Source organism: Phenylobacterium sp. P4_E10, assembly GCF_056401675.1.
In genome coordinates this window covers 55,361-108,988 of the sequence record NZ_JBFUIW010000007.1, presented here as the reverse complement: position 1 = coordinate 108,988, position 53,628 = coordinate 55,361, and the positions used below count along the sequence as shown (strand labels likewise).

At 68.7% G+C, this 53,628-nt stretch carries 59 protein-coding genes (2 of these 59 only partly in view); 36 read left to right on the top strand and 23 right to left on the bottom strand.

Going from position 1 to position 53,628, the window contains the following annotated elements; translation table 11 throughout:
• The 4 genes in view from AC1DQJ_RS10425 to AC1DQJ_RS10410 are tightly spaced (at most 20 nt apart) and all read left to right on the top strand, a layout consistent with a single transcriptional unit that may run on beyond the window.
• Positions 1-666, top strand: the 3' portion of a protein-coding gene (locus AC1DQJ_RS10425; RefSeq protein WP_477602919.1) for an alpha/beta fold hydrolase. It extends 168 nt beyond the left edge of the window; only the last 666 of its 834 coding nucleotides appear in the window; its start codon lies beyond the left edge, outside the window; its stop codon occupies positions 664-666.
• A gap of 20 nt (positions 667-686) precedes the next feature.
• A complete protein-coding gene (locus AC1DQJ_RS10420) occupies positions 687-1,472 on the top strand; it encodes an SDR family NAD(P)-dependent oxidoreductase (RefSeq protein WP_477602917.1) in 786 nt (261 codons plus the stop codon).
• Positions 1,469-2,056 (top strand): histidine phosphatase family protein, encoded by a 588-nt coding sequence (locus AC1DQJ_RS10415; RefSeq protein WP_477602915.1) that lies wholly within the window; start codon positions 1,469-1,471, stop codon positions 2,054-2,056. The genes AC1DQJ_RS10420 and AC1DQJ_RS10415 overlap by 4 nt, the downstream gene beginning before the upstream one ends.
• Positions 2,053-2,640 (top strand): histidine phosphatase family protein, encoded by a 588-nt coding sequence (locus AC1DQJ_RS10410; protein ID WP_477602913.1) that lies wholly within the window; start codon positions 2,053-2,055, stop codon positions 2,638-2,640. Before AC1DQJ_RS10415 ends, AC1DQJ_RS10410 begins: the two co-directional genes overlap by 4 nt.
• Here AC1DQJ_RS10410 and AC1DQJ_RS10405 read toward each other — a convergent pair.
• The gene (locus AC1DQJ_RS10405) at positions 2,594-2,812 is read right to left on the bottom strand and encodes a hypothetical protein (RefSeq protein WP_477602911.1); all 219 of its coding nucleotides are present in this window, start codon (positions 2,810-2,812) and stop codon (positions 2,594-2,596) included. The two genes, AC1DQJ_RS10410 and AC1DQJ_RS10405, sit on opposite strands and share 47 nt — an antisense overlap.
• A gap of 117 nt (positions 2,813-2,929) precedes the next feature.
• On the opposite strand from AC1DQJ_RS10405, the gene AC1DQJ_RS10400 reads away from it, so the two are divergent.
• The 4 genes from AC1DQJ_RS10400 (at position 2,930) to AC1DQJ_RS10385 (ending at position 6,729) form a co-directional block, all read left to right on the top strand.
• Positions 2,930-3,673, top strand: a complete 744-nt coding sequence (locus AC1DQJ_RS10400) for a YebC/PmpR family DNA-binding transcriptional regulator (protein ID WP_477602909.1) — start codon at positions 2,930-2,932, stop codon at positions 3,671-3,673.
• A gap of 68 nt (positions 3,674-3,741) precedes the next feature.
• Complete coding sequence (locus tag AC1DQJ_RS10395) at positions 3,742-4,434, top strand: MgtC/SapB family protein (RefSeq protein ID WP_477602907.1); 693 nt, start codon at positions 3,742-3,744, stop codon at positions 4,432-4,434.
• A gap of 131 nt (positions 4,435-4,565) precedes the next feature.
• Positions 4,566-5,978 carry an aminotransferase class V-fold PLP-dependent enzyme gene (locus tag AC1DQJ_RS10390; protein ID WP_477602905.1) on the top strand — a complete coding sequence of 471 codons (1,413 nt, stop codon included), beginning with the start codon at positions 4,566-4,568 and terminating at the stop codon, positions 5,976-5,978.
• A 142-nt stretch (positions 5,979-6,120) separates the two neighbouring features.
• Positions 6,121-6,729, top strand: a complete 609-nt coding sequence (locus AC1DQJ_RS10385; RefSeq protein ID WP_477602903.1) for a PEPxxWA-CTERM sorting domain-containing protein — start codon at positions 6,121-6,123, stop codon at positions 6,727-6,729.
• On the opposite strand, the gene AC1DQJ_RS10380 is transcribed toward AC1DQJ_RS10385, so the two are convergent.
• Complete coding sequence (locus AC1DQJ_RS10380) at positions 6,726-7,160, bottom strand: PaaI family thioesterase (protein ID WP_477602901.1); 435 nt, start codon at positions 7,158-7,160, stop codon at positions 6,726-6,728. The two genes, AC1DQJ_RS10385 and AC1DQJ_RS10380, sit on opposite strands and share 4 nt — an antisense overlap.
• A gap of 62 nt (positions 7,161-7,222) precedes the next feature.
• Between AC1DQJ_RS10380 and AC1DQJ_RS10375 the strand changes: the two genes are divergently transcribed.
• The 3 genes from AC1DQJ_RS10375 to AC1DQJ_RS10365 all read left to right on the top strand — a co-directional run bounded on the left by AC1DQJ_RS10375 (position 7,223) and on the right by AC1DQJ_RS10365 (position 9,253).
• The gene (locus AC1DQJ_RS10375; RefSeq protein ID WP_477602899.1) at positions 7,223-7,696 is read left to right on the top strand and encodes a ribonuclease H; all 474 of its coding nucleotides are present in this window, start codon (positions 7,223-7,225) and stop codon (positions 7,694-7,696) included.
• A gap of 61 nt (positions 7,697-7,757) precedes the next feature.
• Positions 7,758-8,468 carry a nucleoside/nucleotide kinase family protein gene (locus AC1DQJ_RS10370; RefSeq protein WP_477602897.1) on the top strand — a complete coding sequence of 237 codons (711 nt, stop codon included), beginning with the start codon at positions 7,758-7,760 and terminating at the stop codon, positions 8,466-8,468.
• Positions 8,465-9,253, top strand: coding sequence for a site-2 protease family protein (locus tag AC1DQJ_RS10365; RefSeq protein ID WP_477602895.1), 789 nt, complete (start codon positions 8,465-8,467; stop codon positions 9,251-9,253). The genes AC1DQJ_RS10370 and AC1DQJ_RS10365 overlap by 4 nt, the downstream gene beginning before the upstream one ends.
• A gap of 11 nt (positions 9,254-9,264) precedes the next feature.
• On the opposite strand, the gene AC1DQJ_RS10360 is transcribed toward AC1DQJ_RS10365, so the two are convergent.
• Positions 9,265-9,465 (bottom strand): hypothetical protein, encoded by a 201-nt coding sequence (locus AC1DQJ_RS10360; RefSeq protein WP_477602893.1) that lies wholly within the window; start codon positions 9,463-9,465, stop codon positions 9,265-9,267.
• 145 nt (positions 9,466-9,610) lie between these two features.
• On the opposite strand from AC1DQJ_RS10360, the gene ruvC reads away from it, so the two are divergent.
• The 3 genes from ruvC (at position 9,611) to ruvB (ending at position 11,911) form a co-directional block, all read left to right on the top strand.
• Positions 9,611-10,114: a crossover junction endodeoxyribonuclease RuvC gene (ruvC, locus tag AC1DQJ_RS10355; protein ID WP_477602891.1), complete on the top strand. Its 504-nt coding sequence runs from the start codon at positions 9,611-9,613 to the stop codon at positions 10,112-10,114.
• Positions 10,111-10,728 carry a Holliday junction branch migration protein RuvA gene (gene ruvA / locus AC1DQJ_RS10350; protein ID WP_477602889.1) on the top strand — a complete coding sequence of 206 codons (618 nt, stop codon included), beginning with the start codon at positions 10,111-10,113 and terminating at the stop codon, positions 10,726-10,728. Before ruvC ends, ruvA begins: the two co-directional genes overlap by 4 nt.
• 142 nt (positions 10,729-10,870) lie before the next feature.
• Positions 10,871-11,911, top strand: coding sequence for a Holliday junction branch migration DNA helicase RuvB (gene ruvB, locus AC1DQJ_RS10345; protein ID WP_477602887.1), 1,041 nt, complete (start codon positions 10,871-10,873; stop codon positions 11,909-11,911).
• A gap of 3 nt (positions 11,912-11,914) precedes the next feature.
• On the opposite strand, the gene AC1DQJ_RS10340 is transcribed toward ruvB, so the two are convergent.
• Positions 11,915-12,820: a LysR substrate-binding domain-containing protein gene (locus tag AC1DQJ_RS10340; RefSeq protein ID WP_477602885.1), complete on the bottom strand. Its 906-nt coding sequence runs from the start codon at positions 12,818-12,820 to the stop codon at positions 11,915-11,917.
• Between the two features lie 99 nt (positions 12,821-12,919).
• Between AC1DQJ_RS10340 and ilvD the strand changes: the two genes are divergently transcribed.
• The 9 genes from ilvD to tilS all read left to right on the top strand — a co-directional run bounded on the left by ilvD (position 12,920) and on the right by tilS (position 21,508).
• Positions 12,920-14,767, top strand: coding sequence for a dihydroxy-acid dehydratase (gene ilvD / locus AC1DQJ_RS10335; RefSeq protein WP_477602883.1), 1,848 nt, complete (start codon positions 12,920-12,922; stop codon positions 14,765-14,767).
• Between the two features lie 55 nt (positions 14,768-14,822).
• Positions 14,823-15,266 carry a tol-pal system-associated acyl-CoA thioesterase gene (gene ybgC / locus AC1DQJ_RS10330; RefSeq protein ID WP_477602881.1) on the top strand — a complete coding sequence of 148 codons (444 nt, stop codon included), beginning with the start codon at positions 14,823-14,825 and terminating at the stop codon, positions 15,264-15,266.
• A gap of 130 nt (positions 15,267-15,396) precedes the next feature.
• Positions 15,397-16,095, top strand: a complete 699-nt coding sequence (gene tolQ, locus AC1DQJ_RS10325; protein WP_477602879.1) for a protein TolQ — start codon at positions 15,397-15,399, stop codon at positions 16,093-16,095.
• Positions 16,096-16,098: 3 nt separating this feature from the next.
• Positions 16,099-16,575, top strand: a complete 477-nt coding sequence (gene tolR, locus AC1DQJ_RS10320; protein ID WP_477602877.1) for a protein TolR — start codon at positions 16,099-16,101, stop codon at positions 16,573-16,575.
• Positions 16,576-16,582: 7 nt separating this feature from the next.
• On the top strand, positions 16,583-17,383 hold the full coding sequence (locus AC1DQJ_RS10315) for an energy transducer TonB (protein WP_477602875.1): 801 nt from the start codon (positions 16,583-16,585) through the stop codon (positions 17,381-17,383).
• A gap of 17 nt (positions 17,384-17,400) precedes the next feature.
• Complete coding sequence (gene tolB / locus AC1DQJ_RS10310) at positions 17,401-18,696, top strand: Tol-Pal system beta propeller repeat protein TolB (RefSeq protein WP_477602873.1); 1,296 nt, start codon at positions 17,401-17,403, stop codon at positions 18,694-18,696.
• 129 nt (positions 18,697-18,825) lie between these two features.
• Positions 18,826-19,377 (top strand): peptidoglycan-associated lipoprotein Pal, encoded by a 552-nt coding sequence (gene pal / locus AC1DQJ_RS10305; protein ID WP_477602871.1) that lies wholly within the window; start codon positions 18,826-18,828, stop codon positions 19,375-19,377.
• Between the two features lie 125 nt (positions 19,378-19,502).
• On the top strand, positions 19,503-20,330 hold the full coding sequence (ybgF, locus tag AC1DQJ_RS10300) for a tol-pal system protein YbgF (protein ID WP_477602869.1): 828 nt from the start codon (positions 19,503-19,505) through the stop codon (positions 20,328-20,330).
• On the top strand, positions 20,318-21,508 hold the full coding sequence (gene tilS / locus AC1DQJ_RS10295) for a tRNA lysidine(34) synthetase TilS (protein ID WP_477602867.1): 1,191 nt from the start codon (positions 20,318-20,320) through the stop codon (positions 21,506-21,508). Before ybgF ends, tilS begins: the two co-directional genes overlap by 13 nt.
• On the opposite strand, the gene AC1DQJ_RS10290 is transcribed toward tilS, so the two are convergent.
• Entirely contained in the window at positions 21,505-22,338 is an 834-nt protein-coding gene (locus tag AC1DQJ_RS10290) for an alpha/beta fold hydrolase (RefSeq protein ID WP_477602865.1), read from the bottom strand. The genes tilS and AC1DQJ_RS10290 overlap by 4 nt on opposite strands.
• Before the next feature lie 102 nt (positions 22,339-22,440).
• Between AC1DQJ_RS10290 and AC1DQJ_RS10285 the strand changes: the two genes are divergently transcribed.
• Positions 22,441-22,845 (top strand): hypothetical protein, encoded by a 405-nt coding sequence (locus AC1DQJ_RS10285; protein WP_477602863.1) that lies wholly within the window; start codon positions 22,441-22,443, stop codon positions 22,843-22,845.
• 25 nt (positions 22,846-22,870) lie between these two features.
• A complete protein-coding gene (locus tag AC1DQJ_RS10280) occupies positions 22,871-23,710 on the top strand; it encodes an alpha/beta hydrolase (protein WP_477602861.1) in 840 nt (279 codons plus the stop codon).
• On the opposite strand, the gene AC1DQJ_RS10275 is transcribed toward AC1DQJ_RS10280, so the two are convergent.
• The 4 genes from AC1DQJ_RS10275 to AC1DQJ_RS10260 all read right to left on the bottom strand — a co-directional run bounded on the left by AC1DQJ_RS10275 (position 23,707) and on the right by AC1DQJ_RS10260 (position 27,679).
• Entirely contained in the window at positions 23,707-24,471 is a 765-nt protein-coding gene (locus AC1DQJ_RS10275) for a M23 family metallopeptidase (RefSeq protein ID WP_477602859.1), read from the bottom strand. The genes AC1DQJ_RS10280 and AC1DQJ_RS10275 overlap by 4 nt on opposite strands.
• A gap of 305 nt (positions 24,472-24,776) precedes the next feature.
• Positions 24,777-26,198, bottom strand: a complete 1,422-nt coding sequence (locus tag AC1DQJ_RS10270) for an NAD(P)(+) transhydrogenase (Re/Si-specific) subunit beta (RefSeq protein ID WP_477602857.1) — start codon at positions 26,196-26,198, stop codon at positions 24,777-24,779.
• 15 nt (positions 26,199-26,213) lie between these two features.
• Positions 26,214-26,531 (bottom strand): proton-translocating transhydrogenase family protein, encoded by a 318-nt coding sequence (locus AC1DQJ_RS10265; RefSeq protein ID WP_477602856.1) that lies wholly within the window; start codon positions 26,529-26,531, stop codon positions 26,214-26,216.
• Between the two features lie 14 nt (positions 26,532-26,545).
• Entirely contained in the window at positions 26,546-27,679 is a 1,134-nt protein-coding gene (locus AC1DQJ_RS10260; protein ID WP_477602854.1) for a Re/Si-specific NAD(P)(+) transhydrogenase subunit alpha, read from the bottom strand.
• 247 nt (positions 27,680-27,926) lie between these two features.
• On the opposite strand from AC1DQJ_RS10260, the gene AC1DQJ_RS10255 reads away from it, so the two are divergent.
• Positions 27,927-28,844: a hypothetical protein gene (locus tag AC1DQJ_RS10255; protein ID WP_477602852.1), complete on the top strand. Its 918-nt coding sequence runs from the start codon at positions 27,927-27,929 to the stop codon at positions 28,842-28,844.
• A gap of 60 nt (positions 28,845-28,904) precedes the next feature.
• Here AC1DQJ_RS10255 and AC1DQJ_RS10250 read toward each other — a convergent pair whose 3' ends face one another.
• From AC1DQJ_RS10250 to AC1DQJ_RS10240, 3 genes are all read right to left on the bottom strand, one after another.
• Positions 28,905-29,135 carry an aa3-type cytochrome c oxidase subunit IV gene (locus AC1DQJ_RS10250; protein WP_477602850.1) on the bottom strand — a complete coding sequence of 77 codons (231 nt, stop codon included), beginning with the start codon at positions 29,133-29,135 and terminating at the stop codon, positions 28,905-28,907.
• 77 nt (positions 29,136-29,212) lie between these two features.
• Positions 29,213-30,277 (bottom strand): alpha/beta fold hydrolase, encoded by a 1,065-nt coding sequence (locus AC1DQJ_RS10245; RefSeq protein ID WP_477602849.1) that lies wholly within the window; start codon positions 30,275-30,277, stop codon positions 29,213-29,215.
• Between the two features lie 4 nt (positions 30,278-30,281).
• On the bottom strand, positions 30,282-30,755 hold the full coding sequence (locus tag AC1DQJ_RS10240; RefSeq protein WP_477602847.1) for a PaaI family thioesterase: 474 nt from the start codon (positions 30,753-30,755) through the stop codon (positions 30,282-30,284).
• 161 nt (positions 30,756-30,916) lie between these two features.
• Between AC1DQJ_RS10240 and AC1DQJ_RS10235 the strand changes: the two genes are divergently transcribed.
• The 4 genes from AC1DQJ_RS10235 (at position 30,917) to AC1DQJ_RS10220 (ending at position 35,722) form a co-directional block, all read left to right on the top strand.
• Entirely contained in the window at positions 30,917-31,408 is a 492-nt protein-coding gene (locus AC1DQJ_RS10235; protein WP_477602845.1) for a DUF3617 domain-containing protein, read from the top strand.
• Between the two features lie 255 nt (positions 31,409-31,663).
• Positions 31,664-33,100, top strand: a complete 1,437-nt coding sequence (locus AC1DQJ_RS10230; RefSeq protein ID WP_477602843.1) for an amidohydrolase — start codon at positions 31,664-31,666, stop codon at positions 33,098-33,100.
• Entirely contained in the window at positions 33,100-34,464 is a 1,365-nt protein-coding gene (locus tag AC1DQJ_RS10225; RefSeq protein ID WP_477602841.1) for an amidohydrolase family protein, read from the top strand. Before AC1DQJ_RS10230 ends, AC1DQJ_RS10225 begins: the two co-directional genes overlap by 1 nt.
• A gap of 82 nt (positions 34,465-34,546) precedes the next feature.
• Positions 34,547-35,722: a DUF2920 family protein gene (locus AC1DQJ_RS10220; protein WP_477602839.1), complete on the top strand. Its 1,176-nt coding sequence runs from the start codon at positions 34,547-34,549 to the stop codon at positions 35,720-35,722.
• On the opposite strand, the gene AC1DQJ_RS10215 is transcribed toward AC1DQJ_RS10220, so the two are convergent.
• The gene (locus AC1DQJ_RS10215; RefSeq protein ID WP_477602837.1) at positions 35,719-37,896 is read right to left on the bottom strand and encodes a beta-glucosidase; all 2,178 of its coding nucleotides are present in this window, start codon (positions 37,894-37,896) and stop codon (positions 35,719-35,721) included. The two genes, AC1DQJ_RS10220 and AC1DQJ_RS10215, sit on opposite strands and share 4 nt — an antisense overlap.
• Positions 37,897-37,987: 91 nt before the next feature.
• Complete coding sequence (locus AC1DQJ_RS10210) at positions 37,988-39,685, bottom strand: class I adenylate-forming enzyme family protein (protein WP_477602835.1); 1,698 nt, start codon at positions 39,683-39,685, stop codon at positions 37,988-37,990.
• Positions 39,686-39,803: 118 nt separating this feature from the next.
• Here AC1DQJ_RS10210 and AC1DQJ_RS10205 point away from each other — a divergent pair, with 118 nt between their 5' ends.
• Positions 39,804-41,039 carry an acyl-CoA dehydrogenase family protein gene (locus tag AC1DQJ_RS10205; protein WP_477602833.1) on the top strand — a complete coding sequence of 412 codons (1,236 nt, stop codon included), beginning with the start codon at positions 39,804-39,806 and terminating at the stop codon, positions 41,037-41,039.
• A gap of 22 nt (positions 41,040-41,061) precedes the next feature.
• Here the strand turns inward: AC1DQJ_RS10205 and AC1DQJ_RS10200 are convergent, their stop codons facing one another.
• A complete protein-coding gene (locus AC1DQJ_RS10200) occupies positions 41,062-41,595 on the bottom strand; it encodes a DUF2087 domain-containing protein (RefSeq protein WP_477602831.1) in 534 nt (177 codons plus the stop codon).
• Between the two features lie 244 nt (positions 41,596-41,839).
• Here AC1DQJ_RS10200 and AC1DQJ_RS10195 point away from each other — a divergent pair, with 244 nt between their 5' ends.
• On the top strand, positions 41,840-42,418 hold the full coding sequence (locus AC1DQJ_RS10195; RefSeq protein WP_477602829.1) for an NADPH-dependent FMN reductase: 579 nt from the start codon (positions 41,840-41,842) through the stop codon (positions 42,416-42,418).
• 14 nt (positions 42,419-42,432) lie between these two features.
• Positions 42,433-42,798, top strand: a complete 366-nt coding sequence (locus tag AC1DQJ_RS10190; RefSeq protein ID WP_477602827.1) for a VOC family protein — start codon at positions 42,433-42,435, stop codon at positions 42,796-42,798.
• Here the strand turns inward: AC1DQJ_RS10190 and AC1DQJ_RS10185 are convergent.
• The 6 genes from AC1DQJ_RS10185 to AC1DQJ_RS10160 form a co-directional block, all read right to left on the bottom strand.
• Positions 42,795-43,742: a DUF5996 family protein gene (locus tag AC1DQJ_RS10185; RefSeq protein WP_477602825.1), complete on the bottom strand. Its 948-nt coding sequence runs from the start codon at positions 43,740-43,742 to the stop codon at positions 42,795-42,797. The genes AC1DQJ_RS10190 and AC1DQJ_RS10185 overlap by 4 nt on opposite strands.
• 11 nt (positions 43,743-43,753) lie before the next feature.
• Positions 43,754-45,544 carry a M3 family oligoendopeptidase gene (locus AC1DQJ_RS10180; RefSeq protein WP_477602823.1) on the bottom strand — a complete coding sequence of 597 codons (1,791 nt, stop codon included), beginning with the start codon at positions 45,542-45,544 and terminating at the stop codon, positions 43,754-43,756.
• 83 nt (positions 45,545-45,627) lie between these two features.
• Entirely contained in the window at positions 45,628-47,763 is a 2,136-nt protein-coding gene (locus AC1DQJ_RS10175; protein ID WP_477602821.1) for a PQQ-dependent dehydrogenase, methanol/ethanol family, read from the bottom strand.
• Between the two features lie 123 nt (positions 47,764-47,886).
• A complete protein-coding gene (locus AC1DQJ_RS10170) occupies positions 47,887-48,648 on the bottom strand; it encodes an alpha/beta fold hydrolase (protein ID WP_477602820.1) in 762 nt (253 codons plus the stop codon).
• 8 nt (positions 48,649-48,656) lie between these two features.
• Positions 48,657-49,106 carry a DUF3237 family protein gene (locus AC1DQJ_RS10165; protein WP_477602818.1) on the bottom strand — a complete coding sequence of 150 codons (450 nt, stop codon included), beginning with the start codon at positions 49,104-49,106 and terminating at the stop codon, positions 48,657-48,659.
• Positions 49,103-50,326, bottom strand: a complete 1,224-nt coding sequence (locus tag AC1DQJ_RS10160; protein ID WP_477602816.1) for a flavin-dependent oxidoreductase — start codon at positions 50,324-50,326, stop codon at positions 49,103-49,105. The genes AC1DQJ_RS10165 and AC1DQJ_RS10160 overlap by 4 nt, the downstream gene beginning before the upstream one ends.
• A gap of 112 nt (positions 50,327-50,438) precedes the next feature.
• Here AC1DQJ_RS10160 and AC1DQJ_RS10155 point away from each other — a divergent pair, with 112 nt between their 5' ends.
• Complete coding sequence (locus AC1DQJ_RS10155; protein ID WP_477602814.1) at positions 50,439-50,891, top strand: MarR family winged helix-turn-helix transcriptional regulator; 453 nt, start codon at positions 50,439-50,441, stop codon at positions 50,889-50,891.
• Positions 50,892-51,059: 168 nt separating this feature from the next.
• Positions 51,060-52,550 carry a sigma-54-dependent transcriptional regulator gene (locus AC1DQJ_RS10150; protein ID WP_477602812.1) on the top strand — a complete coding sequence of 497 codons (1,491 nt, stop codon included), beginning with the start codon at positions 51,060-51,062 and terminating at the stop codon, positions 52,548-52,550.
• Between the two features lie 131 nt (positions 52,551-52,681).
• Here the strand turns inward: AC1DQJ_RS10150 and AC1DQJ_RS10145 are convergent, their stop codons facing one another.
• Both AC1DQJ_RS10145 and gapR read right to left on the bottom strand, forming a co-directional pair.
• The gene (locus tag AC1DQJ_RS10145; protein ID WP_477602810.1) at positions 52,682-52,999 is read right to left on the bottom strand and encodes a hypothetical protein; all 318 of its coding nucleotides are present in this window, start codon (positions 52,997-52,999) and stop codon (positions 52,682-52,684) included.
• Positions 52,996-53,262, bottom strand: coding sequence for a nucleoid-associated protein GapR (gene gapR, locus AC1DQJ_RS10140; protein WP_331931505.1), 267 nt, complete (start codon positions 53,260-53,262; stop codon positions 52,996-52,998). The genes AC1DQJ_RS10145 and gapR overlap by 4 nt, the downstream gene beginning before the upstream one ends.
• A gap of 135 nt (positions 53,263-53,397) precedes the next feature.
• On the opposite strand from gapR, the gene folE reads away from it, so the two are divergent.
• Positions 53,398-53,628 carry the start of a GTP cyclohydrolase I FolE gene (folE, locus tag AC1DQJ_RS10135; RefSeq protein ID WP_477602808.1) on the top strand. 354 nt of this gene lie beyond the right edge of the window, so the window shows 231 of its 585 coding nt (coding positions 1-231); it begins with the start codon at positions 53,398-53,400; its stop codon lies beyond the right edge, outside the window.

The following is a 53,628-nucleotide window of genomic DNA, read 5'->3' as shown; positions in this document are numbered from 1 at the left end:
AACCGCGACACCGGCCTCTCCACCTGGTTCAAGCCGGGCGAGAGCTACAGCCTCTCCGACATGGCCGCCGACGCGGTCGCGGTGCTCGACGCCGCTGGCGTGGCCAAGGCCCATGTCGCCGGCGTCTCCATGGGCGGCATGATCACCCAGGCGGTGGCCATCGCCCATCCGGACCGGGTGCTCTCCATCGCCTCGATCATGTCGGCGACCGGCGCGCCCGGGACCATGGACCCGACGCCGGAGGCCGGCGCGGTGCTCACCGTCGCCCCGCCCGACCCGGCCGCCGACTACGAGGCCTTCCTCGCCCACGCCGTGAAGAACGCCGAGATCATCGGCAGCCCCTCCTATCCCTGGCCGCCAGGCGCCCTGCGCCAGCGCGCCATCGACGAACACGCCCGCGCCTTCAATCCGACTGCCTCCGCCCGGCAGATGGGCGCGATCCGCGCCGACGGCGACCGCACCGCTCGCCTCGCCGCACTCAAGGTTCCGGCCGTCGTCCTGCACGGCGCCGACGATCCGCTGATCAAGCCGCTCGGCGGCGAGGCGACGGCCGCCGCCATTCCCGGCGCGGAGCTCCGCATCATCCCCGGCATGGGCCACGACCTGCCGCCGGCGCTCCACGACACCTTCATCGACGCCATCCTGGCCGCGGCCGCGCGCGCCTAGTTCTGCATAAGGAAACCCCCATGGGACGTCTCTCCGGCAAGACCGCCATCATCACCGGCGCCGGCTCGGGCATCGGCCGCGCCAGCTCGATCCTGTTCGCCGCCGAGGGCGCAAGCCTGGTCATCGCCGACAAGATGGACAGCGTGAACGAGACCGCCCGCATGGTCGCCGAGGCCGGCGGCAAGGTCGTCGCACTCACCGGCGACGCCGGCGACGAGGCCTTCGTCGAGGGCCTGGTGAAGAAGGCGGTCGCCGAGTACGGCGGCCTCGACGTGGCCTGGGCCAACGCCGGCATCTCCGGCGGCTGGACCACCTTCGACGAGCAGGACGGCGCCTTCTGGGCCGAGATCCTGCGGGTCAATCTGATCGGCGCCTTCCTCCTGGTGAAGCACGCCTCGCGGGTGATGGTCCCCAAGGAAAAGGGCTCGATCATCTGCACCGCCTCGGTGGCGGGCATCCGTTCGGGCGCCGGCGGCTCGCCCTACTCGGCCTCCAAGGCCGGGGTGATCAACCTCGCCCAGACCTCGGCCAACGAGTTCTACGGCACCGGCGTGCGCGTGAACGCCATTTGCCCGGGCCTGATCGAGACCGGCATGACCCAGCCGATCTTCGACGGCGCCCGCGCTCGCGGCAACGAGGACAAGATCGGTCAGCTCAACCCGATGACCCGCGGCGGCGTGCCCATCGAGATCGCCAACGCGGCCCTGTTCCTGGCCTCCGACGAGAGCTCCTACGTCAACGGTCAGGCGATCGTGGTCGACGGGGGCCTGTCGTCCTCACACCCGGTGGTGCGCCGCAAGAAATGATCTACCTGCTCCGCCACGGCCAGACCGACTACAACCGCGACGGCCGCCTGCAGGGCCAGACCGACTCCCAGCTGACCTCGCTCGGCATGGCCCAGGTCCGAGCCATGGCGGCGCTGCTGGACGGAATGATCGACGACCTCTCGGGCTGGCGCATCCTCGCCAGCCCCTTGAGGCGCACCCGCCAGTCGGCGGCGATCGTCAGCCAGACCCTGGGCCTGCCAGTCGAGATCGAGCCGGCCCTGATCGAGGTCGGCTGCGGCGCCTGGGAGAACCGGATGTACGCCGACCTGCGGGTCGAGCAGCCCGAGGCGTTCGCAGGCCGCGACTGGGTGTTCAACTCGCCCGACGGCGAGCGGTTCGAGGATGTCGACGGCCGCGTGCGCCCCTGGCTCTCGACCCTGCCGGACGAGACCGACCGCAAGGTGATCGCCGTCAGCCACGGGATCGCCGGCAGCCTGATGCGCGGGGCCTATCTGGGCCTTTCGCGCGAAGAGACCCTGGGCCAGGATACGCCCCAGGACGCAATCTTCCGGCTCTCTGGGGGCGTCGTCGATCGTCTCACCTGCGCCCCGGTCACTGCATGATCTATCTCGTCCGCCACGGGCAGACGCAATTCAACGCCGAACGCCGCCAGCAGGGCCGGCTCGACTCGCCGCTCACCGCGCTCGGCCGCAGCCAGGCTGCGGCGGTCGGCAGGTTGCTGCAGGATCTGGTCGGAAAACCTGCCGGCTGGCGCCTGGTTTCCAGCCCGCTCGGACGGGCCCTGGACACGGCCAGGATCATCGGCGAACGGCTGGGGCTGCCGGTCGAAACCGATCCGCGGGTGATCGAGGTGTCGTTCGGCCAGTGGGACGGACGGCTGCGCGACGAGCTGGCCGCCGAGCACCCGGACGTCTTTGCGCGCAAGGATTGGCAGTTCTCAGCGCCCGGCGGCGAAACCTACGAGGACGTCCATGCCCGGGTCGCAGACTGGCTCTCCAGCCTGCCCGCCGAACCCGAGCGCAAGGTCATCGTGGTCAGCCACGGCGGCGCCGGCCGCCTGCTGCGCGGCGCCTTCATGGGGCTGAGTCGCCAGGATACCTGGTCCCAGGAGGTTCCCCAGGACGCCGTCTATCGCCTGGCTAGTGGAGCAGTCGTGAGGTTCGACTGTGAACCTGCCGAACGTTGAACCGGCCGGTTAGGGCCATCGCCCCAAAAGCCGCCACGGCGCCCAGCAGAAACGCTCCTGCCACCGCAGTCGACAGGGCGGCCGGCCCCAGATGCAGCGGCGGTCGATCCATCCAACTGACCACCGACCGCGTCGGCTCCTCGTCCAGCATGTCGTCGAGGTAGTCGCTCATAACCTGCGCTCCCAAGTCTGCGCAGGCCTAACCCCTGCGGCCCGCCGTGGTTCCGGCCCCGCTGGCGTTCGCGCTTGGCTGAGGTTAGAAGCCGAACACTGACTTTCAGAGAGACCCATGGCTGGACATTCCAAGTTCAAGAACATCATGCACCGCAAGGGCCGCGCGGACGCGGCGCGGTCCAAGCTGTTCTCCAAGCTGTCGCGTGAGATCACCGTCGCCGCCAAGTCGGGCATGCCCGACCCGGCGATGAACCCCCGCCTGCGCCTGGCCGTGACCAACGCGCGGGCCGAGTCCATGCCCAAGGACAACATCGAACGCGCCATCAAGAAGGGCGCGGGCGGCGACGGGGAAAACTACGAGGAAGTGCGCTACGAGGGCTTCGGCCCCGGCGGCGTCAACATCATCGTCGAAGGCCTGACCGACAACCGCAACCGCGCGGCCTCGAACATCCGGACCATCTTCTCGAAGAACGGCGGCAACCTCGGCGCCTCGGGCTCGGTGTCGTTCCAGTTTGACCGGCTCGGCGAGCTGACCTACCCGGCCAAGGTCGGATCCGAGGACAAGGTCATGGAGGCGGCTATCGAGGCCGGCGCCCAGGACGTCGAGTCCGACGAGGAAAGCCACGTCGTCTACACCGCCTTCGAGGACTTCGCCGAAGTGGCCAGCGCCCTGGAAGCGGTGCTGGGCGAGGCCAAGACCAGCAAGATCGTCTGGCGGCCGAAGACCTATGTCGCCGTCGCCGGCGATGTCGTCCCGACCCTGCTCAAGCTGATCGACGCCCTCGACGACGACGACGACGTGCAGAACGTCTACGGCGACTACGAGATCTCCGACGAGGACATGGAGAAGTTCGGCTAGCCCGACCTTCTCCACCGCCTGAAACGCGTGTGCTGGAAGCTTAACCGCAGTTCGCGCGTTCAGGGCCTATGGACCTGTTTCGCCACGCCTATCTGCTCCCGATCCTGGCGGCCGTTCTGGCCGGCGGGGCGATCGGCTTCGAGCGCGAGTATCGCGGCCGTGCGGCGGGCATCCGCACCCATATCCTCGTCTGCCTGGCCTCCACCCTCCTGATGTTGGCGGCCGTGCATCAGATCGACTGGATGGCCGGCACCCCGCACGACGTGATCCGCATCGACCCGGTGCGGATGGCGCATGGCGTCCTGACCGGCATCGGGTTCCTCTGCGCCGGTGTGATCTTCCGCGAGGGCTTCTCGATCCGCGGCCTGACCACGGCGGCGTCACTGTGGATCACCTCGTGCCTTGGCATCCTCTACGGCATCAGCCTGCACGGCCTGGCGATCGCCGGCACCGTCGCCACGCTGCTGGTCCTGGCCGGGCTTCGACTGATCGACGAGCGCCTGCCGCGCCAGCATCACATGGACGTGGCGGTGCGCTACCGGCGCGAAGCGGCTCCTCGTGAGGCCGAGTTCCGCGAGCTGTTCAGCCGGCTCGCCCTGAAGCCCGACATCGTCGTCGTGCGGTTGCTGCCCGCCGGGGAGGGCGTGGAGTTCGCCTCCACCGTCCGCGGAACCAAGGCTTGGCCGACCCAGGCGCTGACCGACGAACTGCTGGGCGACGCCAGGGTGATCTCCTTCGAACTGGCGCCGCGACATGAGTAGGCCCGCAGATTCACCCCAGACGCGCGCCGGATTCGAAACCCGATGAACAAGCTCCGCATTGTCCTTCTCGAGACACGGGTATCGGAGGGCTTGCGATGGCTGCGAACGACGGATCCTTGAACAGACGCGCCATGCTTGCGCTCGGTCTGGCGGCCGCCCCTGCGGCGGCGCTGGCCCAGGCCGAGCACCAGGCCGCGCCGCAGCCGACCGCACTCCCCGCCCCACCACCGCCGGCCCAGCCTGCGCCCGTTCAGCCCGCCGCCGCGCCGCCCGCCTCGCCCCCCGTCGCAGGATACGCCAGGCCGGCCGCCGCAGCGCCATCGCCCCAGGTTCCCGGGGCCCGACCGCCCCCGAGTTGGCCGAGCCTGCGCACTCAGTGGGACATGGATTGGAGCGAGGTCGACCTCTCAGCCATGCTGTTCGCCTCGAACCCGCGGCCGGTGCGCGAGGCGATCACCCGCCACCGCCTGGCCCTCGACCGCAATCCGATCACCTATCTGGAGCGCAACAACAAACGCGGCCAGAACGCATCCCGCGCCGCCGCCGGCGCCTATTTCGGGGTGCCCGGCGAGAACGTCTCGCTCTGCGAGAGCACCACCGCCGGCATCGGCCTGCTCTATGCCGGCTTCAACCTGCGCTACGGCCAGGAGGTGCTCACCAGCACCCACGACTACTACGTGACCCACGAGTCGCTGCGCCTGGCCGCCCGACGCGGCGGCGCGACGATCCGCAAGATCACCCTGCACGACGGGGCCGAGACCGCTTCGACGGGAGAGATCGTCCGCCGGGTGACGGCCGGGATCGGCCCGACGACCCGGGTCCTCGCCCTCACCTGGGTGCACTCATCCACCGGCCTGAAGCTGCCGATCCGCGCGATCGCCGACGCCCTGCGTCCGATCAACGCCCGCCGTTCCCCGGCCGACCAGGTCATCTTCTGTGTCGACGGCGTTCACGGCTTCGGTGTGGAAGACGCCACCCTGCCGGGACTCGGCTGCGACGTGCTGGTGGCCAGTTGCCACAAGTGGCTGTTCGGACCGCGCGGCACCGGCGTGGTGTTCTACAATCCCCAGGCCCTGGCGCGGCTGATGCCGACCATCCCCAGCTTCCTGGCGCCGGACGCCTATTCGGCCTGGATCGGCGGCTATGAGCCCGGCGCGAACACCGGAGCGCGGATGACTCCGGGCGGCTTCAAGGCCTTCGAACACGTCTGGTCGATGCCAGAGGCGTTCGGCTTCCACCAGATGATCGGCAAGAATCATGTCGCCGCCCGCACCCATGAGCTCGCCACGCGTCTGAAGACCGGCTTGGCGGCCATGCCCCACGTGCGCGTCCGCACGCCGATGAGCCCGCAGATGTCGGCCGGGATCGTCTCCTTCGACGTAGCGGGGCTGTCGGCGCAGGAGGCAGTGTCGCGGCTGCGGCGTTCTCGCATCCTCGGCTCGGACGCCCCCTACGCGGTCTCGCACGTGCGCCTCACGCCCAGCATCCGCAACACCACCGACGAGGTCGATTTCGCCCTGAGGGCGGTCTCGGACCTGCGCTGACCCCAACTCCCGCAAAAGGCGAATACGGCATCATATTTCCCGCTCGCCGAGTGAATTAGCTTGGCGCTAACCACGTTTTGTGGCCGAACTCCTCGCTAAGGGTGGGGTCCACGCGGACTCCGATAGTCGGGGGTTTGAGTGCATGAAGGCGATGTTTGCGGCTGTGGCGCTAGGCGCGGCGGCTTTGGCGGGTCCCGCCAGCGCGGGCGTGATCACCTTCGACGACCGCGGCTCCTCGATCCAGGCGCTGGGCGCCTACCAGGGCTTCAACTGGAACAACATCAGCACGGTCGCCCCCAAGAAGGTCGGCCTGCAGAACACCGGCTACGGCAGGGGCATGGTCTCGGCCAAGAATGTCGCCTTCAACGACTATGGCGACGTCACCGGGTCGGTCTCGCTGGCCAGCGGGACGTTCACCTTCCAGAGCGCCTACTTCACCGCCGCCTGGATCCAGGGCCTGAAGCTCACCATCGTCGGGCTCAATGACGGGGTTCAGAAGTACAGCAAGACCCTGACTCTGACCGACAAGAGCCCGCAGCTGTTCGCCGCCAACTGGGGCGGCATCGATCAGCTCACCTTCACCACCTACATCGACGATTGCACCGACAGGGGCCGTCAGTTCGTGATGGACAACTTCACCTTCATTTCGGGCGTGCCCGAGCCCGACACCTGGGCGCTGATGATCGCCGGGTTCGGCGGCGTCGGGATGATGATCCGCGCCAACCGCCGCCGCGAGCAGGCCGCCGCCTAGGCACGCGGATAGAGAATGATCTGAGTGCAGCGGAACGCGGCCATCAGCTTGCCGGTGGCCGCGTCCTCGACCCTGGCGTCCCATACCTGGGTGGTGCGCCCGCCGTGCAGCAGGGTGGCCGTGCAGATCGCCTCGCCCTCGCGCAGGGTGCCGACGAAATTTGCCTTCACCTCCGCCGTCGTGAAGCCGTTGGCGCCATCCGGCCAGGCGGTGGACACCCCATAGGCGCAGAGGATGTCGGCCACCGACAGCACCGCCCCGGCCAGCAGGTAGCCGGTGTGCGCCACCAGATCCTGGCGCACCTTCAGCCGGCCCACCACCTTGCCGTCCGCCACCTCGGTGATGACCAGCCCCAGATGCCCAGGCAGCTTGCCCTCGTTGGCCTGGTTCAGCTTCTCGACGCTGGTGTTGTTGGTGGTGGCGCCAGCCATGTTTTTCTCCCCTAGGTCGAGGGATCATGCGGCCGATTCCGCAACCTGCTAAAGCCCCCGACATGAGCGCGCGCATCTGGATCCAGACCAGTCACCACCAGGCCTTCAAGTGCGGAGGCTGGGCCTTCGTTCGCAACATCGGGGGCGAGGTCGCGGGCCAGGCCGGCGGCGAGCGCTACACTACGCCCCAGCGCATGGCTCTGGCTGGCCTGCTGGCGGCGCTGAAGGGCGTCCCGAAGGGCGAGGTCGCCATCCAGATCGACAACGGCGCGGTCGCCCGCATCGCCGCCCTGATCGCCGCCGGCCGCCCGCCGCAGGGCGAGGAGGCGCCGGCTGAAGACCTCGACCTCTGGGCCGCGCTCACCGCCGCCTTGTCTGGAGCCAAGCCCAGCTTCGCCATCGCCCAGCCGTCCAAGGCCAGCCCCACCGGCTTCGCCGCCGCCTGGGCCGAGCTCGCTCGCGACAAGGCCAACGCCCAAGGCCCGTTCGTCTCGGCTATCCCGAAGCCCAACCTCGCCAAGGTCGCCGGCCTCTAAGGCTGTGCTTGGCGCGGCAATTCCCATATCCAAGGCGACGAGCCGCCAGGGAAAAGCGCAAGTGGACGTCTTGAGCCTCGACCAGATCGCCGACCTGCTTGCCCCGCTGCGCCCGGCCGCCGGCCCGTTCATTGTCGGCGTCACCGGATCGGTGGCGGTCGGCAAGAGCACCTTCGCACAAGCCCTGCAGCAACAGCTGGCGGCGGGCGGCGCCCAGGTCGAGCTGGCCTGCACCGACGGCTTCCTGCACACCAACGCCGAGCTTGAGGCCATGGGCCTGCTCAGCAACAAGGGCGTGCCGGCCACCTACGACCATGCGGCGCTGGCCGCCGCCCTGAAAGCAATACGCAGCGGCCCCGCCGACTTCCCGGCCTATTCGCACGTGATCTACGACATCGATCCGGCGCTGACCCGGCGGCTCGCCCCGCCCGACGCCCTGGTGATCGAGGGCCTGACCCTGCGCCATCCGGACACCGGCCCGACCAGCCTCCTCGACGCCATGATCTATCTGGAAGCCGACGAAGCCGACCTGGAGCGCTGGTACGTCGAACGCTTCTTGCAGCTCTGGGAAGCGGCCGAGCACGACCCCACCTCGTTCTACGCCCGCTTCCGGCAGATGAGCCGCGAGCAGACTGACGGCCTGGCCCGCATTGTCTGGCGCGACGTGAACCTGAAGAACCTGCACGATCACATCATCCACGCCCGGCCCCGCGCCGACCTCGTGGTCCGCAAGAGCCCCGACCACTCGATCCTTTCCGTGAGCCCGCCTTGAGCCAGACCGCCGAAGACGACGTCCACCTCGGCGTCAGCCCCAACGCCCTGGCCCTGCTGGCCGGCTGGCTGGCCGCCGGCGTGGGCCTGGTGTTCGCGCCCAGCGAGCTGACCGGGGCCATCCTCTCCTTCGTGTTCGTGATCCTCGGCTGGATCCTGGCTGTCATGGCCCACGAGTTCGGCCACGCCTTCGTCGCCTACAAGGCCGGCGACCACACCATTCGCGCCAAGGGCTACCTGACGCTGGACCCGCTGAAGTACGTCGACGTCGGCGTCTCGATCGTCATCCCGATCCTGGCCGTGATCCTCGGCGGAATCGGCTTCCCCGGCGGCGCGGTCTACCTGCGCGAGGATCTGATGCGCAGCAAGGCCTGGCGCGCCCTGGCCTCGCTGGCCGGCCCGCTCGGCACCCTGCTGGTCTTCGCGCTGCTGGTGACGGCCATCTACGGCGTCGCCTTTTCGCCGCTGCAGGGCGATGGCGCGCGCCGGCTCTGCGACGCCCTGGCGGTGCTCGCCTTCCTGCAGGCGACCGCCTTCGTCCTCAACCTGCTGCCGGTCCCCGGGCTAGACGGCTACGGCGTGATCCGTCCGTTCCTGCCGCAGGACTGGACCCAGAGCCTGCGCAAGTTCGAGGGCCTGGCGATGATCGGCCTGTTCCTGGCGATCTTCTTCATCCCGGGCGCCTCAGCGGTGATCTTCGTCCCGGCCCTGTTCCTGACCGACGTCACCGGCCTGCCGCGCGAGATGATCCAGGCGGGCTGGCAGGCCTTCAGGTTCTGGAACTAGCTAGTCAGGTCCTAGGCGGCCTGATTGTCGCCCGGCAGGCTCATCGGCCCAGCCATGGTGCTCAGCCGCCGCTTGCCTTGCCAAAGCTCCGCGCCAAAGGCGTGGCGCTGCCGGCTGGCCTGTTCCAGGGCGATATCGTCCGAGGCGCAGCTCCACTCCTCGACATCGGCGAATTTGCCCAGCGAATTGAACACGTAGAGTCGGTAGTCCATGGCGTTCGTCCTCCACGACGCCAACCCGTCCACTGGGGCCGGGGTTCCTTCAACTCTGCGCGCGCAGGTCCCGGCCTCAACCATTGCTTAACCCTGGCGACGTCCTGTACGAGTTCCGGAACAGATGACGAACGCGCAGATTCCCATGACCGCCCCGCTCCGCATTCTCGGCCTCGATCCCGGCCTGCGCCGCACGGGTTGGGGCGTGATCACGATGGAGGGCGCGCGGCTCGGCCATGTGGCCCATGGCGTTATCGCGCCGAAGGACAGCCTGCCGTTCTCCGAGCGCCTTCTGGTGCTGTTCGAGGGCATCGCCGAAGTGGTCGAACGCCATGCCCCGCACGAGGCCGCGGTCGAAGAGACCTTCATGAACAACAACGCCGCCTCGGCCCTGAAGCTCGGCCACGCCCGGGCCATGGCGATGATCGTGCCGGCTCGGGCCGGCCTGATGGTCGCCGAATACGCTGCGACCGTGGTCAAGAAGTCCGTGGTCGGCACCGGCGCAGCCGATAAGGACCAGGTCGGCTTCATGATCCGCCGCCTGCTGCCCACGGCCGGGGATACCACCGCCGACGCCGCCGACGCCCTGGCCGTGGCCATCGCCCACGCCCACCATCGCAAGCTCCGCCGCATCGGAGCCGCCGCATGATCGGGCGTCTGCGCGGACTGGTCGCCGAAGTCGGCGAGGAGGAGGCTCTGATCGACGTGGCCGGCGTCGGCTATGTGGTCCGCTGCGGCTCGCGCACCCTGGGCCATCTGCCGGCCCTCGGCGAAGAGATCGTCCTGCATGTCGAGAGCATGTGGTCGGAATCCCACGGCATGAAGCTCTACGGCTTCCTTGGCCGCGACGAGCGACGCTGCTTCGTGACCATGCTGACCATCCAGGGCGTCGGGCCCAAGGCGGCGCTGGCCGTGCTCGACGTGCTCGCGCCCCCGGATCTCGCCGCCGCCGTCGCCCGCGACGACAAGGCCGCACTCGGCCGCGCCAATGGGGTGGGCCCCAAGCTCGCGCTGCGCCTGATCACCGAGTTGAAGGACAAGCCGCTCAGCGACAGCCCGGTCGCCGCCTTCCACGCCCAGATCCACAGCGCCGCTGCGCCGCCGCTGCCGTCGGCTGTGGGCGAAGCGGTCGCCGCCCTGCTCGGCCTCGGCGTCGCCGAGGTCAACGCCCGCCGCGTCGTCGAGCAGGCCGCCCTGCGCCTGGGCGAGGACGCCGAAATCCCCGCCCTCATCAAAGCCGGCCTGCAGGAGCTGGGCCGGTGAGCGCGCCCTTCCATCTAGATGCTCCCCCGCTGGGGGAGCTGTCAGCCGAACGGCTGACTGAGGGGGACATTGACTCTTCCAGCCCCCTCCGTCCCGCGACTTCCGGCGCGATCCACCTCCCCCAAGAGGGGAGGATCTATCCATGACCCGCATCGTTTCGCCGGACGCCCAGCCGTTCGAAGCCGGGGTCGCCCACGACAAGGCCCTGCGCCCCCAGACTCTCGCCGAGTTCGTCGGCCAGGAGCAGGCCAAGGGCAATCTCAAGGTCTTCATCGAGGCGGCCAAGTCACGGTCCGAAGCGCTCGATCACGTGCTGCTGTTCGGCCCGCCGGGCCTGGGCAAGACCACCCTGGCCCAGATCGTCGCCCGCGAGCTGGGGGTCAATTTCCGCGCCACCTCCGGCCCGGTGCTGGCCAAGGCCGGCGACCTCGCCGCCATCCTCACCAACCTCGAGCCGCGCGACGTCCTGTTCATCGACGAGATCCACCGTCTGGCGGCCAACGTCGAGGAGATCCTCTATCCGGCCATGGAGGACCACGTCCTCGACCTGGTGATCGGCGAAGGACCGTCCGCCCGTTCGATCCGTATCGACCTGGCCCCGTTCACCCTGGTCGCGGCGACCACCCGGGCCGGGATGCTGGCCACCCCGCTGCGCGACCGCTTCGGCATCCCGCTGCGGCTGGAATTCTACACCCACGCTGAGCTCTCCAAGGTGCTGGCCGGTGCTGCCGCCAAGCTCGGGCTCGGCCTCTCGCCCGAGGGGGCCGCCGAGATCGCCGCCCGCTCGCGCGGCACGCCTCGCGTCGCCGGCCGGCTACTGCGCCGGGTGCGCGACTTCGCCGCCGCCGACGGCGTCGAGATCATCGACGCCAAGGCCGCCGCCCGCGCCCTGGCGCGGCTGGACGTCGACCAGGCCGGCCTGGACACGCTCGATCGCCGCTACCTGCAGGCCATGATCGACAACTATGGCGGCGGCCCGGTCGGCGTTGAGACCATCGCCTACGCCATCGCCGAATCCCGCGATGCGGTCGAGGACGTCATCGAGCCGTTCCTGATGCAGCAGGGCTTCATTCAGCGCACCCCGCGCGGCCGTGTCGCCTGCGCCAAGGCCTATGCGCACCTGGGCCTGACCCCGCCGCCGCAGCCTCCCGCCGCAGGCCAGCCGACCCTGTTCGACGAGTAGCCTTCAGCCGAGCGGCTGCAGCGCCACGTCGAGAAAGCGCTGCAGGGTCGGGGTCGCATCGTCGCGGCGCCAGACGACCCCGCTTTCGAGGTACGGCCCGTCGCCCGGCAGGCTCATATATCGCACCCCTGTCCGCGCCAGGTGGCGCAGCGAGGCCGGGACCAGCGCCACGCCGATCCCCGCCGACACCAGGCTGATGATGGTCTGCATCTGGATGGCTTCCTGCACGATCCGTGGGCCGCCGGTCAGGGTCCTGAGCGTCTCGATGACCAGATCGTAGAAGGCCGGCGTCGAGCGCCGCGGAAAGATCACCCCCGGCGCCCCGACCAGCGCGCCGGGCTCCAGCCGATCGCCGGTGTGCGGCAGGCGCCCATCCTCGACCCAGCTTTCCGGCACGGCGGCGATCAGCGGCTCGACCACCAGCCGGCGATAGCTGAGCGGCTCGGGCAGGACGGCATTCGCGGGCGGAATGATGATCCCGGCCTGGCCATGGCCGGCCAGCAGCGTGGCGATCTGCACGTCGCTGGTCGCCTCGCTGAGCGCGATCTCGACGTCCGGATAGAGCGCAGAATAGCGCCGAACCAGGGTCGGCAGGATGCTGTAGTCGGCGGTGCTGACGAACGACAGCTCGAGGCGGCCGGTCTCGCCGTCGCGCAGTTGGCGCGCGACCTCCGGCAGCCGGTCAACGCCCTCCAGCGCCGCGCGCACATGCACCAGCCATTGCTCGCCGAACGGGGTCAGCGCCACCTGCCGCTTGGTCCGCACGAACAGCGGCGCGCCAAGCTCGCGCTCGAGCGCCATGATCGACTGGCTGAGCGGCGGCTGGGTCATGCCGAGCTGCTCGGCCGCGCGGCCGAAATGCAGGGTCTCGGCCACTGCCCTGAAATGCCGAAGCTGACGCGTCTCCATGACTGATACTTTCAGCGACCTAATCAGGCCTTCTTAATATATTTCACTGCGGGACGGCCATCCGCTATCGCTGAGCGCAGACATCATCAGGGTGCCGTCATGCCGACCTATCGCTCCAGAACCACCACTCACGGCCGCAACATGGCCGGCGCTCGCGGCCTGTGGCGCGCCACAGGCATGAAGGATAGCGACTTCGGCAAGCCGATCATCGCCGTGGTCAACTCGTTCACCCAATTCGTGCCGGGCCACGTGCACCTGAAGGACCTCGGCCAGCTGGTCGCCCGCGAGATTGAGCGGGCCGGCGGCGTGGCCAAGGAATTCAACACCATCGCGGTGGACGACGGCATCGCCATGGGCCACGACGGCATGCTCTACAGCCTGCCCTCGCGCGAGCTGATCGCCGACAGCGTCGAGTACATGGTCAACGCCCACTGCGCCGACGCCATGGTCTGCATCTCCAACTGCGACAAGATCACGCCGGGCATGCTGATGGCCTCGCTGCGGGTCAACATCCCCACGGTGTTCGTCTCCGGCGGACCGATGGAAGCCGGCAAGGTGGTGATGAACGGCAAGGAGGTCGCCCTCGATCTCGTCGACGCCATGGTCGCCGCCGCCGACGACAAGATCTCCGACGAGGATGTCGCCACCATCGAGCGTTCGGCCTGCCCGACCTGCGGCTCCTGCTCGGGCATGTTCACCGCCAACTCGATGAACTGCCTGACCGAGGCGCTTGGTCTGTCGCTGCCCGGCAACGGCTCGGTGCTGGCGACCCACGCCGACCGCGAGCGCCTGTTCCTCGAAGCCGGCCACCTGATCGTCGACATCACCCGCCGCTACTACGAGCAGGACGACGCCTCGGTGCTGCCGCGCGCGGTCGCCTCGTTCAAGGCGTTCGAGAACGCCATGAGCCTCGACATCGCCATGGGCGGCTCGACCAACACCGTGCTGCACCTGTTGGCCGCCGCCCACGAGGCGGAGGTCGACTTCACCATGGCCGACATCGACCGCCTGTCGCGCAAAGTGCCCTGCCTCTCCAAGGTCGCGCCGGCCAAGGCGGACGTGCATATGGAGGACGTCCACCGCGCCGGCGGCATCATGGCCATCCTGGGTCAGCTCGACCGCGCCGGCCTGCTGCACACCGAGCTGCCCACGGTCCATTCCAAGTCCATGAGCGAGGCGCTGGAGCGCTGGGACATCAGCCGCACCAACAGCGAAGCGGTGCAAACCTTCTTCCGCGCCGCCCCTGGCGGCGTGCCGACCCAGACGGCGTTCAGCCAGGACCGCCGCTGGAAGGAACTCGACCTCGACCGCCAGAACGGCGTGATCCGCGAGGCCAAGCACGCCTTCTCGCAGGACGGCGGGCTTGCGGTGCTGTCGGGCAACATCGCTGAGGACGGCTGCATCGTGAAGACGGCCGGCGTCGACGAAGAGATCCTGAAGTTCACCGGCACGGCCCGGGTCTTCGAAAGCCAGGATGAGTCGGTCAGCGCCATCCTCACCGGCAAGATCGTCGCCGGCGACGTGGTGGTGATCCGCTACGAAGGTCCCAAGGGCGGCCCGGGCATGCAGGAGATGCTCTATCCGACCAGCTACCTAAAATCGAAGGGGCTGGGCAAAGCCTGCGCGCTGATCACCGACGGCCGCTTCTCCGGCGGCACCTCCGGCCTCTCCATCGGCCACGTCTCGCCCGAGGCGGCCGAAGGCGGGCTCATCGGCCTGGTCGAGGACGGCGACCGCATCGTCATCGACATTCCGGGGCGGACCATCCGGCTCGACGTCTCCGACGCCGTGCTGGCTGAGCGCCGCGCCGCCATGGAAGCCAAGGGCGCAGCCGCCTGGAAGCCGGCCGCACGCAAGCGCGCCGTCTCCCCGGCCCTGCGCGCCTATGCAGCCATGACCACCAACGCCGCCCGCGGCGCCGTGCGCGACGTTAGCCAGGTCGAGTAGCCAGGCACGGCGCGGCGCTGTTCAAGAGCGCGCCGCGCCCCTAAACCTTGGGGCCATGCAGACCCCGATCCCTACCGCTGGAATTATCGACGGGCGCGAGCACGTCCTGCCGGTCCGCGTCTATTACGAGGACACCGACTTCACCGGCGTGGTCTATCACGCCAACTACGTCCGCTATTTCGAGCGCGGACGGTCCGATTTCCTGCGCGTCGCCGGCGTACACCACGCCGAGCTGCTGGGCCGCGACGATCCCGCCGCCTTCGCGATCGTGCGCATGGAACTGGACTTCAAGCGCGCCGCCCGCATCGACGACGCCCTGGCCGTCCGCACCACCTACGACGCCGCCCGCGGCCCGCGGCTGTTCATCTCCCAGCGAATCACTCGCGGCGAGGAACTGATCTGCGCCGCCAAGGTCGAGGCCGCCTGCATTGACCTGCAGGGCCGCCCGCGCAAACCGCCGGCTGGCATGTTGGACACGTTGCGCCCGCTGTTCGCGTAAGGTTTCCGTAAAACCGCCTTCACCATTTCCGCGTTAGAAGCCGGTTAACCAGAACCGGCGGCCTTAAGTTCGCCACCGCGCGCGGCTTTGAAGTCGTGCGCCTTCAGTTTGTACGGAGCCCCAGGAGAGCATGGACCCCGCCGCGATCACCGCCGAGAGCTTCAGCTTCATCAACCTCTTCATCCGCGCCGACTGGGTGGTGAAGCTGGTGATGGTCGGATTGATCCTGGCCTCGGTCTGGTCCTGGACCGTGATCATCGAGAAGTCGCTTCGCCTGACCAAGCTGAACAAGGAGGCCAGCGCCTTCGAGAATGAGGTCTCTTCGGGCCGCTCGCTCGAGGACATCGCCGCCGACGCCGGCGAGCGTCCGACCCAGGCCCTGCCGCGCATGCTGCAGGGCGCGCTGAGGGAGTGGCGCGACGCGCGCTCGCGCGGCCTGACCTCAGAGAACCAGACCGCCTTCCTGATTCAGCGCATCGACCGCGCGCTCGACACCACCATCGCCCGCGAAAGCGCCCGAGTGGAAAACGGTCTCGGCTCGCTGGCCATCGTCGCCACCGCCTCGCCGTTCGTCGGCCTGTTCGGCACCGTCTGGGGGATCATGAAGGCCTTCCAGGCCATCGCCGTGGAGAAGTCGACCAATCTGGCCGTTGTCGCCCCTTCGATCGCCGAGGCGCTGTTCGCCACCGCCATCGGCCTGATCGCCGCCATCCCGGCCTATATCGCCTACAACAAGTTCTCTACGGACGCGGGCAAGTACGCCGGCCGCCTCGAGGGCTTCGCCGACGATCTCTCCACCGCGATCCAGCGCCGGCTGGCCGGGGGCTAGGGTATGGCGCTTTCCACCCACGACGCCTTCTCCGCCACCGGGGGTTCGCGCCGACGGCGCGGCCGCCGCTCGCGCGGGGCGCTGGCGGAGATCAACGTCACGCCGCTGGTCGACGTGATGCTGGTGCTGCTGATTATCTTCATGGTCTCCGCGCCGCTGCTGACCAGCGGCGTCGAGGTCGAACTGCCCAAGACCGAGGCGGCTGCGATGGAGGATCCTAAGGAGCCCCTGACCGTCTCGATCCGCCAGGACGGGTCGCTGTTCATCCAGGAGGACACCGTGCCGTTCTCCAGCCTCGCCCCGCGCCTGCGGGCCATGGCCGGCGACGACCAGAAGCGCCCGATCTATGTCCGCGCCGACGGCCGCGCCTCCTATGAGGCGGTTGCCCAGGTGATGGCGGCGCTGTCGAACTCCGGCTTCACCACCATCAACCTCATCACCGACACCGGCGGTCCCTCGTCGGGCGGCGAGCCTCGCTGAGGCGCCGATGGCTAGGGAGCGGTCCGAATTCTCTGGCGCGATGGTCGCCTCGGCGCTGTTGCATGTCGGGGTGATCGCCGCCGCCCTGATCTCATGGCCGTGGGGACGTCAATTGCCGCTCGGCTCGGCCGTTCCGATCAACATTGTCGCCAACGCGCCGGTGACCGACCTGGCGCCCGCCGAGCAGGGACCGGAAGAAGCTCTCGCCCAGACCGAGGAGCCGATCCCCGAAGCGCCCGCGCCGCCGGCTGCTCCCGCGCCCGCGCCGACGCCGCCAACCCCGACGCCGGTTCCCAAGCCTGCGGTCAAGCCAACGCCGGCTCCACCACCCAAGCCCGCGCCGGCCGCCAAGCCCGCTAAGCCGGCGTCCAAGCCGGCCGAGAAGAGCCTCGACCTCGACGCCCTGGCCGCCAGCGTCGCCAAGAGCGCCCAGCGCTCATCGGCGGCCAAAGGCCCCACGCGCCAGGCCACCGCCCAGGAGGCGCGTCCCGACCTCGGCTCAGGCCAGGCCGCGGCCGCCATCGCCGGGATGAGCGACGAGATCCAGAAGCGCTGGAACCCGAACTGCGAAGTCGAGGGCGCCCGCAACGTCCGGCTGAAGGTGTCGTTCACCCTCGGCGGCGGGGGCCAGGTGGTCGGCAAAGTCGACGCCCAAGGCGCCGAACACTCTCCCGATCCGGTTGTCAGGGCGGCCGCCGAGCGCGCGATCCGGGCGGTCTACGCCGCCGCGCCGTTCTCGCGGCTTCCACGCAATCTTTACGGCCAGCGTTTCGATTTGAATTTCAAGACCAGCGAGGCCTGCTCGTGACCAAGGAGACCCGCCCCATGCGCCTGAAGACCCTGGCCCTGGCCGTTGTGGCCGCGCTCCTCTCGGCGGCGGCGATCACGCCGCCGGCTCACGCCCAGATCGAGGTCGACATCAACCGCGGCGACATCAAGCCGCTCCCGATCGGCATCCCCGCTTTCGGCGGCCCGCAGGGCGCCGAGATCGCCCAGGTCATCACCGGCAACCTCGAACGCTCCGGCCTGTTCGCGCCGATCCCGCCGGCCGCCCACATCGAGAAGACCATGGACGTCAACGTCCAGCCGCGCTTCCCGGACTGGAAGGCGATCAACGCCCAGGCCCTGGTCAACGGCCAGGTGACGGTCGAGGGCGGCCGCCTGACCGTCGATTTCCGGCTCTGGGACATCTATTCCGAACAGCAGCTGCTCGGCCTGCAGTTCACCTCCACCCCCGACAACTGGCGGCGGGTCGCACACAAGATCTCCGACGCCGTCTACGAGCGGCTGACCGGCGAAAAGGGCTATTTCGACACCCGCGTGGTGTTCGTCTCCGAGAGCGGCGGTCGCCTGGACCGCAAGAAGCAGCTGGCGATCATGGATCAGGACGGCGCCAATCCGTCCTACCTGACCGACGGCTCCTACATCGTCATGACGCCCCGGTTCTCCTCCAACTCCCAGGAGATCACCTACATGGCCCTGCGGCCGGAGGGCTCGTCGATCTACCTGTTCAACCTTGAGAGCGGCCGCCGCGAGACCCTGGGCAGCTTCCCGGGCATGGTGTTCGCGCCGCGCTTCTCGCCCGACGGCGCCCGCGTGGCCTTCTCGGTGGAGCGCAGCGGCAACAGCGACATCTATGTGATGAACCTGCGCAGTCGCGCGACCACCAAGCTGACCTCCGAACCGTCGATCGAGACCTCGCCCTCGTTCTCACCGGACGGCGCGCAGATCGTCTACAACTCCGACCGCGGCGGCAGCGCCCAGATCTATGTGATGGACGCCGCCGGCGGCGGAAGCCGGCGCATCTCGTTCGGCGAGGGCCGCTACACCACCCCGGTGTGGAGCCCGACCGGCGACTACATCGCCTTCACCAAGCAGACCGGCGGCCAGTTCCACATCGGCATCATGCGTCCCGATGGTTCGGACGAGCGCATCCTGACCACCAGCTATCTCGACGAAGGCCCCACCTGGGCGCCCAACGGACGTGTGCTGATGTTCAGCCGTGAAACGCCTGGTGGAGCTCCGCGTTTGTGGACCGTGGACGTCACCGGCCGAATCGAACGCGCCGCACCCTATCCGGGCTCCGGAACCGACCCCGCCTGGTCACCACTTCTGAACTAGCAGTGTTGTCAGGTGCAATTTCCCCCTCACGCGGTCTTTTGAAATGTCCGGCTACGGCAAAGCCGGATAGAACGAAAGACTGGCTGTGGGGACCGCCGTCGTCGTAATTTCTAAATAGGAGAAGCCAACGTGCAGAGCTTCAGTACCAAGCACGCCCTTCGACTGGCCCTTGTCGCGGCCGCCGCCATCTCGGTCACCGCCTGCGCCTCAAAGCCAAAGCCGGGCCCCGTGCCGGAACCGACGCCTGCGCCGGCCCCTGCGCCTGCTCCGCAGCCGGCGCCCGCCCCGCCGCCCGCCACCTCGTCGATCATCCCGGGTTCGACCCAGGACTTCGCCCAGAACGTCGGCGACCGGGTCTTCTTCGACCTCGACAGCTACAGCGTCCGCGACGACGCGGCCCCTGTGCTCGACGCCCAGGCCGCCTGGCTGCAGCGTTACCCGAACGTCCAGATCCGCATCGAAGGCAACGCCGACGAACGCGGCACCCGCGAGTACAACCTCGCGCTGGGTTCGCGGCGCGCCAATTCGGTGCGCGAGCACCTGGTCTCGCGCGGGGTCTCGCCCTCGCGGGTCTCGACGGTGTCCTACGGCAAGGAGCGCCCGATCGACGCCGGCGCCAGCGACGAGTCCTACCAGCGCAACCGGAACGCCCACACGGCGCTGACCTCCGGCGCCCGCTAGGCCCGTCGCTTGAGTGTTGCGGGAGGGGGCCTTCGGGTCCCCTCTTTCATTTGCGCTCTACTCGGTTCGACTTCGAGCGCGAACAGCCCCAATTTGGCCGTCCAGGCCTGTAGATGATGACGCCCATGAAGCTTGCCGCACTGCCGCTCGCCCTCGCCCTCGTCGCCACGACCGCTGCCGCCCAGGTCCCCATGGACCCGCTGGACGCCCGCGACGCCAAGCGGCTCGACCGCATGGAACAGGTGATGCGTGAGCTCCGCGCCATCGTCTTCCAGGGCCGCGACTCCGGTAAGCCGGTGGTCGTCCAGCCCGCAGAGACCGACTACCAGCTGCAGGAGGTCGCGCGCCGGATCGCCGACCTCGAGCAGTCGATGACCCGCATGACCGGCGATTTGGAGACCGCCACCCGCGAGGCCCAGCTCGCCAAGCGCGACGCCGAGACGCTGCGCGCCGAGAACAGGGCGCTGAGCGACCGCGTCGCCAGCCTGGAGAGCCAGTCCCTGGCCGCCACCGTCGCCGCGCCCGAGGGCGGCCTCGTCGGCGGCCCGGCCCCGACCGCCGGCCTGCCGGCTGCCGAAGCCTTCGCCCAATCGCGCCAGGCGATGGTGGCGGGCGACTACGCCACCGCCGAGGCCGGCTTCCGCGACTTCGTCGACAATCACGGCGACAACGCCAAGGCGCCCGAGGCCCGCTACTGGCTCGGCAAGACCCTGACCGCCCGCGGCGCCCACGCCGACGCAGCCGGGTCCTACATCGCCGCCATCCGCGGCTGGCCGGCGACCAACTGGGCGCCCGACGCGGTGCTGGAGCTGTCGCGCTCGCTGATCGCCCTGAAGAAGCCGGCCGACGCCTGCCAGACCCTGGCGGAGTTGGCCAAGCGCTATCCCAAGGCCTCGACCACCGTGCAGACCCGCGCCGCCCAGGCCCGCACCCAGGCCAAGTGCGCGGCCTAGAGCCCACAGTCCACGCGGTCCTCGATCGGCGGCTCGCCCCGGCCGCCGCTGCGCCCATCGCCATCGGCCTGTCCGGCGGCGGCGACTCCCGCGCCCTGCTGCTGACCACCGAGAGCTGGGCTCGCGCCCACGGCCGGCGCCTGGTCGTGCTCACCGTCGACCACCGGCTAAATCCGCAGAGCAGCGCCTGGACCGCCGACTGCGCCGCCCTGGCCGCACGCCTTGGCCTGCCGTTCCAGGCGTTGGCCTGGGAGGGCGAGAAACCCGCAGCCGGCCTGCCCGCCGCTGCGCGCCTGGCCCGCCACCGCCTGCTGGCGAACGCCGCCCGGGCGCACGGCGCCTCGGTGATCCTGCTCGGTCATACGGCGGGCGACCTAGCCGAAGCCGCCGCCATGCGTCAGGCGGGCTCCACCACGCCCTCGCCTCGCGAATGGGCGCCTTCGCCAGTCTGGCCGGAGGGTCGCGGGCTCTTCCTGCTGCGCCCGATGCTGCACCTTTCCCGCCCGGATATCCGCGGCTGGCTCGCCGACCATGGCGAATCCTGGATCGATGATCCGTCCAATGACGATCTGCGCTTCGCCCGCGCCCGCGCCCGCGCGTCGGCTCCGCCGGACGCATCGCCCGCCCTAGGTGACGGCGATGATCTGGCCGCCCTGGCGCGGACCGCCGAAGTCGACGCGGCCGGCGTCATTTATCTGGGCCGCCAGGCGCCGCCCGAACGCTTCATCGCCATCGCCAGCCTCTGTGCGGCCGGAAGCAGCCGGCCGCCGCGCGCCGACCGCCTGGCCCGCGTCGCGGCCCTTCTTCAGGGCGGCGCGCCGCTGGTCGCCACTCTAGCCGGCGCACGGATCGAGGCCGACGCCGAGCAGGTGCGCTTCATGCGCGAACCCGGAGAGCTCGCCCGCACCGGCCTGCCGCCGCTTCACATCAAGCCCGGCGAGACCGCAGCCTGGGATGGGCGCTTCGAAATCGCCGCCGAGCGCGCCATGACCATCACGCCGCTCGCCGGTCACGCCGCAAGCCTGCCGCCCGATCAAGCCGCTGAAGTGCGCCATTTCCCGGTCAAGGCCCGCGCCGCCCTGCCGTTCGAAATTGGACAGGGTCTGGCCCCGCGGCGCGCCTTGGCGCGGCAGCGGCTGCTGGCCGCCTGCGGGGCGATCACCCGCGAGCTGGTCTAGCGACCGACCGCCGCCAGCACGTGCTCGACCCCGCGCACCACCGGGTCGGCGAACGCCTTGCCGAGCAGGTTGGCGTGGTTGGCGCCCTTCACATGCTCGACATAGCTGCGACGCGAGCCCTTGGCCGGCGCCGACTGCAGCGCCTTCAGGCCCGAGGCGGCCTTACGGTCGCCGGCCGTCACCACCGCCACCGGCAGGTCGGGATCGAACGCCCCGGCCTCACGGCCGATCGCCGCCGACCGCGGCCAGCTCTGCACCTCTTCCGCCGCCCAGCGGGTGTGCGCGGCCGAACCGTAGACTCGGCGCTTTTCCAGCCGCGCCTCGCCCTCCAGCCCGATCAGATCGCCGATCACCAGCGAGACCGGCCGCATAAAGCCCGCCGCGGCCCACGCCCCGACCAGCTTCATGGCGCTGCGATAGGCGTGGATGCCCCTCGCAGTAGCGCGTACGTCCATCATCTCCGGGGTCACCGCGTCGACCAGCACCACGCCCAGCACTCGCTCGCGGTTACGCGGCACGAAGGTCCGCGCCATCAGCCCGGCCATCGAGTGGCCGGTCCAGATCACCGCGCCCGTCTCCCCCAGCTCGGCCAGCAGCGCCTCCAGGTCAGCGGCGATGGCCCGCGCGTCCCGCGGCTTGGGACCCGGATCGGAATAGCCGAGGCCCGCGCGGTCATAGGCCAGGCTGCGCAGCCCCTTCGCCGCCAGTCGTTCCTGCACGACCGCCCAGTCGGCAGCGCAGCCGAAGGCGCCGCATTCCAGGACGATGAGCGGCAGTTCCGAATGCGGCCCAGCCTGCACGGCCCTGATCCGCCGTCCGCCGATATCCACCAGCCGGCCCCGAGAGGGGTGAAAGCGCTGGGCCGTCATCGCAGTACCTTGAGCATCCCGCCAATCTAGTAAAGGTTGCCCGCGAAACTAGGAGCGTGCGTCATGTTGCGGGTGATCTTGGGGGTGGTGTTGGGGATCATCGTCGCCATGCTCGTGATTTTGGCGGTCGAGGGCGTGGGCCACACGATCTTCCCGCCGCCGCCGGGCGTGAACCTGACGGACCCCGCGCAGGTCGCCACCGCCATGAGCAAGATCCCCGTTCAGGCCAAGATCGGCGTGCTGCTGGCCTGGTTCCTGGGCACGCTTGCCGGCGGCACGACCGCCAATCTGGTCGCCGGCCGCCGCGCCTGGTCGGGCCGCATCGTCAGCCTGCTGATCCTGGCCCTGGCGATCTTCAACATGACCACCATTCAGCACCCCGCCTGGATGGCGGCCAGCGTCGTGGCCGCTATCCTGTTCGGCGCTTTCGTCGCCGACCGGGCCTTCGGCAAGCCGCGCCTGCGCTAGACGATCAACAAGGAAGGGACTGGCCATGGCCGTCACCGAGACCCGTTTCCGCTATGCCGGCGCCGATGGAACCGGCTTGGCCGGCTTCCGCTGGAGCACTGGCGCCCCGGCCCGCGCTCTCCTGCAGCTCGCCCATGGCGCCGGGGAACACTCCGGCCGCTACCGTGAGCGTCTTGCCCCGCTGATGGACGCCGGCTTCGTGGTCTACGCCGCCGACCACCGCGGCCATGGCCTGACCTCCGGCATGTCCGGCCTAGGCGACTTCGGTCCCGGCGGGGCGCCCGCCTGCATCTCCGACATGGCCGAGCTCTCGAAGCTGGCCCGCGCCGAGAACCCCGGCCTGCCGCTCTTCCTGATGGGCCACTCGATGGGGGCGATCTTCTCCCAGGCCTACATGGCCGAGCACGCCGCCCTGATCGACGGCCTGGTGCTCTCGGGCACCACCGGCGCCGGCCCCCGCCGCCAGGGCGACGCCAACAGCGCGTTCCCCAATCCGCGCACCGCCTATGACTGGCTGAGCCGCGACCCGGCCGAGGTGGACGTCTACGTCGCCGACCCCTTCTGCGGCATTCGTTTCAACGACGCCTCGCAGGCCTCGTTCTACGGCCTCGCCGGACGGGCCCTGCCAGGGCCGCTGCCCTCCAACCTGAAGCCCGGCTTTCCGGTCTACGTGTTCGTGGGCGATCAGGATCCGATCAACAATGGCCTGGCCGCCCTCGCCCCGCTGATCGAGACCTATCGGACCGGCGGCCTGCAGGTGACCGACAAGGTCTATTCGGGCGGCCGCCACGAGATGCTCAACGAGACCAACCGCGACGAGGTGGTCGCCGACCTGCTGGCCTGGCTGCAGGCGCGACTGGGCTAGCCCGCCACCGCCAGGGTCGCGTAGGGCCGCGGCCCGGTTTCGGTCTTGGTCGCGGACTTCGCCGCCTTGCCGCGCTTGCCGGCCGGGGCGTTCGAGGCTTGCGCCACCCGCACCTTCTTGGAGTAGAAGGCCGCGGTCTTCAGCGGCAGGTCCTGGGCCGTCTCAAATTCGTGGCCGATGAAGGCCACCGGGTTCAGCGGCCGCTCGCCGCGGCGGATCTCGAAGTGCAGGTGAGGGCCGGTCGAGGTGCCGCTGGAGCCGATCCGCCCGATCGGCGTCCCGGCGGTGACGGCCACGCCGGCCCGAGCGCCGCGTTCGACCCGGCCAAGGTGGGCGTAGAAGCTGGTCAGGCCGTTCTCGTGGCGCACCTCGACGAACCGGCCATAGGAGGCGCTGTTTCCGGCCTGGGTGATGACGCCGTCCTCGACCGCCAGAACCTTGGTGCCTGACGGCGCGGCGATGTCGACGCCCTCGTGCAGCCGGCCATGGTTCTCCCACGGCATGCGGCGCAGGCCGAACGGCGAATTGACCTCATGGCCCGGCACCGGCTCGCCGAACACATATTCGGGTTCCGGCTCGGGCGGCGGCGGCGGTTCGGCTGCGACCGGGGCCGGCACATAGGCGCGCTCAGGTTTGGCCGGCGAGATCACGGTGGTCGCATAGGCGGCGGTGACGACACTCATGGTCATGACCGTGGCGATCAGGCCTTCAACCCAGAAATGCCGCATGCCGCTATGGGCGGCCTGAGTGATCGAATTCAAGCAAAGACCTCTTTCAGTACAGCCGAGCTCTACTGCTGATCGCTAGAGGTTATGCGATCGAGCTGCGGCGACGCCCCGACCTGCGGGGAAGCTATTGAGCGCTGTTCTAGACCAAAAATTGTCATCGAGAACCATGATATGTTGCGCACATTGTCGCGCACATGGAACCATCGCCGTCCTGATCTTCGAAAATCTGGCGCTACCTTGACTATATTGTCCGGACAGTCGCGGGCGGATTTGCAGGCACAAAAAGGGCGCGGCGGTTCCCCGCGCGCGCCCTCGTTGCGTCTTGGCTGATCAGGCGATCAGAGGCCCTTGAGGATGCCCTCGACCATCTTCTTGGCGTCGCCAAACAGCATCATCGTGTTGTCGCGGAAGAACAGCTCGTTCTCGACCCCGGCATAGCCCGAGGACATGCCGCGCTTCACGAATAGCACGGTGCGGGCCTTCTCGACGTCGAGGATCGGCATCCCGTAGATCGCCGAGGTCGGGTCGGTCTTGGCCGCCGGGTTGGTGACGTCGTTGGCGCCAATCACGAAGGCGACGTCGGCGGTGGAGAACTCCGAGTTGATGTCCTCCAGCTCGAACACCTCGTCATAGGGGACGTTGGCTTCGGCCAGCAGCACGTTCATGTGGCCCGGCATCCGCCCGGCGACCGGGTGAATGGCGTACTTCACCTCGACGCCCTCATCCTTCAGGACGTCGCCCATTTCGCGCAGGGCGTGCTGCGCCTGGGAGACGGCCATGCCGTAGCCCGGGACAATGATCACCTTGCTGGCGTTCTTCATGATGAAGGCCGCGTCTTCGGCGCTGCCCTGCTTGACCGGACGGGTTTCGGCCTTGCCGCCGCCGGCCGCCGCCGCGCTGTCGTCGGCCCCGAAGCCGCCGAGGATCACCGAGACGAAGCTGCGGTTCATCCCCTTGCACATGATGTAGCTGAGGATCGCTCCGGACGAACCGACCAGGGCTCCGGTGATGATCAGGGTGACATTCTCGAGCGTGAAGCCCAGCGCCGCCGCCGCCCAGCCGGAATAGCTGTTCAGCATCGACACCACGACGGGCATGTCGGCCCCGCCGATCGGAATGATCAGCGTGACGCCGATCAGCAGGCTGAGCGCGAAGATCGCCCAGAACGCCCACAGCGCCTGACCGCCGCTCACCACCAGCACCACGATCAGGCCGACAATGGCCAGGGCGATGACGATGTTCAGCAGGTGGCGGGCCGGCAGCAGGATCGGCGCGCCGGACATGTTGCCGTTCAGCTTGGCGAAGGCGATCACCGAGCCGGTGAAGGTGACGGCGCCGATGGCCAGGCCCAGGCTCAGCTCGATCAGCGAGTTGAGGTGCACCAGGCCGTCTTCGCCGACGATGCCGTAGGCGGCCGGCGTGTGGATGGCGGCGACCGCCACCAGGCAGGCGGCCATGCCGACCAGGCTGTGGAAGGCGGCGACCAGCTGCGGCATCGAGGTCATCGCGACCTTGCGGGCGATCACCGCGCCGACCGCGCCGCCGATGGCGACGCCGCCGAGGATCAGGCCCAGCGTTAGCGCGTCGAGCTTGCCCTGGCTGAGCAGGGTCAGCAGCGCGGTGCCGACGGCGATGGCCATGCCGATCATGCCATTGCGGTTGCCCGCCTGGCTGGTGGTCGGGCTGGACAGGCCGCGCAGGGCCAGGATGAAGAGGACGCCCGAGACGATATAGGCGATGGCGGCGAGATTAGCGTTCATGTCCCCCCGCTCCCCTTACTTCTGCTTCTTTTTGTACATGGCGAGCATGCGCTGGGTGACCAGGAAGCCGCCGAAGATGTTGACCGCCGCGAAGGCCGCGGCGACGGCCCCGGCCCCCTTGGAGATCAGCACGTTCTTGGTCAGCTCCCCGTCCGCGCCGCTGGCCGCGGCGGCCAGCAGGGCGCCGACGATGATCACCGAGGAGATGGCGTTGGTGACGGCCATCAGCGGGGTGTGCAGGGCGGGCGTCACGCTCCAGACGACGTAGTAGCCCACGAAGATCGCCAGGACGAAGATCGCCAGGCGGAAGACAGTAGGATCGACGGCTTCCATGGTTTCTCCAGCGATCAGGCGGTCAGCGACGGGTGCACGACGGCGCCGCCCTTGGTGACGAGCGAGGCCTTCAGGATCTCGTCCTCGTAGTCGGGAGCGAACTTGCCCTCCTTGTCGAGGAACAGGCCGGCGAAGGCGAACAGGTTGCGGGCGTAGAGCGCCGAAGCGTCCGTGGCGATGCGGCCCGGCAGGTTGGGCGCGCCGAGAATCTTGGCCCCGTTAGCGGTGACCACGGTCTCGCCGAGCTTGGCGCCGACGACATTGCCGCCCTGCTCGATGGCCAGGTCGACCAGCACCGAGCCGGCCCGCATCGAAGCGACCTGTTCGGCGCTGACCAGCTTGGGCGCCGGGCGGCCGGGGATCAGGGCGGTGGTGATGACGATGTCCTGCTTGGCGATGTGGCTGGTGACCAGTTCGGCCTGCTTGGCCTGGTACTCGGCGCTCATCTCCTTGGCATAGCCGCCTGCGGTCTGGGCGTTCTTGAACTCCTCGTCCTCGACCGCCAGGAACTTGGCGCCCAGGCTCTCGACCTGCTCCTTGGTGGCGGGGCGCACGTCGGTGGCGGTGACCACCGCGCCCAGGCGCCGCGCCGTGGCGATCGCCTGCAGGCCGGCGACGCCAACGCCCATCACGAACACCTTGGCGGCGGCGACCGTGCCGGCCGCGGTCATCATCATCGGCAGGGCCCGGCCATAGGCCTCGGCGCCTTCGATGACCGCGCGATAGCCGGCCAGGTTGGCTTGCGAGGACAGCACGTCCATCACCTGCGCGCGGGTGATCCGCGGCACGAACTCCATGGCGAAGGCGGTCGCGCCCTTGGCGGCCAGCGCCTGCAGCGCGTCCTTGTCGACATAGGGGTTAAGCGTGGCCGCGACGATGGCGCCCGACTTTAGCGCGGCGATCTCCTCGTCGACCGGGCTGCGCACCTTGAACAGCACGTCGGCCTTGCCGATGGCGTCCTTCGCGGTCTTGGCGAGCGTCGCGCCAGCGGCTTCATAGTCGGCGTCGGGATAGAAGGCGGCGGCCCCGGCTCCAGCTTCCACGATGACGGAGAAGCCGGCTCCTATGAGCTTCTTCACCGTCTCGGGGGTCGCAGCCACGCGAGTCTCCCCGGCGCGGCGTTCCTTGGTGACGGCGATGACAGTCATGCGCGCGTAGCTCCCCCTTCCTCTACTGGTCTTGGGCGGACCATAGGGGCCGCCGCGATCCATTGTCCAGCGACGGACCCGTGTCATTCAAACATTTGTTTGAACGCTGTTGCACGCCTGCGTCGGGTTTGGTCGACCCGCCGTCGGTCCCGGTCGAAGCGCCGTTCGCTCCGGTCGAACGATTGCTGACCCGCAACCTCTTCCGCGCCACCGGTCCGCCGCTCAATTCAGAAAAAGTCGGTGACCTGTGAAAAGAACTGCGCTCGTCCTCACCGCGGCCCTCGCCGCCGCTTCCGCCGCCGCGGCCGCGCCGGCCAACGCCGAGCAGAGCGCCGCTTCCGCCGCCGCCAAGGGCAAGGTCGCCCCGCTCAGCGTCCAGGTGATCGGCGCCCTGCCGCCCGCCGAAGTGAAGGCCTTTACCGCCAAGGCCGGCGCCATCGTCGAAAAGGTGCTGGCCACGCCGACGCTCCAGCAGCCGCACGGCTTCTCGATCACCCGCTCGCTGACCATCGACAGCCAGCCATCCGAACTGCCGCAGTCGAACCCGTTCATCGGCCGCGCCACCCTGATCCCGCAAATGCTGGACCTCGAGGCCGGAACCAGGCCGGACGCAAACGGCGCCTATATGGGCCGCCTGGAGGGGCCGACCTTCCAGATCCGGTTCAACAACCTCACCGCGCTCTACGCCAACAACGACGGCGGCGGCATGGATGAGTCCCGCTACCTGCCGACGATGACCCTCAACGCACAGGGCTTCCCGGTCTTCCGGGTCGGCGTTCGCGACGTGATCCTGGTCACCAAGCCCGGCCGCAAGCCGTTCGTCTACGTCACCAAGGCCGAGCATCTGCAGCGGCTGGCCAAGGAGGTCCAGGACCCGCAGATCGCCGCCGACCTCGCCGCTCTGACGCCGGCCGAGCGCGCCGCCCCAGCCTGCGACAGCTCTCGCCTTCGGGTGCGCTTCGGCGACTGCTCAAAGAGCGACGCCACCTACTTTGTCCGCCTGAACACGGACTATTTCGACAAGGGCGCGCGCAAGGGGGCGATCCAGCTGGTGGCGATCTCGACCCCGGTCCCCGGCGGTCACGGCCACAAGATTCTTGAGCCCAAGCTCAAGGCCGCGGCCGGGGAGCTCGACCTGAAGTCCATCCAGGCGATGCTGGACTAACGCCCAGCAAAAAGGGCGGGGCCGTCGCGGCGCCCGCCCTTTTCAATCTCTTGCGAGAGCTTAGTGCTCTTCGTCGCCGTGCTCGCGCAGCACGAAGAAGCCGCCGACCGCAACGATGACGCCGACGCCGAGGCTGCCGAGGAAGCTGGTCTGGGTGCAGAAGGCCAGCACCAGGAAGATCAGCAGCGCCGCCAGGGCCAGCGAGCCCCACTTCGCCATCATGACGAACAGGTGGTAGGTCGCCGTCTGCTCGTGCACGTCCATGTCGCCGCGGTGATATTCGGAAGCCATGGCCTAGGCGTCTCTCTCTCAAGGAAAATTCGGTCGCCGCCGGACTACACGAACCGCAGCCGGGCGCCAAGGGCCAGCTAGCGCGGCCACACCTTCAGCAGCGAACGCAGCGCCGCCACCAGGGCCAGCGGCTGGTCGACCATGATGTGGTGGGCCGAATCGGGGATGGCGATCTCCAGGATGTCGTCGGGCAGCGGGGTCTGCTGGCCCTCGGTCTTCCGGGTCATGATCACCGAGCGGTCGCCGAAGATGTGGGCCAGCGGCACGTCCACCTTCGGCTTGCCGCCGACCATCATGTTGTTCATGGCCGTGCGGTCGAGCTTGTTCCACATGTTCGGGTCGAACCGCCAGGCCCAGCCCTCGCCCGAACCGTCCTCCAACGGCGCGCGCTTCAGCGACCGGCGGGCGATGAAGTCGGCTACAAACAGGTTTCCCGCCACCTGCGGCGGCATGAAGCGGAACCGGGCCAGCGCCGCGGCGATGGTCGGATAGACCTTCTGGGCGCGATCGGTCGTCGGGATGTTGGAGACCCGCTTGGCCTGCTCCTCCATCATCCGCTTGCCCTCGGGGCTGTGCGGCGGCGGGCCGCCAAAGCCCACGTCGACCATGATCGCGGCCTTCATCCGCTCGGGATGCGCGGCGGCGGCGAAGAACACCTGCGAGCCGCCGAACGAGTGGCCGACATAGACCGGCAGCCCGGCCTCATAGAGCCCCGCGGCCCGCGCGCAGGCCTCGGCGTCTTCGGCGAAGTCCTGGAAGGCGTAGGTCTCGCGCCAGTCCGACGCGCCCATGCCGGCCAGCGACATCGAGGCGACGCGGTAGTCGCTCGCCAGATACGGCGCGATGAAGCTCCACCAGTCGGCGTGCGCCGAGTTGCCGTGCACCAGCAGCAGGCCGGGCTTGCCGACCTCGCCCCAGGTCAGCAGCTCGATCTTGCTGCCCTTGGAGGTGACGAAGCTGCGCTCCGGCTCCTGGGCGATGGCGTCGAGGAACCACTGCGGCGCGTCGGGCTCACGCCCGCGGAACGGCAGCAGCGGCGCCTGGACTTCCGGCGGCAGGCTGCCCGGCGCGCTGGGGACCGGACGGTCGTCGTCATAATAGCCGACCGGCGCGCCTTCCTTGATCGCTGGATCCATCGCCATGGTTTTACGCCCCTCGTGCTTCCCGCTCGCCCGGCTTGCGCGAGATGGAGCGGATACCCTTGTAGACGCCCGTGCCGGTGATCAGGGTGCGCTCGCCGCACCAGATCCGGCCGCGGACGGTGAACACATCGTCCTGTTCGGCGATGATCTCGCTGGCTCCCTCGATCCATTCGCCCATGTGGGCGCCGGAGAGGAAGTCGGTGGTCAGCCGCACCGTCACCCAGCCGATCTCGCGCTGGTTGGAGATCACCCGTCCCCAGGCCATGTCGGCGAAGCTCATCAGCATGCCGCCGTGGCAGTTGTTCATGCCGTTGGCGTGGTGCTCCTCGACCCGGAACGCCATGGTCTCCACGTTCGTGGCCGTATCCCGTTTGGAATAGAACGGCCCGACCGTGCGGCCGAAGCCGCGCTGCCAAAGATTGATTACATAGCCGTCGGGAACGACAGCGGCCTGGACTTCGGTCAGATCATCGGACATCGCCCGATGCTGATGAACGGGCGTTTGAAAAATGGCAAGCGTCGATGCGCCCCAGCCCGCTCGCCGGCCCGGTTACATTGAGTGAGACCCGAGCGGGACTTCGGGCGTTCAACCTCCGCCGATACCCTCTAAGGTGGTCGGATCACATCTGGGAGGATCGCATGCGTATCGCTATGAGCCTGGCCCTGGTCGCCCTGCTGGCCGCCGGCTGCTCCAAGAAGGAAGCCGCCAAGACCGAGACCGCGGCCGCGCCGGAAGTCGCTGCTCCGGCCCCAGCGGGCCCCGCCGTCGCCGACATCGAGGGCCCCAAGCCCGGCAAGTGGCGGATGACCACGGTGCTGTCGGCCGCGCCCAAGCCGGTGGTCGTCGAGACCTGCGTCGCCAAGACCACCTTCAAGGAGATGGAAGCCGCCAAGCACCAGGCCGGCGTCAACTGCGCCGAGCAGTCCTATCGCCGCGAAGGCGCCGACATCGTCGGCCGCAGCGTCTGCACCATCCAGGGCGGCATGAAGATCACCACCGACAGCCGCATCAGCGGCGACATCAACAGCAGCTACACCATGACGGCCACCACCGTCATGGACCCGGCCCCCACCCCCGCCATGCGCCAAACCACCATGAAGCTCACGGCCGAGCGCCTGGGCGACTGCTAGGTACGCGCTACTCTAGATCCTCCCCTCGTGGGGGAGGAGGTGGCTCGGCGCAACGCGCCGAGACGGAGGGGGACCTCTCTTCGACCAAAAGGAGTCAAAGTCCCCCTCAGTCGGCCATCCGGCCGACAGCTCCCCCAGTGGGGTGAGCATCGGCGCCCAGCTAAGCCGCTTCCGTCGCATTTCGGGCCGCCCCGCCTTCCCTGCGCCGCGGCTTCCGTCCTATCGTCGCGCCCTGCAATCAGGGGGTGTTCGGGGATGCGAGTATTGGAGACGGCGATCGCCCTGGTCGCCGCCGCGGCGCTGAGCGGCTGCGCCACAACCAGGCCGGCGGCCAAGACGCCGGCGACGGAAGCCAGCAAGCCAAAGCCGCTGCCCAAGGGCCTGGACTCGGCCCGCAACGGCGATCCGTTCGCCTCGACCTACCGGCCCATGCCCAGCCGCCCGACCGCCCTGGTCGACGCGACCATCTTCACCGGAACCGGCGAGCGCATCGAGCACGGCGTCGTGCTGATCCGTGACGGCAAGATCGAGGCGGTCGGCGCCGCCATCGTCCCGCCAGCCGCCTACGACATGGTGGACGCCAATGGGAAGTTCATCACCCCCGGCCTGATCGATGCGCACTCGCACCTCGGCGTCTATCCCTCGCCCGCCGTCCCGGCCCACTCCGACGGTAACGAGCTGACCGACCCCAACACCGCCGGGGTCTGGGCCGAGCACTCGGTCTGGCCGCAGGATCCAGGCTTCAACCGGGCCCGCGCCGGCGGCGTCACCACCCTGCTGGTGCTGCCCGGCTCGGGCAACCTGATCGGCGGCCGCTCGGTCACCCTGCGCAACATTCCGGCCCGCACCGTCCAGGAGATGAAGTTCCCGGGCGCGCCCTATGGCCTGAAGATGGCCTGCGGCGAGAACCCCAAGCGGGTCTATGGCGGCCGCAACCGCGCGCCCTCCACCCGCATGGGCAATGTCGCCGGCTACCGTACCGCCTGGATCAACGCCGCCGACTACGCCCGCAAGTGGGACGAGTACCGCGCCAAGGCCGACAAGGGCGAAAAGGCCGAGCCGCCCAAGCGCGACCTGCAGCTCGAGACCCTGGCCGGGGTCCTGAAGGGCGAGATCATCGTCGAGAACCACTGCTACCGGGCCGACGAGATGGTCCAGATGATCGGGATCGCGGGCGAGTTCGGCTACAAGATCACCGCCTTCCACCACGCGCTGGAGGCCTACAAGATCGCCGACATCCTGGCCAAGGAAGACATCTGCGTCGCCACCTGGGCCAACTGGTGGGGTTCCAAGCTGGAGGCCTGGGATTCGATCGAGGCCAACGCCCCGCTGATCCACGCGGCCGGCGGCTGCGCGATCATCAAGTCCGACGATCCCGACGTCACCCAACGCTTGAACCAGGAGGCCGCCGAGGCGCTCGCCGCCGGCCGCGCCGCGGGCCTGCAGATCACCGAGGCCGACGCCATCAGGTGGATCACCCTCAATCCGGCCAAGGCCATCGGCATGCAGCAGGAAGTCGGCAGCCTGGAGCCCGGCAAGCGGGCCGACCTGGTGCTGTGGGACCACAACCCGCTGTCGATCTACGCCCGCGCCGAGCGGGTCTATCTGGACGGCGCGATCGCCTACGACCGCAAGGACCCGCGCTTCCAGCCCAAATCCGACTTCGAACTCGGCCAGGGGGCCAACCGCTGATGCGCAAGCTGGCAGTCAGTCTGGCGGCGCTCGCCGTCGCCATCACCACGCCTGTTCTCGCTGAGACCGTGGCCATCACCAACGCCCGCGTCCTCACCGCCGGTCCGGCTGGCGAGATAGCCAACGGCTTGGTCGTGATCGAGAACGGCAAGATCGCTGCGGTCTGGGACCAGACGACCATCCGGATGCGGCCCTTCGCGCCCGGCACACGGGTGATCGACGCCAAGGGCGGCGTCGTCACCCCCGGCTTCATCGCTTCCAACGCCTTGCTGGGCGCGGTCGAGGTCCGCTCGCTCGGCGACGACCTGGCGGTGAGCAATCCCGACATCGGCGCGGCCTTCGACGTGCAGTACGGCCTCAATCCGCAATCGACCCTGATCCCCGTCGCGCGGCTGGCCGGGATCACCCGCGCCATCGTCACCCCGCTCTCGGCCGGGGGCGGCGGCGGAAGCTTCCACGACGACGACGGCGAGGAGCTGATGACCGCGGGCGACGGCGGCGGCTCGACGTCGACGGCGCTGTTCGCCGGGCAGGCGGCGGTGATCCACCTGGGCGAGGCCTCCGACATCCTGGTCAAGGCCAAGGTCGGCATGGTGGTGGGGTTCGGCGACGGCGGGGCCAATGTGGCCGGCGGCGCCCGCGGGGCGCAGATCGTCGCTCTCAAGGCCGCCTTCCGCGATGTGCGCGACTACATGAAGAACCGCGCCGCCTATGACCGCGCCGGCCTGCGCGGACTGGCGTTGTCGAAGGCCGACCTTGACGCCCTGATCCCGGTGATCGAGGGCCGCATGCCGATCATCGCCGTAGTGCACAAGGCCTCGGACATCCGCGCCGTGCTGCAGTTCGCCCGCGAGGAGAAGGTCAGGGTGATCCTCTCCGGCGCCGAGGAGGGCTGGATGGTGGCCCACGAGATCGCCGCCGCCGGCGTCCCGGTGATCATGGATCCGCTCAGCGATCGCCCCGAAAGCTTCCAGGTGCTGGGCTCGACGCTCGAGAACGCCGCCCGGCTCAACGCCGCCGGCGTGACCGTCGCTATCGAGGGGACCGGCGGCGCCCACCGCGTCCGCGAGCTGCGCTACAACGCCGGCAACGCCGTGGCCTACGGCATGCCCTATGCGGCGGCGCTGGCGGCGGTGACCCTCAATCCGGCCAAGATCTTCGGCGTCGCCGACCAGGTCGGCTCGTTGGAGCCCGGCAAGGACGCCGACCTGGTGATCTGGACCGGCGACCCCTTCGAGCCGCTCAGTCAGCCCACTGCGGTGTTCATCCGCGGCCAAAGCCAGCCGATGACCTCCCGCCAGATCGAACTGCGCGACCGCTACAAGACCCTCGGCGGCGCCTACCCGCCGGCCTATTCGAACTAGTTCGTCTCACAGTGATCGGCCTTCGTCGGAAACGCTTTGTCGGCTTGCAGCCACCTCGCCCACCCTCGTTGGGCGAGGTGGAATGCGTACAGTTCACAGAGACATAGACGGCCCCGCCGACTTCGAGTTGGGCGTACCCAGGGCGGCGGCGCTGGCTTACAGCGCCACCTTCCCGGAGGGGCGGGCGAAAGGCCTGGCCTTCCTGATCCCGGGTTTCGGCGGCGACGCCGACGACGACTACGCCGCGGCGCTGCGGCGTCATGTGGTGGAGACCCACGGCATGGCCGCGGTCAGCGTGCGTTACCACTGCCAGGGCGCCCGTCCCAGGACCCAGGGCAAGATCGAGATCGACAGCCGCGATCATCTGATGCTTGCGGGCCTGGCGCTGCTGAACAATGTGCGAGTGCCCAATCCCCGCAGTCTCAGCGATATGATCAATCGGCTGTCGCGAGCTGGAATCACGGCCGAGCCGCGCGCGATCCTTCAGCCGGCACGGGGCGAATATCAGAACTTCGGCGTGCTCCAGGCGATGGACCATCTGGCCGTGCTCGGCGACATCGTCGAACAGGGGGCTGATTTCGACGCCGCCCGGATCGTCGCCCTGGGTTCGTCGCACGGCGGCTTCATCGGTCAGATGATGGCCAAGATCGCGCCGCGCACCTTGGCGCTGGTGATCGACAACTCGTCCTACACGCAGCCGCCGATGGAGTATCTGGGCCAACCGGCCAGCGCCGAGTTCACCACGGCCGTGGCGAAGGGGATCACCGTTCAGTGCCGGACGAAGAGCGGCTGGACCACGGTCAATAGGCACGCGCCCAACTTCTACAGTCGCGACCGCGACCTGATCCGCGACGCGGCCTACCCGGTCCATGTCGCCGCGACCAGGGCCCAGTCCGGCGAGTCGACGACCATCTTTCGCATGGTCAACGCCACCACGGACGCCATCTCGCCGCCGCTCCAAAAGCAGCGCCAGGACACGGTGTTCCGCACCTTCGGGTTCGACAGCAGATTGGCCCTGATCGGCGAAGAGCAAATCGACGGCAAGGTCTTCAAGAAGCTGGTCCACGGCCTGGACGCTTCGCTGGCCAGCCTGTTCGACATGGCGATCGGCGACTTGGAGCCTCGACACGGCCCACGCGACTCCGAACTGGAGAACTGCGTCGTCTACGAGTGCGTGGATTCGATCTACAGCTTCAGCCACAGCACCGCCGCGCCCTATATCCAGGGCGCGGTGAAGTCGCGGTTCTTCGTCGACTAGGGCTTCAGCGTCGCGCCGGCCAGGCTCGCGCTCGCCCGCGGACCCAACGCCTCGGCCGAGGAGCCGACCGCCACGGCGACCTCGCCCGCGGCCACCCGCCAACCCGGCAGGCTCGCGTCGTAGTTGGCCAGCAGCCGGCGATCGGCGCTCACGGTCACGCGCTTGGTCTCGCCCGGCGCCAGCGCTACGCGTGACCAGCCGACCAGCCGCTGGCTCTCCTTGCCGTCCGAACCGGGGACGAAGGCGTAGACCTGCGGGGTGTCGATCCCGGCTAAGGCGCCGGTGTTGGTCACCTCGAAGCTGACCTCCAGCGTCTCGCCGCCCTCGGCGGTGAGCGACCCATGCGCGAACTGGCTGTAGGACAGCCCGAAGCCGAATGGGAACAGGGTCGGCTTGCCGGTCTTGGCGAACCAGCGATAGCCGACGTCCGCGCCCTCCGGATGCTCGACCGAGAACCGGCCCTTCTGCTGCTGCACGTTCGGGAACGAGGTCGGCAGGGTCTTACCCTCGACCGGCGGGCCGAAGATCATGCCGGGGATGTCGGGCCGGACCAGATCGGCGACGTCGCGCGGGAAGCTGATCGGCAGCCGACCCGAAGGGTTCACCTCGCCGAACAGCACGCTGGCGATCGCCTCGCCGCCGCGCGCGCCGGGGTACCAGGCCTGCAGCACCGCCTGCACGTCATCCAACCACGGCATGGTCACCGGCGTGCCGGTCTCCAGCACTACGATGGTCCTGGAATTGGCCGCCGCCACCGCCGCGATCAGGGCGTCCTGATTATTTGGCAAGGAGAGCGTTGGCAAATCCTCAGCCTCGGTGCACCACTGGTCGGCGAAGACGATGGCGAGGTCGGCGTCCTTTGCCAAAGCGGCCGCGGCGGCCAGGTCCGTGCCGGGGTCGTAGGTGACCTGGACGTTCAGCGCCCGCTCCCGGATCGCCGCCAGCGGCGCGGACGGGTGATAAGTGACCTGCGAGAAGGCCGAGGACAGGCCCATGGTCACCTGGATCTCCAGGCCGGCGCCGCCGACCGGGATCACCTGGGACGAGCCGCCGCCCGAAAGCACACCGACATCGGCATGGGCGCCGATCACCGCGACCCGCCGGTGGCTGGAATCTATCGGCAGAATCCCATCGGCGTTCTTCAGCATGACGATAGCGGCCTCGGCGGCCGCTTGGGCGATCCTTGCATTGGCCTCGTAATCGGTGGCGCGGATCTCCGCCGGATTGTCGAAAACCCCTTTTTCGATAAGGCTTCGCAGGATCCGGTGGACCATGTCGCTCAGCCGCTCGAACGGCACCTCGCCCTGCTCGACGGCATCTTTCAGGAGGGTCCCGAAGTAAACCTGCCGATCAAGCTGCTCTCCGCTCTCCTGATCGAGGCCCGCGAGCGCCGCCTTGGCGGTGGAATGGACAGCCCCCCAGTCGCTCATCACCCAGCCGCGATAGTCCCAATCGCGCTTGAGAACCTGGTTGAGCAGGAAGTCGTTTTCGCCGGCCCACTCGCCGTTGACCTTGTTGTAGGCGCACATCACCGAGCCCGGATCGCCGCGCTCGATGGCGATCTGAAAGGCCAGCAGATCGCTCTCGCGCAAGGCCCCCTCGTCGATCTCGGCGTTGACGACGTGGCGGCAGGTCTCCTGATCGTTGAGCGCGAAGTGCTTGATCGTGCAGACGATATCGTTCGACTGAGCGCCCTTGATCGCCTCGCCGGCCAGCACTCCGGCCAGCAGCGGATCCTCGCCGAGGTACTCGAAATTGCGCCCGCAGCGCGGCTCGCGGGTCAGGTTCGCGCCGCCGCCGAGCAGCACGTTGAAGCCCTTGTCGCGCGCTTCCGACCCGACCATCGCGCCGGCCGCGTGGGCCAGCTCCGGATCCCAGGTGGAGGCCAGCGCCAGCCCCGAGGGCAGCGCCGTCGCCCCGTCGCCCTTCCGGATCTTGCGCGGGTTGGCGACGCCGAGGCTGGCGTCGGTCTCATTGAGCGCCGGAATGCCCAGCCGGGCGACGCCGGGGATGTAGCCCGCGCCCATGGCCGCGTCGTCCGGCGGGGTGTCGAGCATGGCCGGCATCGGCCCGTGGACCAGCGAGATCATCTCGTCCAGGGTCAACTGCTCGATCAGCAGAGCCGCCCGCTGGTCCGGCGACAAACTCTTGTCCATCCAGGGCTTGTCGGTCATGCGCGTCTCCTCCGGACATCGTTTGCGCGGACCTGAGCCCCGAGGAAATCGAAGCCCACGCCGACGCCGTCATCGCCACCTTCATCCGCGACTAGACGGCCTGTTCGGGCTTCAGGGTGTCGCGCAGCTGGCGCTTGAGGAACTTGCCGCTGGCGTTGCGCGGAATGGCCTCGGAGAGGAACCAGACGTAGCGGGGGATCTTGTGCTTGGCCATCAGCGCGGCCAGGTGACTGCGCAGTTCCTCGACCTCGAGGTCCGCGCCCTCGCGCAGCAGCACCGCGGCCCCGACCTCCTCGCCTAGCCTGGCGTCCGGCACCCCGAACACGCAGGCCTCGGCCACCGCCGGATGGCGGAAGATCCCGGCCTCGACTTCGGCGCAATAGACGTTCTCGCCGCCGCGCAGGACCATGTCCTTCTTGCGGTCGACGATGAAGATGAAGCCGTCCTCGTCGATCCGCGCCACGTCGCCGGTGTGCAGCCAGCCGTCGGTGATCGACTCCGCTGTCGCCTCCGGGCGGTTGATATAGCCCTTGATGACCGGCGCGCCCTTGACCCACAGCTCGCCGACCTGGCCGGTCGGAACCGTATTGCCGTCGTCGTCGACGCACTTGACCTCGAAGCTCGGCATGGCCGGGCCGCAGCTCTCGGGCTTATCGACGAAGAAGTCGGCCGACACCGCGGTGATGATCCCGCAGGTCTCGGTCATGCCGTAGCCGGTGTTCGGTCGGGCGGTCTTCACCTGGTCGTCGATCTTGCCGACCAGATCCGGCGGCAGCTGCGCCCCGCCGCCGCCCAGGGTTTGCAGGCTCGACGTATCCGTGGTGGCGAAGTCGGGGTGGTTGATCAGTTCGCGGGCCATGGTCGGCACGCCGCTCATGGCGCTGACCTTCTCTTGCTGGATCAGCCGCAGGGCCTCACCGGCGTCCCAGCGGTACATCAGCACCAGCTTGCCGCCGCCCGCCGTCACCGCGTAGGCGCCGCAGTTGTTGGCCGTGACGTGGAACAGCGGCGTGGTCAGCAGCGCCACCGGGATCGGCAGCGGCGCGTTGGGATCTGGGGCGATGCCGGTTGCGCGGGCGGTGGCCAGACCCTGGACCTGGCCCGAGAAGCCCATGTTCAACAGGTTGGCGACGCAGCCGCGATGGGTGAGCTGCGCCCCCTTCGGAAAGCCCGTCGTGCCCGAGGTGTAGAAGATGCAGGCGTCGGTGTCCGGATCGATGCTGACCACCGGCATCTCGCCGCCATGTGCAATCACCTCGGCGAACGGGATGATCCCGGTCGGCGCCTCGGTGCGCACCGCGACCAGCTTGGCTCCGCCGGCCATCGAGGGCCGTTCGAGGATGCGCGCCAGGCGCTCGGCGTCGGCGAAGATCACCTTCGGCGCCGAGTCCTTGATGGCGTATTCCATCTCGTCGGTGACCCACCAGGCGTTCATGCCCACGGCGGCCACGCCGACGCTGACGCAGGCCCAGTAGATCAGCACCCATTCGGGGTAGTTGCGCATGGCGATCGCCACCCGGTCGCCAGGCTCGACGCCGTTGGCGAACAGCCACGCGGCGATGGCGTTCACCTTGGCGTGCGCCTGGGCGTAGGTGATGCGGTCGTTCTCGTAGACGAGATACTCGCGCTCGCCATAGGCGGCGGTCATGAGCCACAGGTCACGCACCGACGGCGGCGCGTTCTTGTACATCCGGATCATGTTCCCGCGCACCGGGATCTCGGCGACTTCGAACTGCGCCCCCGGCGCGGTGAGTTCGGCCCAGGCCTGCTTCAGCTCGCGATAGTGCATGAACTCCCCAATTCCTTTTGTCGCCGGCCACGTCGAGGCGATCGGCGGCTCTTGCCTTCCCACACGACAAGGCCCGACGCTGCGGAACGCAAGAGACAAAAAGAGGGAGGAAGTTGCCGTGGCGATCGATTTCGAGATTCCGGAAGACGCAAAGGCCGTCCGCGCGCGGGTGCGCGAATGGGTGGAGAAGGAATGCATCCCCGCCGAGGCGCGGCTGAAGGACAAGGAGACCTTCAAGACCGTCCTGGACGAGCTACGCGCCAAGGCCCGCGCCCGGGGCCTGTGGCTGCCGTTCATTCCCCAGGAATACGGCGGCATGGGACTGGGTCCGCTGGCCAACGCCCTGGTGCAGATGGAGCTCGGCCGCAGCCACCTCGGCGCGCTGTCGATGAACAGCCAGGGCCCCGACGACGCCACCATGCTGACCCTCTTGGCCCACGGCACCGAGCACCAGAAGGAGAAGTTCCTCAAGCCGTTGCTGAACGGCGAAAAGCGGGTCTGCTACTCGATGACCGAGAAGGCGGCCGGCGCCGACGCCACTGGCATGCGCACCACCGCGGTCAAGGATGGCAACGAGAACTACGTCCTCAACGGCGAGAAGTGGTTCTCCTCGGCCGCCAGCGCTGCCGACATGGCGCTGGTCATGGCCAGGACCGATCCCGACGCTCCGCGCCACCAGCAGTTCTCGACCTTCATCGTCGAGCTGCCCAACCCCGGCTACATTATCAAACGCGACATCAAGACCATGGCGGTCGAGGGGCCGCTGAGCCACATCATGGGCGGCGGCCACTCGGAGATCGAGATCAAGGACCTGGTGGTCCCGGCCGAGAACCTGCTCGGCGGCGAGGGCCAGGGCTTCAACATGGGCCAGCACCGCCTGGCCTACGGGCGCCTGCGGCACGGCATGCACAATGTCGCCATGGCCCAGCGAGCGCTGGACATGGCGACCGCGCACGTCACCGAGCGCTCGACCTTCGGCAAGCCTCTGCACGAGCGCCAAGCCGTGCAGTTCATGCTCGCCGAGTGCGCGAGCGAGCTCTACATGGCCCGCCTGATGCTGCTGCACATCGCCTACAAGGCCGAGCGCGGCATGGACCTTCGGCAGGAGAACTCCATCGCCAAGGTGTTCCTGGCGCACATGGTCCACAAGGTCGTCGACACCGCGATCCAGCTGCACGGAGCGCTCGGCTATAGCCAGGATACGCCGCTGGCCAGCTGGTACACCCACATCCGCTCCCAGCGTCTGGTCGACGGGCCGGACGAGGTGCACCGCTGGACCGTGGGCCGCAACGTCATCAAGGCCTATCAGCAACACGGCACCACCGCTTCGGCGGCCGGCGGCGATCTGCTCTAGACGACGCCAGCAGGCCGCGCGGTCAGATCCGCGCGGCCAACCAGGCGGCCTCGGGCGGCGGCTCCTGCTCAATCCGGCGATAAACCCGGCCGTCGATGGTCCGGGCCACCATCCCCGACATCGCCAGCTCGCGCCTCAGCAGGGCGTAGTCGCCGAAGTCGTGCAGGCCCTGGATCACGTCGCTGATCTGGCGTTCGGTCATGTCCTGCCGTGAGGGGAGCTTCGACCACAGCCCCCACAAAGCCACCACCTGATCGTCACGCTTGGCCGGCCAGCGCATCAGCCGGCCGTCCTCGCCAAAGCACCGCAACACGCGGTCCAGGCGCTTTTCGTCCAGCGGCGGGCCTGGCTCGGGCGCCGCCGTTGCCGTCCCGGCGGCGGGACGTTCCGCCTCGGCTCGCAGTTGCTGGAAGTTCCGGCGGCCGATGGAGCGCGCCAGCATGTTCAGAAGCTCGACATGACCGGGCGGTGTCTCGCGACCGATGAGCTGCGCGCGCAAGGCCTTGGCCATGCTGGAGATGTCGTCGGCTTGGAACGGAATGATGGTTTTCGACATGATCTACCCTCGCGTGCCGGGGGTGAGCGGTGATCGCCATTCCGATCTGGCACGGGAAGATGTGTCAGTCGATCAAGTCAGATGCAGGTTTAGCGTGCCCTTGCGGGCGGCGATGCCTCGGTGAACTGCAGACCGTGCCCAAGCGGTAGAGTCGCGGGAGCTGATCGTCAAGTTCGGCGGTATCGCCGGATGACGCGCCGCCCCGGCGGGAGCAAGGTGCCCTCCCCGTCACTCCGAGAACTTCATGACCCAACCCCTCCGCATCGTCGGCCTGTCCGGAAGCCTCCGCGCCGGATCGTTCAACGGCCATCTGCTGCGGGCTGCGGCCAAGACCGCGCCCGAGGGGATGGAATTCTCGCTCGGCACGATCCGCGGCATTCCGCTCTATGACGGCGACGTCGAGGCGGCTGAGGGCATCCCGCCGTTGGTGGCCGCCCTGAAGGACGAGATCGCCGCCGCCGACGGCCTGTTCCTGGTGACGCCCGAGTACAACAACTCGATCCCCGGGGTATTCAAGAACGCCATCGACTGGCTGACCCGGCCGGCCAGCGACATTCCGCGGGTGTTCGGCGGCAAGCCGGTCGCCTTCATCGGCGCCTCGCCCGGCGGCTTTGGCACCATCCTTAGCCAGGAAGCCTGGCTGCCGGTGCTGCGGACGCTGGGGACCGCCCCGTGGTTCGGCGGGCGGTTGATGGTGTCGCGAGCGCACAAGGTGTTCGACGAGGCCGGCGCGATCCTCGACCCGGCTATCGAGGAACAGCTTAAGGCCTATGTGGCCGGCTTCGGCGACTATGTGCGCCGGACCAAGACTGCAGGCGGCTAGCGGGAGGCTGGGCCATGTCGAGTTCGTTCAAACCGACCGGCTGGCCGACCCTGATCCCGCGGATCTTCACCGACGACATCGACGGGCTCGTCGGCTTTCTCGCCGAGGTGTTCGGGGCAAGGGCCGAGCACCACGAGGGTGCGCCGACCGAGGTCTGGATCGACGGCTCGATGCTCATGGTCAGCGATGGCGGCGGCCTGCGCGCGCCATCCGCAGCCTTCACCTATGTCTATGTCCCGGATATCGACGACGCCTACCAGCGCGCCGCGGCCGCCGGCGCCACATCGGTCGAGGCGCCGCGCGACATGCCCTATGGCGACCGACGCGCGACGGTCCAGGACGCCTGGGGCAACACTTGGCAGATCGCCACGCGCCACTAGCAGGATCGCGGAACTCCAGGCGCACCGAACGCACATTCGAGCTCGCTGCGCGGCCAGCCCCCTGCGTCTGCGGCCGCTTCGTAGGTCGAGATTAGGAACGCCATCAAAGCCTGATCGGGTGCCTCGCTGGAGCGCACCGCATCATAGGGCAGCAGGTACTCGCCCAGCCCCTCGTGGAAGTGCGCGTCCTGCGGCCGGACCGGGGTCGAGCGGAAGCCCTTCGGCTCCGGGTACGCGTAGGAATAGAAGGCCGGATAGTCGACCAGCCCGCCGCCCGGCCAGAAGCCGGCGCTTGAGACCTCGTGTGAATAGGCCTCGCGCGTGACCGCGTCAGGCAGGTGCGGAACGCCGCCCGGATGGGGCGGCGCGGTGCGTCCGGAAAAGCGAGTCACCGCCAGGTCGAACGCCCCCCAGAACAGGTGCACGGGACTGACCTTTCCGAGGAAACCGGAGCGGAACTGCTGGAACACCCGCTCGATCTGGATCAGCGCCTGCCACAGGCGCCAGGCGGCGTCGGGGTCGTAGACCCGAAGCTGATCATCCCGCCGGAACGGCTTGGCGTCGACGATCTCGTTGGGAACGCCGCTAATCTCGATCGGCGCGCCGGCCCGCTCCAGCATCTCCTCAAGGGCGGCGTAGAAGCGGGCGATGGTCTGGCCGGCAAGCGGGATCTCACCGAGGAAGCCGTTGCTGGCGCGGCAGCGCAGCAGGTGCTCGACGAAGTCGAACTCCAGGTCGTAAAGCCCGGCCGGATGCGGCGCCGACGAGGTGGTGAGGCCGCGCGGCGAGACGTAGAGCGTCACCTGCCACCCATGATTGACCCAAGGCGCGCAGGCAGTGCGCGCCTTGCCGACGATCTGGCTCATCAGGTGCAGGGTCTCGAAGGTCGCTCGGTCCTTCGCGTAGTCGAGCCTTGGCCAGGGATTTGAGGTCTCGCCGGCCATGGCCCGTCTCCTCACACGAGGTCGTCGAACTCGTCGACCAACCGCTCCAGCTGGCTCATGCCCGCAGCCCAGAAGGCCTTCTCCCGCGGGTTCAGCCCGAACGGCTTCAGCGCCTCGACATAGGTCCGGGTTCCGCCCGCCGCGAGCAGGTCTTCGTAGAGCGGGGCGAAGGCCGCCGGGTTCTCGCGGCGCTTCTCCATCAGCCCGCGGACCAGGAGGTCGCCGAAGGCGTAGGCGTAGACATAGAACGGCGCGTGCACGAAGTGGCTGACATAGCCCCAGTAGTGCTCATAGCCGGGGTTCAGCTTCACGGCCGGGCCGAGGCTCTCGGCCATGACCTCCAGCCACAGCGCGCTGATGTCCTCCGGCGCCAGTTCGCCCTCCATGCGCATGGCGTGGAACTGGCTCTCGAACCGATGGAAGGCGATCTGGCGGACGACGGTGTTGAGGCCGTCCTCGATCTTGCCGGCCAGCAGGCCCAAGCGCTCCTGCTTGGAGGCCCCGGCCAGCAGCCGCTCGAACACCAGCCCCTCGCCGAAGATCGAGGCGGTCTCGGCCAGGGTCAGCGGCGTGTCGGCCAGCAGGGTGCCCAGCGGCGCGCACAGGGTCTGGTGCACCGCGTGGCCCAGCTCGTGCGCCAGGGTCAGCACATCGCGCCGCTCGCCCATGTAGTTCATGAACACGTACGGGTGGCGGTTGGCGGTGACCGGGTGAGAATAGGCGCCCGACTGTTTGCCGGTGCGCGGCCGCGCGTCGATCCAGGGCTGGTTGAAAAAGGTCTTGGCGGTGTCGGCGAACTTCGGAGCCAGGTCCGAGAAGCTGTCCAGCACCATGCTCTTGGCTTCGTCCCAGCCGTAGGTGCGGGGCTGGGCGGTGTCGAGCGGGGCGTTGCGGTCCCAGTAGTCGAGGGTCTTGCGGCCCATGACCTTGGCCTTCAGCGCATAGTAGCGGTGGCTGACCGACGGATAGGCCTCGACCACCGCCGCCTCCAGCGCCTCGACGGCGTCGGCGTCCACCTCGTTGGCCAGATGGCGCGAGGCGGCCGGCGTCGGATACTTGCGCCAGCGATCCTCGACCTGCTTCTCGAAGGCCAGGGTGTTCATCGACAGCGCCAGGACGGGGGTGCGCTCTTCCAGCGCCTTGGCCAGACCTTGCGCGGCCTGCTTGCGGCGCGCGACGTCAGGATCGGACAGGCGGTTCAGCGCCTCGGGCAGGGTCAGGGTCTCGCGGCCGACCTTGGCGGTCAGACGGGCCAGGGTCTCGTCGAACAGCCGCGTCCAGTTGGCGACGGCGGGGCCCCGGTCGATCAGCAGGCGCTCGAGATCGGGGCTCAGCTCGTGCGGCCGCGACAGCCGCACCCGGCGCATCCAGGGCCGCCAGCGGGCGGCGGGCGGATGGGCCTTGAAGGCCATCTCGATCTCGTTGTCCTCGAGCTGGTTCAGCTCCAGCGTGAAGAACAGGCTGTCGGCGGCGATCTGCGAGGACCGCGCCCGCAGGTCGGCTTCGAACTTGGCCCAGGCCGGGTCGTCGCGTGCGACCGAGGCAGACAGCGAGGCGTAGGCGCCCACGCCCCACAGGCCGTTGGTGGCGGTCTCATAGAGATTGATGCCGTGGTCGAGAATCTCGCCCAGCCGCCGAGCGTCGCTGCGCATGGCGACGAACCGGCCTTTGAGCTTGATCAGCTCGTCATTGGCCGCCTTGGCCGCGGTCAGGTCCGCCTCGATCTTCGGATCGTCGCGACCGGCGTAGAGGTCGGCGAGATTCCACTCGGGCAGGGTGTCCAGTTTCACGGGAGCATTCATGCGCGCACAGATAGCCCCTCGCTCGTCCGGCTCCTAGGGGCCTGACGGCGAGGAACGCGCCTCGCCGTCACGTTGCACCCCGGCTATTTCGGCGGCGGCCCGCCCTTGGCCGGCGGGGCGGCGGCGGTTTGCACCCCACGCGCCTCGCTCAGCACATAGGCCCGCAGATCCTCGGCGCCCTTGGCGTCGATGAAGCGGCTGAAGCTGGCCATGCCGCGCGGGGCCAGCGCCCCGTCGATCACCACCGACTTGAAGCTCTCGGCCGAGAGCAGCATCTGCGAGCGCCGCAGGTCCGGCAGATAGGTCCCGGTGGCGTTGGGGCCATGGCAGACTTGGCAGTTCTGGTGGAACAGGGCGAAGCCACGCTTGGCGTCGCCGGTCGAGGTCACGCCGGTCAGGTCGATATCGATCCGCTCGGGCCGCTGATAGGCCGGCGCTGTCGCCGCGCCGCCGAGCTTGAAGACCAGCAGCCGGCCCGGCAGGCGCGGGCGATCGGGCAGCATGAACGAGGCCGAGAGCGCGCCGGCCCCGCCATAGCCGACCATCTGGGCGACGTACTGCTCGCCGTCAATCTCGTAGGTCATGGGCGCGGCGATCACGCCGTTGTCGGTCTTGTAAGACCACAGCTTCTTGCCGTCGGAGGCGCTGTAGGCCGCGAACTCGCCCTGTGCCGCGCCCTGGAAGATCAGGCCCCCGCCGGTCGAGAGGATACCGGCGTTCCAGAAGTAGGGGTGATCGATCGTGAAGCGGGCCTTTTGGGCGACCGGGTCCCAGGCGATCAGCTTGCCCTGCACCATCGCCTTGAGGGCGGCGATCTGGGCCTTGTCGCTGGGCAGGGCGTTGGCCAGGAAGTCGGTGCCGACGTTCCACGCGCCCGGCCGGAAGACGTAGCCCTTGTCGGGAGTGTAGGCGAACGGGATCACCTGGGCTGGGATGTAGACTAGGTTTTCCTTGGGATTGAAGGCCATCGGGTGCCAGTTGTGCGCGCCAAACGGCGCCGGCACCTGCAGCGACGGCGCGTTCTCGTAGCGCACACCCGGGTTCTCGGTCGGCCGGCCGGTCTTGGGATCGACCCCCGAAGCCCAGGTGATCGGCACATAGGGCTTGGCGGAGATCAGCTGCCCGTTGGTGCGGTCGATAACGTAGAAGAAGCCGTTCTTAGGCGCCTGCATCAGCACCTTTCGCGGCGCGCCGCCCACATTCATGTCAGCCAGCATGATGTGCTGGGTGGCGGTGTAGTCCCAGCTCTCGCCCGGGGTGGTCTGATAGTGCCAGACGTACTCGCCGGTATCGGGCTTCAGCGCCAGGATCGAGGACAAGAACAGGTTGTCGCCCTTGCCGTCCGACCGCTTCACGTGGTTCCAGGGCGAGCCGTTGCCGACCCCGGCGTAGAGGATGTCGAGCTCGGGGTCGTAGGCCATGGCGTCCCAAACCGTGCCGCCGCCGCCGGTGGCCTTCCAGCCCTCGCCGAACCAGGTGGCCGCACCCTTCTCCTTCATCACCTTGTCGGAGGCGGCGTTGTCCGGCTGACCGTTGGGATTGGGCGTGGTGTAGAAGCGCCAGATCAGCTTGCCGTCGTTGACGTCATAGGCCGACAGGTAGCCACGTACGCCGTACTCGCCGCCGCCGTTGCCGATCAGCACCTTGTCCTTGATGACTCGCGGCGCGCCGGTGATCGTGTAGGGCTTGGCGGTGTCGGTGGTCTGGACCGACCACACCTCCTTGCCGGTGGCCGCGTCCAGCGCGATCAACCGGCCGTCGAGGGCGCCGACATAGACCTTGCCCTTCCAGACGGCGACGCCGCGGTTGACCACGTCGCAGCAGGCGTCGAAGCCCTTCTTGCCCTCGACCTTGGGATCGAACGACCATTTCAGCGTCCCGGTCTTGGCGTCGAAGGCGTAGATCTTTGACCAGGCGGTGGTGGTGTAGAGCACGCCGTCGACCATGACCGGCGTCGCTTCCTGGCCGCGGTCGGTGTCGAACTCGTGCATCCAGGCCAGGCCCAGCTGGCCGACATTGGAGGCGTTGATCTTGTCGAGCGGGCTGTGCCGCTGCTCGTCATAGGTCCTGCCGTAGGAGAGCCATTCGCCATTGCCGCTGGCCGCGGCGATGCGGGCTCCGTCGACGTTTCCGGCCTTGCCGCCACCGCCGCCAGCGGGGTTGCAGGCGGCCAGGACCGCCGTCGCGGCGATGACCGCCGCCAGCTTCAAGCTCTTCATCGATGCGCCTCCCAGAGCCCGCTGATCGGGGCCTTGAGGCGAACTATGCTCGCATGGGCGGCGGGGGCAAGGGCGCCCCTAGGGCACCCTGCCGGGGGCTACAAGGCTCAGTCGAGCTATGCGCTAGCCGAGGAACTCGGCGATGGCGCCGACGAACTCCTTCGACGCTACGACGCTGCGGTGATCGCCGGGCGCGATACGCACGATGGCGCCTGGGATCGCTGCCGCCAGCCGCTGCGGGTTGGACGCCAGCGGGTCGTTGTCGCCGGCCAGCACCAGGGTCGGCGCCTGGATGTCCTCGAGCGGAATGCGCCTGGCGTGAACCACCGCCGCCTGGGCGGCCAGGGCCTTGCGGTCGGCGCCGGTCGCGTCAGCGAACAGACGGAAGCCGCGCGCCGACGGCGGAATGTCGGCCGGGTCATCGGCCAGCAGCGCCGTGACGATGTCGTGGTTGTCGACCACCCGCGTGTCGACCCCGCCCTGGGCCAGGATGCCGTCGCCGACGCCGCCGATCACCAGCCTGCGGATGCGCGGCTCGCGCGCGCCGCAGATCAACGAGACGATCGCCCCCATCGAATAGCCGACCAGGTCGACCTGCGAAGCGCCGAGCCGGTCGATCAGCTCCGAGACGTCCCTGGCCATCCGGTCCTCGCCATAGAAGGCGGAGTCGTACGGCTTGTCGGACTCGCCATGGCCGCGAGCGTCAATGGCGATGACCCGCCGCCCGGCCTCGGTCAGCGCCTTGACCACGCCGGCCGGCACCCAGTTCAGCTTGCCGTGAGCGCCGAAGCCGTGGTGCAGCACCACTGGGGGCAGCGCGCCAGCTTCCCCCCACTCGTGCCAGACGATGCCGACGCCGTCGGACGCTTCAAACCGTTCAGCCATGGTGTTCCTCACCCGATCTCGAAAACCTGGAGCCGCACGCGGTCGGCGGCCCGCTCGCCGGTCGCCACCGCAAGGATGGCGTTGAGGCGCGACAGCCCCGGTGCAGAGGTGCGCAGCCGCACCGCCGTGCGGAAATAGTAGAGCGCGGGATCGACCACCTCGCCGCGGGAGAGGGCCGCCAGCACGTCAGCGGGCCCATGGCGCACGCCGTCGGAACGCACCTCGACGGTCCCGTGGCCGTGGATCTCCAGCACATAGTGGGCGGAAATATCCATCCGCCCGTCCGGCCAGAGCGTCTGCCAGTCCCCGCCGCCGGGCAGCACCTTGCCGGTGAGCTCACCCACAACCTCGCCGCCGACGATCGGGATGAACCGCCGGCCGTGCTGGGAGGCGTCGATCGACACCGGCGGCGCGACCAGCACCTCGAGCTGCATCAGAGGCGTCAGGGCCGGCGTCATGACTGGGTCTCCTTAGGTCGCAGGCCGGTCAGCACCTTGTAGCGGGCGGCGATGGCCTCCAGCTCGCCCGGCGCAAAGACTTCCTCGACATGGTCGAAGCCGTCGGGCGCGCGCTCCTGCGCGAGTTGCATGCACTGTTCGGGGCCGTTGCCGCGATTGGCCATGACGATGGCGGCCGTCGGCGCGAGGCGGGCCTGTTCATAGGCCGCGAGCCCCTCCTGCGGCGAGGCCGCGGCAGCGAGCGCCCGAGCCAGGGCGCGGGCGTCGAGGATGGCCTGGCTCGCCCCGTTCGAGCCGATCGGGTACATCGGATGAGCGGCGTCGCCGAGCAGGGTGACCGCTCCATGCGTCCAGCGCGGCAGCGGATCGCGGTCGACCATCGGGTACTCGTAGACCGCCTCGGCGCCGCGGATCAGGCCGGGCGCGTCGAGCCAGTCGAAACGCCAGTCCTCGAACCTCGGGAGGAAGTCAGCCAGCGCGCCGCGGCGGTTCCAGTCTTCGCGACGCAGGCTCTGGGCGATGCGCAGCTCGGCGATCCAGTTGATCAATTGCAGGCCGTCGGCGCGCGGCGCGGCGATTGGATAGGCCACGAACTTCTGGTCCTGGTGGCCTGCCATGATCATGCTCGCCCCGGTCAGGAACGGCTGGGCCAGGGTCGTGGCGCGCCAGAGGATGCGGCCCGAATAGGTCGGCGGGCCTTCGTCTGGATAGAAGGTCGCGCGAGCCGCTGAGTGGATGCCGTCGGCGGCCACCAGGATATCGCCGGCAGCCGTGAAGATCGCGCCCGTCGCGTCCGCGAACTTGGCGACGACCTTGCCGCCCTCCTGTTCGAAGCCCGCTAGCCGACGCTCGCAGACGACGCGCGCCGCGCCCAGCCTCTCCACCACGGCCGCCAACAAGGTCGACTGCAGGGCGCCGCGGGGCATGGAGATCTGCGGCCAGGGATGGCCGGCGAGGACGCCTCTCGGCTCGCCCCAGATGCGTTGGCCCAGGCGGTTGAAATAGACCAGCTCACGGGTGGCCACGCCCTGCGCGGCCAAGGCGTCCATCAGGCCCAGCTCGGCCAGAATTACCGAAGCATGAGGGAGCAGATTGATTCCGACGCCCAGCGGCAGGATCTGCTGGGCCGCCTCGAAGACCTCGACCTCGAACCCTTCGGCGTGCAGGGCCAACGCCGTGGCCAATCCGCCGATGCCGGCGCCGGCGACGATCACACGCATCTTGGGTCGCCTCCTCCGGGACGAGTTTGTTATGCACCATAACAATATCGATTTGGACTTCAACAGCGCCGCGGGCGATGAACGGCCAAGGAGCCAGCACAAGGATGCCCCGATGAGCCGCCGGTTCGACCCGCATCAGCCCGGCGTCGCCTACGGGGTGCTCGACAGCCTGATCGGCTATGCCCTGCGCAGGGCCCAGATCCGCATGACCGAGGCCTTCGACGCGCAGCTCGGCGGCCTGGGGATCACCACCCAGCGCTTCTCCGCCCTGGTCCTGATCGCCGCCAACCCCGGCCTCAAGCAGACCGAGCTGGCGGGCGTCATGGGCATCGCGCGATCGGGCGTGCTGGCCATCGTGGACGTCCTGGCCGGCCAGGACCTGATCGAGCGCCGCCCCGCCCCCAACGACGCCAGGGCGCAGGCCCTCTACCTCTCGCCGGAGGGCGAACGGCGAATGCCGCAGATCATCGAACTGGTGCGTCAGCACGACCGCGACCTTGTGAGCGGCTTCTCGGCCGACGAGGTCGAGACCCTAAGGGCCTTGCTGGAGCGGATTCGCACCTGACGGCTAAGATCTTGTTCAGCCTTATGTAACCATCCCCGTTAACCTCGGACTCAGGACTCCGAAACCCCGCCTTTACCCCACTCCTGTATCAATCCGGGTCAACAAGAGCCTCGTTCGACCGGCGCTTCGGCGAAAACGAGCGTCCGTTTCCAGGTGTGGGTGTTTCAAATGACCAAGACGGTCCTCGTCGTCGATGACGACCCGACGCAACGCCGGCTGATCCAGGCGGTCCTGGAACGCGAAGGCTTCGCCGTGGCCCACGCCGAAGGCGGCGACGCGGCGATCAAGCACCTGCAGTCGGGCTCGCCCGTGGACGTGGTTCTGCTCGACCTGGTCATGCCCGGGATGAGCGGCCAGGACACCCTGAAGGAGATGCGTGCGCGCAACTTCTCCCAGCCGGTGATCGTGGTCACCGCCACCGGCGGCATCGACACCGTGGTCCAGGCCATGCAGGCCGGGGCCAGCGACTTCTTCGTCAAGCCGGCCAGTCCCGAGCGGATCATCGTCTCGATCCGCAATGCGCTCTCGATGGGCGCCCTCAAGGGTGAAGTCGACCGCCTGAAGAAGCACACCAGCGGCCGCACCAGCTTCGCCGACATGGTCGGCGATAGCCCGGCCATGACCATGGTCAAGCGCATGGGCGAGCGGGCGGCCAAGTCCTCGATCCCGATCCTGATCACCGGCGAAAGCGGCGTCGGCAAGGAAGTCATTGCTCGTGCGGTGCACGGCTCCTCCGATCGCGCCGGCAAGCCCTTCGTGGCGGTGAACTGCGGCGCCCTGCCCGAGAACCTCGTGGAGTCGATCCTGTTCGGCCACGAGAAGGGCAGCTTCACCGGCGCCACCGACAAGCACCTGGGCAAGTTCCAGGAGGCCAACGGCGGCACCCTGTTCCTCGACGAAGTCGGCGAGCTGCCGATGGACATGCAGGTCAAGCTGCTGCGCGCCCTGCAGGAGAGCGAGATCGATCCGGTGGGCTCCAAGCGCTCGGTGAAGGTGGACGTGCGTATCGTCTCGGCCACAAACCGCGACCCGGCCCAGGCCGTGAAGGACGGTCTGTTCCGCGAGGACCTGTTCTATCGCCTGAACGTCTTCCCGATCGAAGCGCCGCCCCTGCGCGATCGCCGCCAGGACATCCCGGCCCTGGTCGATCATTTCGTTCGCCGCTTCAACGTCGAGGAAGGCAAGACCGTGGTCGGCGCCTCGTCCGAGACCCTGGCCTTCCTGACCAGCTACGACTGGCCCGGCAACGTGCGACAGCTGGAGAACGCGGTCTATCGCGCCATCGTGCTGGCCGACGCGCCCTATCTGCAGCCTTACGACTTCCCGGCTATCTCGGGCGTCGCCGCCCCGCCGCCGGAAGCGGTGGAGTCAGTCGCCAGCCAGCGGCCCGCCATCCTGCCGACCGCCGAGCAGCTGGTCGCCGAGATGCCGGCCGACGCGCCAGTGCGCATCCTCGACCACCGCGGCCATCTGCGGACCCTGGAAGAGATCGAACGCGACCTGATCGCCCTGGCCATCGAGATCTATGCCGGCCACATGAGTGAGGTGGCCCGCCGCCTCGGCATCGGCCGCTCGACCCTCTACCGCAAGGTCCGCGAGCAGGGCCTGGAAGACGCCGTCAAGGGCGCCGGCGGCGAAGACGCCAGCGCGGTGGCTTAAGGAAATCAATTCCTCCCCTCTTGGGGGAGGTGGATCGGCGCGTAGCGCCGAGACGGAGGGGCTGCCGAGTCAGCAATCCCCTCAGTCAGCCATCCGGCTGACAGCTCCCCCAGCGGGGGAGCAACTTGGCCTCAATCCTCTGAATACGGCTTGGCTCTGCGCTTGAAGGGCCGCCGCGACAGCTCCTTGGTCTCGCCCTTGGCCTTGGCGGCGATCTCTTTCAGCTTCACGGCCTGCAGGGCCGAGAGCGCCTCGCCGGCCGCGCCCTTCTCCGGATCGCCGAAGGCGCGGCCGTAGGTCTTCACGCGCTCCTCGACCGAGCCGAGGAACTCCCCCTCCCAGTCGGAAAGCTTCACCTCAGCGCGGTCCGCCTGGCGGCGGACGCGCTTCAATGCATTCAGCGCGGCCCGCTTGGCCTGCGCCTTCCGATCTGGCGGGGTCCGCTTCAAATCTCTCCGATGGCCGAGAGATAGAGGTCGAGGATCGCCTCTTCCTCCAGCCGCTTGGCGCGGTCCTGCTTGCGGATGCGGACCACCTTGCGCAGCACCTTGACGTCGAACCCGTTGCCCTTGGCTTCGGCGAAGACTTCCTTGATCTGCTCGGCGATCTCCGACTTCTCCTGCTCGAGGCGCTCGATGCGTTCGATGATGCTCTTGAGCTGGCCCTGGGCGGCTTGGTTCAGGATGTCGCCGTGGGCGTTGTCGTCGGACATGGGATCAGGGTCTCACAGCTCGGGGTTAGCGGAAAGGCCGCGGAACCTAGCGGCCCGCCCGGCCCCTGTCATCCGCTGCTCTGAACCTTCGCCATGATCGACCGTTGAGACGGATCGACGCGGAGTTTTCAGATCATGCCTGGCCCCAAGCGCCGCCCGACACAGAGCGAGGCCGAAGCCGCTGTCCGCACCCTCATCGAGTGGGCCGGCGACGACCCCGACCGCGAGGGCCTGCTCGACACCCCCGCCCGCGTGACCCGCGCCTACAAGGAGCTGTTCGCCGGCTACGAGGCCGATCCCCGCGACTATCTGGAGCGGACCTTCGAGGAGGTCGGCGGCTATGACGAGCTGGTGGTGCTGCGCGAC

Bases quoted from the DNA above. Each gene is read 5' to 3' on its own strand.
- AC1DQJ_RS10420 (WP_477602917.1), top strand. From the start codon at position 687: ATGGGACGTCTCTCCGGCAAGACCGCCATCATCACCGGCGCCGGCTCG.
- AC1DQJ_RS10415 (WP_477602915.1), top strand. From the start codon at position 1,469: ATGATCTACCTGCTCCGCCACGGCCAGACCGACTACAACCGCGACGGC.
- AC1DQJ_RS10410 (WP_477602913.1), top strand. From the start codon at position 2,053: ATGATCTATCTCGTCCGCCACGGGCAGACGCAATTCAACGCCGAACGC.
- AC1DQJ_RS10405 (WP_477602911.1), bottom strand. From the start codon at position 2,812: ATGAGCGACTACCTCGACGACATGCTGGACGAGGAGCCGACGCGGTCG.
- AC1DQJ_RS10400 (WP_477602909.1), top strand. From the start codon at position 2,930: ATGGCTGGACATTCCAAGTTCAAGAACATCATGCACCGCAAGGGCCGC.
- AC1DQJ_RS10395 (WP_477602907.1), top strand. From the start codon at position 3,742: ATGGACCTGTTTCGCCACGCCTATCTGCTCCCGATCCTGGCGGCCGTT.
- AC1DQJ_RS10390 (WP_477602905.1), top strand. From the start codon at position 4,566: ATGCTTGCGCTCGGTCTGGCGGCCGCCCCTGCGGCGGCGCTGGCCCAG.
- AC1DQJ_RS10385 (WP_477602903.1), top strand. From the start codon at position 6,121: ATGAAGGCGATGTTTGCGGCTGTGGCGCTAGGCGCGGCGGCTTTGGCG.
- AC1DQJ_RS10380 (WP_477602901.1), bottom strand. From the start codon at position 7,160: ATGGCTGGCGCCACCACCAACAACACCAGCGTCGAGAAGCTGAACCAG.
- AC1DQJ_RS10375 (WP_477602899.1), top strand. From the start codon at position 7,223: ATGAGCGCGCGCATCTGGATCCAGACCAGTCACCACCAGGCCTTCAAG.
- AC1DQJ_RS10360 (WP_477602893.1), bottom strand. From the start codon at position 9,465: ATGGACTACCGACTCTACGTGTTCAATTCGCTGGGCAAATTCGCCGAT.
- ruvC (WP_477602891.1), top strand. From the start codon at position 9,611: ATGACCGCCCCGCTCCGCATTCTCGGCCTCGATCCCGGCCTGCGCCGC.
- ruvA (WP_477602889.1), top strand. From the start codon at position 10,111: ATGATCGGGCGTCTGCGCGGACTGGTCGCCGAAGTCGGCGAGGAGGAG.
- ruvB (WP_477602887.1), top strand. From the start codon at position 10,871: ATGACCCGCATCGTTTCGCCGGACGCCCAGCCGTTCGAAGCCGGGGTC.
- AC1DQJ_RS10340 (WP_477602885.1), bottom strand. From the start codon at position 12,820: ATGGAGACGCGTCAGCTTCGGCATTTCAGGGCAGTGGCCGAGACCCTG.
- ilvD (WP_477602883.1), top strand. From the start codon at position 12,920: ATGCCGACCTATCGCTCCAGAACCACCACTCACGGCCGCAACATGGCC.
- ybgC (WP_477602881.1), top strand. From the start codon at position 14,823: ATGCAGACCCCGATCCCTACCGCTGGAATTATCGACGGGCGCGAGCAC.
- tolQ (WP_477602879.1), top strand. From the start codon at position 15,397: ATGGACCCCGCCGCGATCACCGCCGAGAGCTTCAGCTTCATCAACCTC.
- tolR (WP_477602877.1), top strand. From the start codon at position 16,099: ATGGCGCTTTCCACCCACGACGCCTTCTCCGCCACCGGGGGTTCGCGC.
- AC1DQJ_RS10315 (WP_477602875.1), top strand. From the start codon at position 16,583: ATGGCTAGGGAGCGGTCCGAATTCTCTGGCGCGATGGTCGCCTCGGCG.
- tolB (WP_477602873.1), top strand. From the start codon at position 17,401: ATGCGCCTGAAGACCCTGGCCCTGGCCGTTGTGGCCGCGCTCCTCTCG.
- ybgF (WP_477602869.1), top strand. From the start codon at position 19,503: ATGAAGCTTGCCGCACTGCCGCTCGCCCTCGCCCTCGTCGCCACGACC.
- AC1DQJ_RS10285 (WP_477602863.1), top strand. From the start codon at position 22,441: ATGTTGCGGGTGATCTTGGGGGTGGTGTTGGGGATCATCGTCGCCATG.
- AC1DQJ_RS10280 (WP_477602861.1), top strand. From the start codon at position 22,871: ATGGCCGTCACCGAGACCCGTTTCCGCTATGCCGGCGCCGATGGAACC.
- AC1DQJ_RS10270 (WP_477602857.1), bottom strand. From the start codon at position 26,198: ATGAACGCTAATCTCGCCGCCATCGCCTATATCGTCTCGGGCGTCCTC.
- AC1DQJ_RS10265 (WP_477602856.1), bottom strand. From the start codon at position 26,531: ATGGAAGCCGTCGATCCTACTGTCTTCCGCCTGGCGATCTTCGTCCTG.
- AC1DQJ_RS10260 (WP_477602854.1), bottom strand. From the start codon at position 27,679: ATGACTGTCATCGCCGTCACCAAGGAACGCCGCGCCGGGGAGACTCGC.
- AC1DQJ_RS10250 (WP_477602850.1), bottom strand. From the start codon at position 29,135: ATGGCTTCCGAATATCACCGCGGCGACATGGACGTGCACGAGCAGACG.
- AC1DQJ_RS10245 (WP_477602849.1), bottom strand. From the start codon at position 30,277: ATGGCGATGGATCCAGCGATCAAGGAAGGCGCGCCGGTCGGCTATTAT.
- AC1DQJ_RS10240 (WP_477602847.1), bottom strand. From the start codon at position 30,755: ATGTCCGATGATCTGACCGAAGTCCAGGCCGCTGTCGTTCCCGACGGC.
- AC1DQJ_RS10235 (WP_477602845.1), top strand. From the start codon at position 30,917: ATGCGTATCGCTATGAGCCTGGCCCTGGTCGCCCTGCTGGCCGCCGGC.
- AC1DQJ_RS10230 (WP_477602843.1), top strand. From the start codon at position 31,664: ATGCGAGTATTGGAGACGGCGATCGCCCTGGTCGCCGCCGCGGCGCTG.
- AC1DQJ_RS10225 (WP_477602841.1), top strand. From the start codon at position 33,100: ATGCGCAAGCTGGCAGTCAGTCTGGCGGCGCTCGCCGTCGCCATCACC.
- AC1DQJ_RS10220 (WP_477602839.1), top strand. From the start codon at position 34,547: ATGCGTACAGTTCACAGAGACATAGACGGCCCCGCCGACTTCGAGTTG.
- AC1DQJ_RS10215 (WP_477602837.1), bottom strand. From the start codon at position 37,896: ATGACCGACAAGCCCTGGATGGACAAGAGTTTGTCGCCGGACCAGCGG.
- AC1DQJ_RS10210 (WP_477602835.1), bottom strand. From the start codon at position 39,685: ATGCACTATCGCGAGCTGAAGCAGGCCTGGGCCGAACTCACCGCGCCG.
- AC1DQJ_RS10200 (WP_477602831.1), bottom strand. From the start codon at position 41,595: ATGTCGAAAACCATCATTCCGTTCCAAGCCGACGACATCTCCAGCATG.
- AC1DQJ_RS10195 (WP_477602829.1), top strand. From the start codon at position 41,840: ATGACCCAACCCCTCCGCATCGTCGGCCTGTCCGGAAGCCTCCGCGCC.
- AC1DQJ_RS10190 (WP_477602827.1), top strand. From the start codon at position 42,433: ATGTCGAGTTCGTTCAAACCGACCGGCTGGCCGACCCTGATCCCGCGG.
- AC1DQJ_RS10185 (WP_477602825.1), bottom strand. From the start codon at position 43,742: ATGGCCGGCGAGACCTCAAATCCCTGGCCAAGGCTCGACTACGCGAAG.
- AC1DQJ_RS10180 (WP_477602823.1), bottom strand. From the start codon at position 45,544: ATGAATGCTCCCGTGAAACTGGACACCCTGCCCGAGTGGAATCTCGCC.
- AC1DQJ_RS10175 (WP_477602821.1), bottom strand. From the start codon at position 47,763: ATGAAGAGCTTGAAGCTGGCGGCGGTCATCGCCGCGACGGCGGTCCTG.
- AC1DQJ_RS10170 (WP_477602820.1), bottom strand. From the start codon at position 48,648: ATGGCTGAACGGTTTGAAGCGTCCGACGGCGTCGGCATCGTCTGGCAC.
- AC1DQJ_RS10165 (WP_477602818.1), bottom strand. From the start codon at position 49,106: ATGACGCCGGCCCTGACGCCTCTGATGCAGCTCGAGGTGCTGGTCGCG.
- AC1DQJ_RS10160 (WP_477602816.1), bottom strand. From the start codon at position 50,326: ATGCGTGTGATCGTCGCCGGCGCCGGCATCGGCGGATTGGCCACGGCG.
- AC1DQJ_RS10155 (WP_477602814.1), top strand. From the start codon at position 50,439: ATGAGCCGCCGGTTCGACCCGCATCAGCCCGGCGTCGCCTACGGGGTG.
- AC1DQJ_RS10150 (WP_477602812.1), top strand. From the start codon at position 51,060: ATGACCAAGACGGTCCTCGTCGTCGATGACGACCCGACGCAACGCCGG.
- gapR (WP_331931505.1), bottom strand. From the start codon at position 53,262: ATGTCCGACGACAACGCCCACGGCGACATCCTGAACCAAGCCGCCCAG.